The organism is Kluyvera cryocrescens NBRC 102467, assembly GCF_001571285.1.
GTDB classification, from domain to species: domain Bacteria; phylum Pseudomonadota; class Gammaproteobacteria; order Enterobacterales; family Enterobacteriaceae; genus Kluyvera; species Kluyvera cryocrescens.
The window spans coordinates 1-57,671 of sequence record NZ_BCTM01000016.1 but is presented as its reverse complement, the minus strand read 5'-3'; the positions used below and the strand labels follow the sequence as shown (position 1 = coordinate 57,671).

At 55.1% G+C, this 57,671-nt stretch carries 46 protein-coding genes, 1 pseudogene and 1 riboswitch (1 of these 48 running past the window's edge); of the genes and pseudogenes, 17 read left to right on the top strand and 30 right to left on the bottom strand.

Features of this window, described 5'->3' with window-relative positions:
* The 4 genes in view from cbiD to KCR01S_RS12925 are tightly spaced (at most 11 nt apart) and all read right to left on the bottom strand, a layout consistent with a single transcriptional unit that may run on beyond the window.
* A protein-coding gene (gene cbiD / locus KCR01S_RS12940) for a cobalt-precorrin-5B (C(1))-methyltransferase CbiD (RefSeq protein WP_061283142.1) crosses the window boundary here: on the bottom strand, positions 1-343 show its start. It extends 797 nt beyond the left edge of the window; only the first 343 of its 1,140 coding nucleotides appear in the window; the start codon lies at positions 341-343; its stop codon lies beyond the left edge, outside the window.
* Entirely contained in the window at positions 340-975 is a 636-nt protein-coding gene (locus KCR01S_RS12935; protein WP_061283141.1) for a cobalt-precorrin-8 methylmutase, read from the bottom strand. Before KCR01S_RS12935 ends, cbiD begins: the two co-directional genes overlap by 4 nt.
* An 11-nt stretch (positions 976-986) precedes the next feature.
* The gene (gene cbiB / locus KCR01S_RS12930) at positions 987-1,946 is read right to left on the bottom strand and encodes an adenosylcobinamide-phosphate synthase CbiB (RefSeq protein WP_061283140.1); all 960 of its coding nucleotides are present in this window, start codon (positions 1,944-1,946) and stop codon (positions 987-989) included.
* Complete coding sequence (locus KCR01S_RS12925) at positions 1,943-3,316, bottom strand: cobyrinic acid a,c-diamide synthase CobB (protein ID WP_061283139.1); 1,374 nt, start codon at positions 3,314-3,316, stop codon at positions 1,943-1,945. Before KCR01S_RS12925 ends, cbiB begins: the two co-directional genes overlap by 4 nt.
* Before the next feature lie 94 nt (positions 3,317-3,410).
* A riboswitch (cobalamin riboswitch) is annotated at positions 3,411-3,600 on the bottom strand.
* Positions 3,601-3,732: 132 nt separating this feature from the next.
* On the opposite strand from KCR01S_RS12925, the gene KCR01S_RS12920 reads away from it, so the two are divergent.
* On the top strand, positions 3,733-4,602 hold the full coding sequence (locus tag KCR01S_RS12920; RefSeq protein WP_061283138.1) for a GHMP family kinase ATP-binding protein: 870 nt from the start codon (positions 3,733-3,735) through the stop codon (positions 4,600-4,602).
* Here KCR01S_RS12920 and cobD read toward each other — a convergent pair.
* Complete coding sequence (gene cobD / locus KCR01S_RS12915; protein WP_061283137.1) at positions 4,587-5,663, bottom strand: threonine-phosphate decarboxylase CobD; 1,077 nt, start codon at positions 5,661-5,663, stop codon at positions 4,587-4,589. The genes KCR01S_RS12920 and cobD overlap by 16 nt on opposite strands.
* 6 nt (positions 5,664-5,669) lie before the next feature.
* Positions 5,670-6,920 (bottom strand): N-acetylmuramoyl-L-alanine amidase AmiC, encoded by a 1,251-nt coding sequence (gene amiC, locus KCR01S_RS12910; protein ID WP_061283136.1) that lies wholly within the window; start codon positions 6,918-6,920, stop codon positions 5,670-5,672.
* 229 nt (positions 6,921-7,149) lie between these two features.
* Here amiC and argA point away from each other — a divergent pair, with 229 nt between their 5' ends.
* Positions 7,150-8,481, top strand: coding sequence for an amino-acid N-acetyltransferase (gene argA / locus KCR01S_RS12905; protein ID WP_061283135.1), 1,332 nt, complete (start codon positions 7,150-7,152; stop codon positions 8,479-8,481).
* Between the two features lie 147 nt (positions 8,482-8,628).
* Here the strand turns inward: argA and recD are convergent, their stop codons facing one another.
* The 12 genes from recD to rppH all read right to left on the bottom strand — a co-directional run bounded on the left by recD (position 8,629) and on the right by rppH (position 27,024).
* Positions 8,629-10,467, bottom strand: coding sequence for an exodeoxyribonuclease V subunit alpha (gene recD, locus KCR01S_RS12900; RefSeq protein WP_061283134.1), 1,839 nt, complete (start codon positions 10,465-10,467; stop codon positions 8,629-8,631).
* Positions 10,464-14,003: an exodeoxyribonuclease V subunit beta gene (gene recB, locus KCR01S_RS12895; RefSeq protein ID WP_061283133.1), complete on the bottom strand. Its 3,540-nt coding sequence runs from the start codon at positions 14,001-14,003 to the stop codon at positions 10,464-10,466. Before recB ends, recD begins: the two co-directional genes overlap by 4 nt.
* Entirely contained in the window at positions 14,000-16,885 is a 2,886-nt protein-coding gene (gene ptrA, locus KCR01S_RS12890) for a pitrilysin (protein ID WP_061283132.1), read from the bottom strand. Before ptrA ends, recB begins: the two co-directional genes overlap by 4 nt.
* Before the next feature lie 184 nt (positions 16,886-17,069).
* Positions 17,070-20,441, bottom strand: a complete 3,372-nt coding sequence (gene recC, locus KCR01S_RS12885) for an exodeoxyribonuclease V subunit gamma (protein ID WP_061283131.1) — start codon at positions 20,439-20,441, stop codon at positions 17,070-17,072.
* 12 nt (positions 20,442-20,453) lie between these two features.
* Complete coding sequence (locus tag KCR01S_RS12880) at positions 20,454-20,774, bottom strand: prepilin-type N-terminal cleavage/methylation domain-containing protein (protein ID WP_061283130.1); 321 nt, start codon at positions 20,772-20,774, stop codon at positions 20,454-20,456.
* The gene (locus KCR01S_RS12875; protein WP_061283129.1) at positions 20,759-21,163 is read right to left on the bottom strand and encodes a DUF2509 family protein; all 405 of its coding nucleotides are present in this window, start codon (positions 21,161-21,163) and stop codon (positions 20,759-20,761) included. Before KCR01S_RS12875 ends, KCR01S_RS12880 begins: the two co-directional genes overlap by 16 nt.
* A complete protein-coding gene (locus KCR01S_RS12870; protein ID WP_061283128.1) occupies positions 21,160-21,714 on the bottom strand; it encodes a prepilin peptidase-dependent protein in 555 nt (184 codons plus the stop codon). Before KCR01S_RS12870 ends, KCR01S_RS12875 begins: the two co-directional genes overlap by 4 nt.
* On the bottom strand, positions 21,708-22,166 hold the full coding sequence (locus tag KCR01S_RS12865; RefSeq protein WP_061283204.1) for a prepilin peptidase-dependent protein: 459 nt from the start codon (positions 22,164-22,166) through the stop codon (positions 21,708-21,710). Before KCR01S_RS12865 ends, KCR01S_RS12870 begins: the two co-directional genes overlap by 7 nt.
* 211 nt (positions 22,167-22,377) lie before the next feature.
* The gene (gene thyA, locus KCR01S_RS12860) at positions 22,378-23,172 is read right to left on the bottom strand and encodes a thymidylate synthase (protein ID WP_061283127.1); all 795 of its coding nucleotides are present in this window, start codon (positions 23,170-23,172) and stop codon (positions 22,378-22,380) included.
* A 6-nt stretch (positions 23,173-23,178) separates the two neighbouring features.
* On the bottom strand, positions 23,179-24,051 hold the full coding sequence (gene lgt, locus KCR01S_RS12855; RefSeq protein ID WP_061283126.1) for a prolipoprotein diacylglyceryl transferase: 873 nt from the start codon (positions 24,049-24,051) through the stop codon (positions 23,179-23,181).
* A 183-nt stretch (positions 24,052-24,234) separates the two neighbouring features.
* Positions 24,235-26,481 (bottom strand): phosphoenolpyruvate--protein phosphotransferase, encoded by a 2,247-nt coding sequence (ptsP, locus tag KCR01S_RS12850; protein ID WP_061283125.1) that lies wholly within the window; start codon positions 26,479-26,481, stop codon positions 24,235-24,237.
* A gap of 12 nt (positions 26,482-26,493) precedes the next feature.
* Positions 26,494-27,024, bottom strand: coding sequence for an RNA pyrophosphohydrolase (gene rppH / locus KCR01S_RS12845; RefSeq protein WP_035893962.1), 531 nt, complete (start codon positions 27,022-27,024; stop codon positions 26,494-26,496).
* 454 nt (positions 27,025-27,478) lie between these two features.
* Between rppH and KCR01S_RS25630 the strand changes: the two are divergent.
* From KCR01S_RS25630 to KCR01S_RS12820, 5 genes and pseudogenes are all read left to right on the top strand, one after another.
* Positions 27,479-27,565 (top strand): annotated as a pseudogene (locus KCR01S_RS25630) (hypothetical protein); the annotation flags it as partial.
* A gap of 143 nt (positions 27,566-27,708) precedes the next feature.
* Positions 27,709-28,395 (top strand): DNA mismatch repair endonuclease MutH, encoded by a 687-nt coding sequence (gene mutH / locus KCR01S_RS12835; RefSeq protein ID WP_061283123.1) that lies wholly within the window; start codon positions 27,709-27,711, stop codon positions 28,393-28,395.
* Positions 28,396-28,591: 196 nt separating this feature from the next.
* Positions 28,592-29,305 (top strand): TerC family protein, encoded by a 714-nt coding sequence (locus KCR01S_RS12830; RefSeq protein ID WP_052282064.1) that lies wholly within the window; start codon positions 28,592-28,594, stop codon positions 29,303-29,305.
* A gap of 123 nt (positions 29,306-29,428) precedes the next feature.
* Positions 29,429-29,647 (top strand): YgdI/YgdR family lipoprotein, encoded by a 219-nt coding sequence (locus KCR01S_RS12825; RefSeq protein WP_052282063.1) that lies wholly within the window; start codon positions 29,429-29,431, stop codon positions 29,645-29,647.
* Positions 29,648-29,773: 126 nt separating this feature from the next.
* Positions 29,774-30,814 carry an NADP(H)-dependent aldo-keto reductase gene (locus KCR01S_RS12820; RefSeq protein WP_061283122.1) on the top strand — a complete coding sequence of 347 codons (1,041 nt, stop codon included), beginning with the start codon at positions 29,774-29,776 and terminating at the stop codon, positions 30,812-30,814.
* A 52-nt stretch (positions 30,815-30,866) separates the two neighbouring features.
* Here KCR01S_RS12820 and lplT read toward each other — a convergent pair whose 3' ends face one another.
* Positions 30,867-32,060 (bottom strand): lysophospholipid transporter LplT, encoded by a 1,194-nt coding sequence (lplT, locus tag KCR01S_RS12815; protein WP_061283121.1) that lies wholly within the window; start codon positions 32,058-32,060, stop codon positions 30,867-30,869.
* Complete coding sequence (aas, locus tag KCR01S_RS12810; protein ID WP_061283120.1) at positions 32,053-34,212, bottom strand: bifunctional acyl-ACP--phospholipid O-acyltransferase/long-chain-fatty-acid--ACP ligase; 2,160 nt, start codon at positions 34,210-34,212, stop codon at positions 32,053-32,055. Before aas ends, lplT begins: the two co-directional genes overlap by 8 nt.
* 618 nt (positions 34,213-34,830) lie before the next feature.
* On the opposite strand from aas, the gene galR reads away from it, so the two are divergent.
* Positions 34,831-35,847: an HTH-type transcriptional regulator GalR gene (gene galR, locus KCR01S_RS12805; RefSeq protein WP_061283119.1), complete on the top strand. Its 1,017-nt coding sequence runs from the start codon at positions 34,831-34,833 to the stop codon at positions 35,845-35,847.
* On the opposite strand, the gene KCR01S_RS12800 is transcribed toward galR, so the two are convergent.
* From KCR01S_RS12800 to KCR01S_RS12785, 4 genes are read right to left on the bottom strand one after another with little or no spacing between them, the layout of a single operon-like run.
* Entirely contained in the window at positions 35,808-36,284 is a 477-nt protein-coding gene (locus tag KCR01S_RS12800) for a GNAT family N-acetyltransferase (RefSeq protein WP_061283118.1), read from the bottom strand. The genes galR and KCR01S_RS12800 overlap by 40 nt on opposite strands.
* Entirely contained in the window at positions 36,281-37,054 is a 774-nt protein-coding gene (locus KCR01S_RS12795; RefSeq protein ID WP_061283117.1) for a GntR family transcriptional regulator, read from the bottom strand. The genes KCR01S_RS12800 and KCR01S_RS12795 overlap by 4 nt, the downstream gene beginning before the upstream one ends.
* 47 nt (positions 37,055-37,101) lie before the next feature.
* Complete coding sequence (locus KCR01S_RS12790) at positions 37,102-38,529, bottom strand: glycoside hydrolase family 1 protein (RefSeq protein ID WP_061283116.1); 1,428 nt, start codon at positions 38,527-38,529, stop codon at positions 37,102-37,104.
* Between the two features lie 7 nt (positions 38,530-38,536).
* Positions 38,537-39,874: a PTS sugar transporter subunit IIC gene (locus KCR01S_RS12785; protein WP_061283115.1), complete on the bottom strand. Its 1,338-nt coding sequence runs from the start codon at positions 39,872-39,874 to the stop codon at positions 38,537-38,539.
* Between the two features lie 300 nt (positions 39,875-40,174).
* Here KCR01S_RS12785 and KCR01S_RS12780 point away from each other — a divergent pair, with 300 nt between their 5' ends.
* Positions 40,175-41,188, top strand: coding sequence for a LacI family DNA-binding transcriptional regulator (locus tag KCR01S_RS12780; protein ID WP_061283114.1), 1,014 nt, complete (start codon positions 40,175-40,177; stop codon positions 41,186-41,188).
* Between the two features lie 40 nt (positions 41,189-41,228).
* Here KCR01S_RS12780 and lysA read toward each other — a convergent pair whose 3' ends face one another.
* Positions 41,229-42,485 (bottom strand): diaminopimelate decarboxylase, encoded by a 1,257-nt coding sequence (gene lysA, locus KCR01S_RS12775; protein ID WP_061283113.1) that lies wholly within the window; start codon positions 42,483-42,485, stop codon positions 41,229-41,231.
* A gap of 118 nt (positions 42,486-42,603) precedes the next feature.
* On the opposite strand from lysA, the gene KCR01S_RS12770 reads away from it, so the two are divergent.
* Positions 42,604-43,539, top strand: coding sequence for a LysR family transcriptional regulator (locus KCR01S_RS12770; protein WP_061283112.1), 936 nt, complete (start codon positions 42,604-42,606; stop codon positions 43,537-43,539).
* Here KCR01S_RS12770 and KCR01S_RS12765 read toward each other — a convergent pair.
* The gene (locus tag KCR01S_RS12765) at positions 43,517-44,218 is read right to left on the bottom strand and encodes an aspartate/glutamate racemase (protein ID WP_061283111.1); all 702 of its coding nucleotides are present in this window, start codon (positions 44,216-44,218) and stop codon (positions 43,517-43,519) included. The two genes, KCR01S_RS12770 and KCR01S_RS12765, sit on opposite strands and share 23 nt — an antisense overlap.
* A gap of 142 nt (positions 44,219-44,360) precedes the next feature.
* Between KCR01S_RS12765 and KCR01S_RS12760 the strand changes: the two genes are divergently transcribed.
* The 6 genes from KCR01S_RS12760 (at position 44,361) to KCR01S_RS12735 (ending at position 51,069) form a co-directional block, all read left to right on the top strand.
* Complete coding sequence (locus KCR01S_RS12760; protein ID WP_061283110.1) at positions 44,361-44,687, top strand: cupin domain-containing protein; 327 nt, start codon at positions 44,361-44,363, stop codon at positions 44,685-44,687.
* A 958-nt stretch (positions 44,688-45,645) separates the two neighbouring features.
* The gene (locus KCR01S_RS12755) at positions 45,646-46,536 is read left to right on the top strand and encodes a carbohydrate ABC transporter permease (RefSeq protein WP_052282047.1); all 891 of its coding nucleotides are present in this window, start codon (positions 45,646-45,648) and stop codon (positions 46,534-46,536) included.
* Positions 46,529-47,431 (top strand): carbohydrate ABC transporter permease, encoded by a 903-nt coding sequence (locus KCR01S_RS12750; protein ID WP_061283109.1) that lies wholly within the window; start codon positions 46,529-46,531, stop codon positions 47,429-47,431. Before KCR01S_RS12755 ends, KCR01S_RS12750 begins: the two co-directional genes overlap by 8 nt.
* 12 nt (positions 47,432-47,443) lie before the next feature.
* Positions 47,444-48,571: an ABC transporter ATP-binding protein gene (locus KCR01S_RS12745; RefSeq protein WP_061283108.1), complete on the top strand. Its 1,128-nt coding sequence runs from the start codon at positions 47,444-47,446 to the stop codon at positions 48,569-48,571.
* Positions 48,572-48,585: 14 nt separating this feature from the next.
* On the top strand, positions 48,586-49,872 hold the full coding sequence (locus KCR01S_RS12740; protein ID WP_061283107.1) for an ABC transporter substrate-binding protein: 1,287 nt from the start codon (positions 48,586-48,588) through the stop codon (positions 49,870-49,872).
* A gap of 69 nt (positions 49,873-49,941) precedes the next feature.
* A complete protein-coding gene (locus KCR01S_RS12735) occupies positions 49,942-51,069 on the top strand; it encodes an oligogalacturonate lyase family protein (RefSeq protein ID WP_061283106.1) in 1,128 nt (375 codons plus the stop codon).
* 65 nt (positions 51,070-51,134) lie between these two features.
* On the opposite strand, the gene araE is transcribed toward KCR01S_RS12735, so the two are convergent.
* From araE to kduI, 3 genes are all read right to left on the bottom strand, one after another.
* Positions 51,135-52,553: an arabinose-proton symporter AraE gene (gene araE / locus KCR01S_RS12730; RefSeq protein ID WP_061283105.1), complete on the bottom strand. Its 1,419-nt coding sequence runs from the start codon at positions 52,551-52,553 to the stop codon at positions 51,135-51,137.
* 324 nt (positions 52,554-52,877) lie between these two features.
* Complete coding sequence (gene kduD / locus KCR01S_RS12725) at positions 52,878-53,639, bottom strand: 2-dehydro-3-deoxy-D-gluconate 5-dehydrogenase KduD (protein ID WP_061283104.1); 762 nt, start codon at positions 53,637-53,639, stop codon at positions 52,878-52,880.
* A gap of 118 nt (positions 53,640-53,757) precedes the next feature.
* Positions 53,758-54,594: a 5-dehydro-4-deoxy-D-glucuronate isomerase gene (gene kduI, locus KCR01S_RS12720; RefSeq protein WP_061283103.1), complete on the bottom strand. Its 837-nt coding sequence runs from the start codon at positions 54,592-54,594 to the stop codon at positions 53,758-53,760.
* Positions 54,595-55,064: 470 nt separating this feature from the next.
* On the opposite strand from kduI, the gene KCR01S_RS12715 reads away from it, so the two are divergent.
* The gene (locus tag KCR01S_RS12715; protein ID WP_061283102.1) at positions 55,065-56,240 is read left to right on the top strand and encodes an oligogalacturonate lyase family protein; all 1,176 of its coding nucleotides are present in this window, start codon (positions 55,065-55,067) and stop codon (positions 56,238-56,240) included.
* A 346-nt stretch (positions 56,241-56,586) separates the two neighbouring features.
* On the opposite strand, the gene KCR01S_RS12710 is transcribed toward KCR01S_RS12715, so the two are convergent.
* Positions 56,587-57,300 carry an oligogalacturonate-specific porin KdgM family protein gene (locus tag KCR01S_RS12710; protein ID WP_061283101.1) on the bottom strand — a complete coding sequence of 238 codons (714 nt, stop codon included), beginning with the start codon at positions 57,298-57,300 and terminating at the stop codon, positions 56,587-56,589.
* Between the last annotated feature and the right edge of the window lie 371 nt (positions 57,301-57,671).

Sequence of the window (57,671 nt, the reverse complement as noted above, 5' to 3'; positions counted from 1 at the left end):
TGACGGTGCCCACCCCCTCGCCGCCGCGCAGCGTAATCTCACCGCTGTCGGTTAAGGTGACGCGGGCGAAAATCAGCATCCCGTGGGTCGCGTCAATATCGTCACCGCCGTCTTTACGAATTGCGGCGATCCCCTGCTGGCCCTCAACGTGCGGCGATTCGACGTTCAGGTTCAGCGTCACGCCGGAAGGGGTGACGATTGATACCTGATGAATCAGGTGCTGTCGCATCACCATCAGTGCGGCAACTTTGGCCGCAGCGGTGGCGCAGGAGCCGGTGGTATAGCCTTTACGCAGCGCTTTGCCGTTATGCCACACCGGGGCATCGAAGGAGGGTTCGCTCATTGGCCGGCCTGCAGGTGATAGAGAATAGCGTTGACGATGGCCGCCGCGACGTTGCTGCCGCCTTTACGCCCCAGAGCGGCAATGCCCGGCAGGCCGCTTTGGCTCAGCGCCTCTTTCGACTCTGCCGCACCAACAAAACCGACCGGTACGCCAATCACACCGCCGACCTCCAGCTCTTTGTGCTCCAGCAGGCGGAACAGCGCCGTCGGTGCATTACCGAAGACAAACACCTTGTCGCCGTCTTCTTTGGCGGCAATATCCACCGCCGCCATCGAACGGGTGATCCCCTGGGCTTTGGCCTCGCGCACCACGCGCGGATCGCTGATATAGCAGCGACATTCTCCGCCAAAGGTCGCCAGCAAATTTTTGTTGATCCCCGAGAGCGCCATGGTGGTATCGGTATACAGCGTGCACGGGCGGCTTAGCGATTCGCTCAGACGGGTTAAGGCATTCGGAGCGAACCACAAAATATCCAGCCATTCAAAGTCGGCGGTGGTGTGGATCACCCGTTTGATAATGGCCTCGTGCAGGGGGCTGTCGAAGCGGTACTCCGGCCGAGTTTCCGCAATAATCTCGCTGATAATTTCAAAGCTTTTGCGCTCAATCGCCTGCGGTTGCTGGATATAGTTCATTACTGCTCTCCTTAGGCCGCGCCAATCAGCCAGAACCTGACCGCCATAAACAGCAGCAGGGCCAGCGTTGACGCCACCCACATCAGTCGAATCGTTCGGGAAATATCATCAATGGCGATATCGCGTCGGGCATCGCCAATCCACGGCTTCTCCACGCGTTGGCCAAAATAGTCGTTTGGGCCGCCCAGGCGGATGCCCAACGCACCGGCTACCGCCGCCTCTGACCAGGCGCAGTTAGGGCTGCTGTGGTTATAGCGGTCACGCCAGCCGATCCGCAGCGCACGCGCGGCATCGAGGCGACAAAGCCAGGCGGCGACGCTTATCAGCAGCCAGCTCAGGCGGGCGGGAATAAAGTTGGCGGCATCGTCCAGACGGGCGCTGACCATGCCGATGGCGCGGTACTTTTCGTGCTTGTAGCCGACCATGGAATCGAGGGTATTCACCGCTTTGTAGGCCATCGCCAGCGGTGCGCCGCCGAGCAGCAGGAAGAACAGCGGCGCGATAATGCCGTCGACGGTGTTTTCCGCCACCGTTTCCACCACTGCGCGGTTGATCTGCTCCGGCTGCAGCGCTGAGGTATCACGGCCCACAATCCACGACAGCTTGATGCGGCTTTCGGTCAGATTATTGTCCCGCAGCGGACGCGCGACATCTTCGGCAGAGCGCGCAAGGCATCGGCCGGCGAGCACCGTGAAAATCATCCACACCTCAACGCCCCACCCCAGCCACGGATGCACCCATGCCGCGAGTCTCAGGACGCCCCAAGCCACGCCATAGGTCAGCCCCACCACCAACAACCACATCACGCCACCGCCGATACGCAGCGCGCGATCGCTGTGACACAGTCGTCGTACTGCGCGCTGTACAACGTTAATCAAATGACCTATCCAGCGCACCGGATGTGGCCAGCGCGGCGGGTCGCCGATGACAAAATCAATCAGCCATGCCAAACACCAGGCGAGCAGCGTCATTGCGCGCTCCTTGCGGCAGCAAACCAGTGGTTGAGCATGGCCGGGCGCTGGGAAAAATGCAGATGCAAGTAGCTGGCGAAGGTATTGCCTTTCTGCCAACCGCCTTGCCACTGCTGGAGAACCGCACCATCGCGGGTTTTGCGGCAGGCCATCACAGGTGAAAGCTGTGCGGTAAAATCGGAGTAGTGGAATTCATGCCCGCGCAAGACTTCACCGGGCGCGGCCAGCAGGGTCTGGCGTTCAGCCTGCGCTTCGCAGTAGCCAAAACGGGTCAGCCGCTTGCCCATTTTGCTCGCGCCGGGAAGAATATCGGCCATTGCGTGGATTTCGCCCTGAGCGTCCTCAAGCGTGCTGCCGAGGTACATCAACCCACCGCATTCCGCGTAAATTGCCACACCACGCTGGTGCGCAGCGCGCAGGTGTTCCAGCATCGGCGTATTAGCCGCCAGCGCGCGGGCGTGCAGCTCCGGGTAGCCGCCGCCCAGCCACAGCATCTGACAATCCGGCAGCACGCGGTCGTGCAATGGGCTAAAACGAACAATCGTGACTCCGGCCCGTTCCAGCAGCGCTAAATTGTCCGGGTAGTAGAAATTGAAGGCTTCATCATCAGCCAGCGCCAGCGTAAGCCCATCGCCGTAAAGCGGGTCGGCGGGCCATTCTCCTGCCGGGAGTTGTGCCAGTTCGCTCAGTGCCAACAGCCTGTCGATATCGAGCGTACGTTCAAGACCGGCGGCAAAATCCAGCCACGGCTGGCTATCCAGCGTCGATTCGCGGGCGGTGACCAGCCCAAGGTGGCGCTCAGGTAACGATACCCCTTCGACGCGCGGAACATAACCCAGCACCGGCAGGTTACAGTAGCGCTCAATGGCGCTTTTCAGCAGTTGGAAATGACTGTCGCTGTTGACGCGGTTGACGATAACCCCGGCAATATTGAGGCTCGGATCAAAATGCTGAAATCCCATCACCGTGGCGGCAATCGAGGTAGAAACGGCTTTACCATCCACCAACAAAATCACCGGGCAACCCAACTGTTTTGCCATCGCCGCGCTGCTGCAATAGTTTGGGTCGATACCGTAGCCGTCGTACAGGCCCATCACCCCTTCAATAACGGCGATATCAGCCTGCTGCATATGTTCGCAGAACTGCGCATTGAGAATGGCGGGAGGCAGCATAAAGCCGTCGAGGTTACGTGAGGGGACGCCGCATAGGGCGGTATGCCAGCCGGTATCGAGATAGTCAGGGCCAACCTTGTACGGCTGAACCCGCAACCCGCGCTGCTGAAGCAGTTTAAGCAGACCAAGCGTCACCGTGGTTTTACCACAGCCGCTGCCGGTGCCTGCGAGAACAAATGCGTGCTGTCTGGCTGCCATACCCTGACCCTTTCAAGGGTGGATGAGGTATAGCCGCACGCATGCCCGGCCGCATGGCCGTGCAACGCAAAGCAACCCACTTCCCACCGAAGTTGTTGTTAATGGCCAACAGGCAGGTCTTCTGGCTTAGCGTCATCCTCACCCGTCCTTCCCGATCTGGCGATCAGTGGTGTTTACGGGGTCGTCAGCATCACAGCAGCGGGGGCTGCGGAGGATTAATACACGAGTGTATTCACCTCCTTCCCTGGCACATAATATGCCAAACCTGTTGGTTGCAGATTTATGCCGGCGCAGCGCCCGCATAAAATAAGAGCACTTTACTCTAGCGCCGTGGACGAATGATTTCGTTGCGCTATGACAATACCGGTATATTTATTTACGGTAGTTATATTTCGTACGGTAAGACAAGGATAATCATGAGCGTGGCACGCTGTCCCGGCTCCTGCGGGGAACTCATTCAGGGCTGGATACTGGGCAGTGAAAAGCTCATTTCCTGTCCGATAGACTGGTACAGCACGGTTGAAGTGCGCGACGGCGCGCCGCTGCCAAACGAACGCCCGCTCACCCGAGCGATGGTGGAAGCACTGCTCATCCACTTCGGCTATTCGCGGGCGATAAGCGCGACGCTGCGCATTGAAGTGCACTCTACGCTGCCAATTGCCAAAGGGATGGCCAGCAGCACCGCCGATATTGCCGCTACCGCCGTGGCCGCCGCTCACCACCTCGGTCATTCGCTTGATGAGACCGCGCTTGCCGCACTGTGCGTGGCGCTGGAGCCCACCGACAGCACGCTGTTTCGTCAGTTGACGCTGTTCGATCACCATCACGCCGGTACGCAAATTGCCTGCGCGCCCGCGCCGAATTTTGACCTGCTGGTGCTGGAAAGTCCGGTGATATTGCGCACCGCGGATTATCACCGTCTTCCCCGTGAGGCCGCGCTAAAAGCACATTCCGGTGCTTTGCAACAAGCATGGGATAAGGTGCAAAACGCCTGCATTCAGCAGGATGCCAGCCTGCTTGGCGAGGCGGCGACCCTCAGCGCGATCGCCAGCCAGGCGCTGCTGCCCAAACCGGGGTTTGATGCGCTGATGGCGCTGGTCGAGTCCTGCGATCTCTACGGCGTGAACGTGGCGCATAGCGGCAGCGTGGTCGGGCTGATGCTCGACCGGCGGTATCATGATGTGGAATATTTGAAGTGGGCGCTCTCGCAGACAAAACTGACCGCCCACTGGCCGAAACAGCACTTACTCCGTGCAGTGCCCGGCGGGGTTCAACTGAGCACTTGACGCAGCGCCGCCAGCAGCCGCTGGTTTTCGGCCTCGCTGCGCACAGCCACGCGGAAGTAGCGCCCATCAAGACCTGGGTAGTTGGCGCAGCTACGGATAAGCACCCGCTGTTGCAGCAGCGCATATTGCAGTTCGATATCCGCACGCTCACAGCGTAAAAACAGATAGTTCGCCCGTCCCGGATAAACGGTCAGGCCGTCAATTTCGTCCAGCGCCTGATATAAACGCTGCCCTTCCCGCGCCAGCCAGCGCAGAGTTGCCTGCTGATAATCGTGGTCGTTAAGCACACGCTCACCGGCCAGCGCGGCAAACGCGTTGATTGACCACGGCATCTGATGCTTGCGCAGACGCGCGACCGCACGTTCATCACCGTTGAGCACATAGCCCAGCCGCAGACCGGGAATGGCGTAGAACTTCGTGAGCGATCGTAGCACCCAGACGTGCGGGTTGTGCTTAAGATCGGCAATAAACCCCGGTTCATCGGCAATAAAGTCGATAAATGCTTCATCGAGAATCAGTGCAATACCAAGCGTTCGGCAACGCGCGGCGATGGCGTCCAGCAGCGCGCGTTCCGGCAGCAGCCCAGTGGGGTTGTTCGGTGTGCACAGAAACAGGCAGTCGAGTTCCGTCGTCAGCGACGACAAAATGCGCTCGGTGAGCTGCCAGCCGTCTTCCTCGCGCAAAGCGTAGGTTTCTATTTGGCAGTCGATCGTTTCCAGCGCCCGACGGTATTCGGCAAAACCCGGCGCCACGACCATCGCCCGACGCGGTTTCAGGCCGTGCACGAGGGTAAAAATAGACTCGGTTTCGCCGTTACCGGCCAGTATCCACGATGCCGGTACGCCGTGATGCGCCGCCAGCGCCTGATGCAGTTGCTGATACTCAACATCAGGATAACGCTCGGCGCAGGCGAGATTCTCAATCATCGCCTGTTTGAGGCTTTCCGGCATGCCCAACGGATTAATATTGGCGCTGAAATCCAGCAGCGTATCGGCGCTGATGCCCATTAAGGCTGCGGCTTCGCGGATATTGCCGCCGTGGGCACTCTTTAACCGTGACACGTCTGATTACCCGCGCCTTGCCAGCGTTGCGCCATCGGCAAAATAGGCTTTGATCCCGGCAAGGATCGATTCGGCGACCTCCTGCTGGAACTTGGCGGTTTTCAGCTTACGCTCCTCTTCAACGTTACTGATAAACGCCGTTTCGACGAGGATCGAAGGAATGTCCGGGGCTTTCAGCACCGCAAAGCCGGCCTGTTCCACCTGGTTTTTATGCAGGTTATTCACCTGGCCCAGACGTTTGAGCACCGCTTTACCAAACTTCAGGCTGTCGGTGATGGTCAGCGACTGCACCATGTCGAACATGGTGTGGTCAACGTAACGGTCACCGCTCTTGCTCACGCCCCCCACTAAGTCGGCGGCGTTCTGCGTCTGCGCAAGATATTTGGCCGCGGTACTGGTAGCGCCTTTGGTCGACAGCGCAAACACTGAGGAACCGCTCGGCTGGCGGCTGGTGAAAGCATCGGCGTGAATTGAGACAAACAGGTCGGCGCGCTGCTTTTGCGCTTTCGCCACCCGCACTTTCAGCGGAATAAAGATATCTTCGTTGCGCGTCATGTAAGCTTTCATATTGCCTTCTTTCTCAATCAGCGCACGCAGGCGACGGGCAATTTGCAGCACCACGTCCTTCTCCCGCGTTTTATACAGACCGACCGCACCGGAGTCTTCTCCGCCGTGGCCTGGGTCCAGCATGATAACAATCGGGCGGTCGCGCCCGGCTTTGCCCGGCTGCGGGCCGCTTTGAGCCGGAGGTACCTGCTTTTCGAGGCCATCTTTGTTGTACTCTTCCAGCAGCGCCAGCAAAGGATCCTGCACATCTTTGCTGCTGGCGGGGTAGAGGTCCATCACCAGACGCTCTTTAAAACCGGCGACCGGGGCCAGCGCAAACAGCTGTGGTTTGACGTCCTGCTTGAGCTCAAACACCATACGCACGGTTTGCGGATCAAATTGCCCAACGCGCGCCGATTTAATGTAGGGATCGTCGCCGCGAATTTGCGCCCCCATGCCCTTAAGCACCGAGTTCAGGTTAACCCCTTCGAGATCCACCACCAAACGATCGGGATTGCTCAACGCAAACTGTCGGTACTTAATCACCCGGTTGGATTCCACCGTAACGCGCGTGTAGCTGGACGCCGGCCAGATACGCACGGCCACCACCTGACTAACGGCGGCAAAACCAACCTGACTCACGCTCAACAACCACATGGCGCCCGCCCCTTTTAACAGGCGGCGACGACTTAACGACTGACTTCCCGACATGCTCCATCCCAGGCAAAAAAAGATAATTTCGGTTTACGCATAATACGATTGACCGAAAACTTTAACCAAAGGCGAATAAACTGTCATCTATAAAAGGGTAAACATTCGTAGGATCAACGAAATTGGCCGCAAGCTTTTCCACTATTTAGGCAAATTCCGGCTTGCGTTTCCGGCAAAAACAGAATAAAAATACATTAATTACGAATAATCATGCATCGAGGGTTGTGCCGTGGTGAAGGAACGTAGAACCGAACTGGTAGAGGGGTTTCGTCATTCTGTCCCCTATATTAACGCCCACCGGGGGAAGACGTTTGTCATCATGCTTGGCGGCGAAGCCATTGAGCATGGAAACTTTTCCAGCATTGTCAGCGATATTGGCCTGCTGCACAGCTTAGGCATTCGCCTGGTGCTGGTTTACGGTGCGCGTCCGCAAATCGACGCCAATCTGGCTGAACACCACCACGAACCCACTTACCATAAACATATTCGCGTCACGGATAGCAAAACGCTGGAGCTGGTTAAACAGGCGGCCGGTCTGCTGCAACTGGATATTACCGCCCGTCTGTCGATGAGCCTCAACAATACCCCGCTGCAGGGGGCGCACATCAACGTCGTGAGCGGTAACTTTATTATTGCTCAGCCGCTCGGGGTGGACGATGGTATCGACTACTGCCACAGCGGGCGTATTCGTCGTATTGATGAAGAGGCGATCCATCGCCAGCTCGACAACGGCGCAATTGTGCTGATGGGTCCAGTGGCGGTATCGGTGACCGGCGAAAGCTTTAACCTGACCTCAGAAGAGATTGCTACCCAGTTGGCGATTAAGCTCAAAGCCGAGAAGATGATCGGTTTTTGCTCGTCACAAGGGGTATACAACGAGAACGGCGATATTGTTCCTGAACTGTTCCCGAACGAAGCGCAGGCGCGCATTGAAGAGCTCGAGCAGGAAGGCGACTACCTTTCCGGCACCGCGCGCTTCCTGCGCGGTGCGGTGAAAGCCTGCCGCAGCGGCGTACGTCGCAGCCACCTGATAAGTTATCAGGAAGATGGCGCGCTGCTGCAGGAGCTGTTCTCGCGCGACGGTATCGGGACGCAGATTGTAATGGAAAGCGCCGAGCAAATTCGTCGCGCCACCATTAACGATATTGGTGGGATCCTCGATCTGATTGCGCCGCTGGAGCAGCAGGGAATTCTGGTGCGTCGCTCCCGCGAACAACTGGAGATGGAGATTGATAAGTTCACCATCATTCAGCGTGATAACACCACCATCGCCTGCGCCGCGCTCTATCCATTCCCGGAAGAGAAGATTGGCGAGATGGCCTGCGTAGCGGTCCACCCGGACTACCGCAGCTCATCGCGCGGTGAAGTACTGTTGGAGCGCATCGCCGCTCAGGCGAAGCAGATGGGGTTAAACCACCTGTTCGTGCTAACCACCCGCAGCATTCACTGGTTCCAGGAGCGCGGCTTTAAGCCGGTTGACGTGGAGCTGCTGCCAGAAAGTAAGAAGCAGCTGTATAACTATCAGCGCCGCTCTAAAGTGCTGATGACGGACCTGGTCTAACGCGAGAGTCAGAGCAGAAGCCTCGCCCCAGCCCTCATCCTTCAAAAGGGAGAGGGCCCACAGCTTGCCCGTATCGCTATCTAAATTCCGCTTTAACACCGAGCACTCACCATCCCCTCGCCCCTCAGGGGTGAAGGGTATTGCGGGCTACGCCATTTCGGCAAAAATCGCTGCCAGACCGCTGCGTCGTTCGGTACGGGTCGCGATGGCCTGCGTCAGCAGGTTTTCATCGGCATACATCGATAGTCTGGATTTTGCGCGCGTGATCGCGGTGTAGATAAGTTCACGGCTCACCACAGGAACAATCTGCGTGGGCAGTACCAGAGCGGCATGAGTAAACTCCGAGCCCTGGGATTTATGCACCGTCATTACCCAAGCGGTGTCGTGCTCAGGCAGGCGACTGGGCTGCACGGATTTAATGGTACCGTCCGGCATGGGGAACCAGACGCGCGTCCCCTGCCCGCGATCTAATGCGATGCCGATATCACCGTTAAACAGCCCGAGCGCGCTATCGTTGCGCGTGATCATGACGGGACGCCCTTCATACCAACGCGAGTGGCGCTGCGGCACAATTTGTCGATGCCGCGTCAAGATCTGTTCGAACTGCGTATTCAGACCCGCAACGCCCCACGGCCCCTCGCGCAGCGCGCACAGCAGCTGATATTCACCAAATGCGGCCAGTATGACCGCCGGCTCAGCCTGTTCTCGCAGCAGCTGAAGATAATGACCGTAGCCGGCGCGCGCATCATCAAGCATCGCCCCGTAATCGTCTGTTGTCCGCAGCGGCTTGAGTTCGATATCGCTAAAGCCGCGCGCAAAAACATTAGCAACGGCCTTCTTGTCACCGCGATTCACCGCGCTGGCAAGCTGCCCGATGCCGGAGTCACTGCCGAAGCGGTAGCTGGTACGCAGCAAACACAAGCTATCACGCAGCGCGCTCGCCGCGCTGCCCTCTCCTGCCGGAACCGGCGTGCCAACTAAACGGCTCAGCTCGTGCGCGCGCGCTTCGGTATACCCCGCGCTCACCCAGCTACAGATATCGCCCAGTACCGCCCCGGCTTCGACAGATGCCAGTTGATCGCGATCGCCGAGGAAAATCACCCGCCCGTGCGGCGGCAGCGCGTCAATCAGCCGCGCCATCATCGGCAAGTCAATCATTGAAGCTTCATCCACCACCAGCACATCAAGGTGCAACGGGTTATCCGCGTGGTAGCGCAGCCTTTGGCTGCCGGGCTGCGCGCCCAGCAGGCGATGCAGCGTGCTGGCATCGGCGGGCAACATCGTTTTTTGTTCTTCACTCAAATCCAGCTTGCGCAGCGCCGCGCCGAGTGATTCGGTTAAACGGGCTGCCGCTTTTCCGGTCGGCGCCGCCAGACGAATCCGGCATTTTTCCGTACCCGACATCTGCACCAGCGCCGCCAGCAGTTTGGCGACAGTCGTGGTTTTCCCCGTCCCCGGACCACCGGAGATCACCGAAATTCGCCGCGTCAGGGCAACGGCGGCGGCCACTTTCTGCCAGTCCACCGTATCGCTCGCCGGGAACAGCGCATTTAACGTCGTCGCCAACTGACCTTCATCAACGGCAAACGGTGCCTGCGTATCGCTAAAGAAACGCGCGACGGTCAGTTCGTTGTGCCACATACGATTCAGATACAGGCGCTCACGGCTGAGAATCAGCGGCGATGGACGCTCCCCGTCGCTCACTGCCTGCGAGGAAAGCAGTAACGATTCCCAATTATCCGGCGCACCGACCTCGGCAAACAGCTGTTGCCACAGTTCACGCACGCGGCCTTTCGCCTGCATTTCTGGCGTCAGATGCGCCAGCGGCAAACAAACGTGCCCTTCCCCGGTATCGCGGCTGAGCATCGCGGCTGCCAGCATCACCGCAGGATGCTCGTTCTGCGCCACCATGAGCGCAAACTGCACATCCAGCGGGCGCAACAGTTTCAGTTCAACGGCGTCTAGCAGGCGTTGTTCCAGCGTCATGCGTCTTTTTCCTCTCCAGCAAACAGCGCGTCCATTGCCATAATCAGCGCCGGGTCCGGTCGGGTCGTGAAAATCCCCTGCTCACCGGCCTCCCCGTCTACGCCGCGCAGGAACAGATAAATCACGCCGCCAAAATGTCGCTCGTAATCGTAATCCGCAATGCGGTGGCGCAGATAGCGGTGCAACGCCAGGGTATAAAGCTGGTATTGCAGATCATAGCGGTGCGCCTGCATCGCTTGCGCCATCGCCTGCTGGGTGTAGGCCTCACCGTTTTCACCCAGATAGTTAGATTTATAGTCCAGCAGGTAATAACGCCCGTCGTGACGGAAAACGAGGTCGATAAACCCTTTCAGCATGCCGCGCACCTGGCGGAAATCCAGCTCAGGGCAGCCTGCGGACAGGGGATCATAGCGGCGGGTTAAGGCATCCAGCGCTCGCGCATCCAGCGCTTTGGTAATCGGTAGATAAAATTCCATCTCCACCTGTTTTTGCCGAGCGCTGAGTTGATTGAGCGCAATTCCGCTCTCTGCCAGCGGAGCCGCCAGTACCTGCGAAATCCACTCGGTGAGTACCGGCTCCCACTCTTCGCCAAAGCCGTTGCTTTGCAGCTTTTCCCGCATCCACGCGGGGTCAATCGGCTGGGTAAAGTCGAGGTCTTCAAACAGACTATGCAGGAAAGTCCCCGGCGACGCCCCGCGCGGGAAGTTGTGCGGCGTCATCGCCGGCTCCGGCTGCATTTCTCCGGCGCCGGCAGCGTCGATATCCAGGCGTGGCAGTAAATCCTGCGCGACGCTGTGCCCGCTTTGTTGCAGCCCGGAATAGCTGGTCACCCGCCAATCATCCAGCACGCGTCGCAATACCTGACGTGCCGTCAGTTCGGGCATTTCGGCCTGTATTGGCTGCCAGCGGGCATCGTCCGGCGATGTAACCCGCGTCAGCGCGATATGCTCGTCGCACAATGCAAGCAGGCAGGACTCCAGCCCTGCGGCGGTCAGCACCTCGCCTTTTTGCAGCAGTCGCCCCGGGGCGCTGTGATGTAATTCGGTCTCGGTCGGTTTATCGCTACGCCGCGCGGTCAACGGTGCGATGCCCAGACTGCAATGCCAGACGGCGCGGGTTAACGCCACGTACAGCAGGCGCAGATCCTCCGCCAGACGTTCGGCTTCCGCCAGCTCGAGGCTCTCCTCGCTTTCATTAAGATCGAGTACCGCCGCAAAGGAGCGCCGGTCGTGATAAAACGCCTGCTTCTCTTTACGGAAACGGGCGATAAATGGCAGCCAGACCAGCGGATACTCCAGCCCTTTCGATTTGTGAATGGTGACAATCTGCACCAGGTGTTTGTCGCTCTCCAGACGCATCTGCTGGCTGGAGGCGTTGGTGTCGGGTTCAGCCACCTGCTGATTCAGCCAGCGCACCAGCGCATGCTCGCTTTCAAGCTGAGTCGCGGCTTCTTGCAACAGTTCGCTGAGGTGCAGGATATCGGTTAAACGCCGCTCGCCGCCGTGCGTCGCCAGTAAGTTTTCCGCCAGCGACCGCGCACTCATCAGGGAACGGATCATCGGCATTACGCCGCGCCGCTGCCAGGTCGTGCGGTAGTCGGTAAATTCCTCCACCAGCGCATCCCAGGCATTTTCGTCCTGATTTAGCCGTTCGATATCCCGCGCGTTGAGGCCGAACATTGATGTCGCCAGCGCGCTGCGCAGTGTATTTTCCCGCTCCGGCGTAAGCACTGCCTGCAGTACCCACAGTAATTCCTGCGCCTCCGGGGTTTCAAACACGCTGTCGCGGTTTGATAGATAGACCGAAGGGATGGCCAACGCATTCAACGCATCGCGAATCAGCGACGCCTCCTGACGGTTACGCACCAGCACCGTGATATCGGAAGCCTTCACCGGTTCGGCTTTTTTACCGCGCCACAGCAGCGCCGTGCCGCGTTGGCCTGCGGTCAGCCAGTCGCGAATTTGCGCTGCGCACTGCTGGGCCATCACATTTTGATAATCTCCCGCGCTGACCCCTTCACCTGGCATCAACCACAGGTTCATCGCCGGCTGTTTTTCACCATCGATCTCAAAGCGCAGCGAGGCGTTTTTATCCGCCGATTTGACCGGCAGGAACGGAATATCGCGGAACATAAAGGGATTATCAACCAACCCAAACAGGCGGTTGACGCTCTCAACCATCCCCGGCGCCGAACGCCAGTTAGTGTCGAGCGTGTAATGCGCGGCCACGTCGCCACGCGCGCGCATGTAGGTGAAAATATCGGCGCCGCGGAAGGCGTAGATGGCCTGTTTCGGATCGCCAATCAGTAGCAGCGCGGTCTCCGGCTGCTGTCGCCAGATACGGCGGAATATACGGTACTGTTGCGGATCGGTGTCCTGGAATTCATCAATCATCGCCACCGGAAAACGCTGGCGTATAGCGGCGGCCAGCGCATCACCGCTGTCACCGTGCAGGGCTTCATCGAGACGGCTCAGCATGTCATCAAAGCCGAGCTCGCCGCGACGGCGTTTCTCACGCGCCACCGCGTCACGTATTTCCGTCATCGCCTGGGCAATCACCAGATCGTTAAGAGTCAGCGGCGAATCCAGCAGCCGTTCGATAGCGCTGAATAGAGGGTGCGTTGGTACCTCACCGCCCGCTTTGGTGCGTTCGACGAGGAACGGTTGGCTGAATTTTTCCAGCGCATCGGGCAATTGGTAGTTTTGCGTCTCTTCCTGCGCCCAACTGCTGATTTTGTCGATCCATTTACCCTGATTACCGCGGTTAAATTTGCGCCTGTCGATGCCCGAGTTTTCCAGCAGCGCATCCAGTTCGCCAACGTGCGTTAGCCACAGGTGCTTAATCTCGCTAATCTGCGCAAGGATCTTTTGATGGCGGGATTCCAGCGTTTCCTCGGCGCTTATCGGCATTTTCAGCTGCGGCGCTTCCCCTTGCAGGTAGCGATCGATGGACTTCAGCAGATCCTGCGGCCCTTTCCACGATGCCACAATCACCTGCGCGATCTCGCGGTTCAACGGATAGCAGTGGCGTCGCCAGAAGTCGGCGCAGGCCTGGTAGCGCAGTTGAGATTCGTCTTCGATCAATTGCTGTTCAAACAGCATCCCAGACTCAAAGGCATTAAGGCTGAGCATACGCTGGCAGAAGCCGTGAATGGTAAAGACCGCCGCATCGTCCATCTGACGTTCGGCCAGCAGCAGCACGCTCGCCGCTTGCTGGAGATCGTCGATTTCCGTCAGCAGGCTGGCGTAGAGGGGATTGTCGGTGGCGTTACGCAGGCAGGCAACGCGCAGCTCGTGGATGTTGCTACGAATGCGCCCGCGCAGCTCTTCGGTGGCGGCTTCGGTGAAGGTCACCACCAGCAGTTCTTCGACGTTAACCGGCCGGGGATAGGCGGACTCGCCGCCGAGCCCCAGCAGAAGCCGCAGATACAGTGCGGCGATGGTGAAGGTTTTTCCGGTGCCCGCTGAGGCTTCAATCAGACGCTCACCCAGAAGGGGCAAGCGCAGGGGATCAAGGGACTCGGCGGTATCGGTCATTCGTTCTCTCGTCTTAAGGGTAAGGATTGCTGCAACGCGGTGATGCTCTGCCACACCTTCCAGCCTTCAGGGTGAGCATAGTCAACCTTGCCGTTCTGGCTACCGGATACCTGCGACAGGACCGTCATCCCCTGCGGTTCGACCACCGTCTGGTGGAAGAAATCGGCAAGCTTTTGCGGCGTTAACAGCTTAATTTGGGCCACTACTTTAGCACGTGAATCGAAGGCCATATTACCGCGATCGAAATCTTTGCTCAGCTGCGAGGCTTCGTCACCGAGCGTTTGCGGCGCTTGCAGCATATCGGCAATCACCGCCTGCTGGATTTGGGCAAACTCTTCCGGCTTCATCGCTCGCAGCTTTTGTTCCGCCGTCGGGAAGAAGGCCTTAAAGCGTTCCCACAGGAAGGCCGGCTGTTTTTCGTTACTTTGCAACAGGAATCCCATGCCCCACTGGCGGCCAATATTCATTGAGAAAGCAAACACTGCATAGCCCAATTGTTCCTCGGTTCGCAGCTGGGTGTAGAACCACGGCTGGACGATTTGCGCCAGCATGGCGCTTGCCGCCGAGCTTGAGAACTCATCCACATTTGGCGGGACGAACACCGCGGCCAGCGCGGAATCGGTGCTGCTGCCGGCTTTTTCAAAGATGGCGTTCTGCTGCTTGTCGACCAGCACATCTTTATTCCGACACCATTCGTTGCCGTGCGCGCCAAGCTGCGTCTGCACATTACGCGCAAGCGTCGTAGACTGCTCGCGGCTCAGGTTACCTATCACCATAAACTCCGGACGCCCACCCGCCTTAAGCTGGTCGCGGTACTCCATCACCTCTTTCAAGGTAATGGACGGCAGCAGCGCTTTGCGCTCGTCGCGCTGGAAATACGGCACCTGCGAGACCATCTGTATCGGCATAATCGCCTGTTCGTAGGCTTTGCCCTTCTCCGCCGAATCCATCATCTGCTTGTACCAGGACTTGGCCTGTTCAAGCTGTTCTTCGGTTGGCGTGTAGCTGAAATAGCCCTGCAGCAGCGCATCGAAAAGCTGCGGCAGACGCTGGGTGTAGCCGTTGGCGTTGAGCATCAGGCCATTATTAGCCCCGGTTGAGAAGCTAATGCCTCCGACGGCAGCCTGGTTGCTGAGCTGGTCCAGCGCAATACCCGCCAGATAGTCATTAAGCGCGAACATCACCTGGCTTTTCGCGCTGTCCATCGCCTGGGGATTGCGCAGGATCATCGTGATGTCGGCTTTCGGCTCACTGGCAAAATAGCGGCTCGGCATGTATACCAGGCGCAACTGTGGCTCATCGACGATAAGCTGCGGGTGATCGGTACTTTTCTCAGGCTTAATCAGCGTGAAGTCATCCGGAATATACGGGTTCAATTTCGGAAGACTGAGATCAATCGCGCTGGAAGCCTTCTGCCATTTGCTGAAGGTCTCCGCGCTGATTTTGTCGACCTGATACGGCGCATCCACGAAATAGGCCACTTTGTTATGCGGCTCTTTCGGGCTGATGTACCAGATACGCGCGTTCTGCGGAGTCATCATCGCCAGGCGATCGTTCACCGCTTTCGCGTCATACTGGTCGGCAATGTTCACTGCGTCCAGCGTGTGCTGAACCGGGACGCGGATCATGGTATCCGCCAACCATTCAACGTAGTCCATGTTGCGGTTAATCGACGGATAGCGGAAGTCGAGATCCAGCACGTGGGCCAGTTCATCGAAGTAACTTTTGTCGATGCCTTTCTCGCGCATCACATCGAGGTAGCGGAAAATGGCGGCAACGACCTCATCGCGGTGCGCGAGGCCTTTATCAGTCAGGGTAGCGGAGATCGCCAGCACGCCGCTGTTGCCGTTAACCACCGGATCGGAATCGGCACGAATACCTTCCACCAGCCCCTGTTTTTGCAGCCAGTCGGATAAGGTGCCCGGGGTACGGTTGCCGATCATATAGGTGATCAGTTCATCGGTTTTGCTGCGGAATTGAGCCGAGTTGTTGTCGATACGGAACTCCACGCGCAGTACTTTGCGCGGCAGCGCCGGCACATAGTGAATCACAATGCCCTTTTGTGCATCGGTGACCACGGGAACGGTGATTTCCGGGCGTTCAATCGATTTATTCGGTACGCGACCGTAGGTCTGGGCGGCGATTTTGGCCAGTTCAGGCAGCGGCTTATTGCTGTAAATCACCGCTTTCATCAGGTTGGCGGAATAGTACTTGTCGCGGAATGCCAGCAGGGCGTCGTAAACGGGGCTATTCGGTTTGTCGCTCAATGTTTCAAGGTTGCCACCGGAGAATCGCGCGCCTGGGTGCGCCGGGTTGATGGTTTCAGCACTCACCTGCGCCATGCGCATACCGTCACGGGTACGCGCCATGGTCAGCTCCGCATTCACCGCGTTACGCTCGCGATCGACGTATTTTTTATCCAGCAGTGGCGAAGCAATGGCATCGGCAAGTCGGTCGACCGCCCCCTGTAAAGCATCATTCTCGACTTCCAGATAGAAAGCCGTGCGATACGGGGCGGTACTCGCATTGTGGCTGCCGCCGTGCATTTTTAAGAATTCGGCAAGATTGTCAGGCTGCGGGTAGTTTTTTGAGCCCATCAGCGTCATGTGCTCAAGATAGTGCGCGAGCCCCGGATGGGTGTCAGGATCTTCCAACGAACCAATAGGCACCACCAGCGCCGACAGTGATTTCACCGCCTGCGGATCGGAAACCAGCAGGACAACCATATGATTATCCAGCGTAATAGCCTGATACTGGCGAGTGTCCTTTTCGCTTTTGCGGATGGTTTCCTTAATCGGCTGCCACCCGGTGTCTGCCTGACCGACGGTCGCCCAAAGGGCAGTGACTAAAACAACAATACTCAACCAAATACTGCGGGGCATTCACGGACCTCACCATTAACAAATACTGCTAACAAATCTTAATGCTTGTGCAGGTAGCCCGGCCAGCGCCTTACCGGGGACGTCCCGGAACAGGGCAAACTGCCTAATCCGGGCTACCTCTCATCAGTCCGTGACGCGTTGCGCATAGTAATTCAACCACTCAACTTGCGCAATTTTTATACAATCAAACTGACTGATTGAAGCGAAATACAGGGAGCAGATACGGCGTCGTTTGCTCAACGATGGCTTCGTACTGCGCAGTTTCCAGAGTCCGCCATAGGCGTTGATACCAGACGTCAGCCCCTTCTCCGCTCACCACCATATTCCCTTCGTAGGTCTGCAAAAATTTACTGCGCGCTTTTTGCAGGGTCTCTTCATCCCTTAAGATGGCATCATTTTCGGCATCGTAACAGGCTTTTATCCATGCCCCGCCGCTCTCAGGTAAAAACAGCAGCGGCTGGCACATGCCCTGTCGATAACCTTTAACTAACTGGGCCAGATAGGCGCTCGCCTCATCAGGTGCCAGCGGAGGGAAACACCACTCCCCCTCTTTTCTCAGCAGCAACCGGCTTTCTCCATTGCCACCGCTAGCACAGTAGACAAGGTGTTCCAGCCAAAGTTGCATTCCTTGTGAAACGCTAAGCAAAGATGGCCGCCAGCGCAACAGTCCATTCTCCTGAACCTGTGGTAACCATCCGGTTATGTTAACCCCGTCGCATTCGAGATCGATTTCCATGCTCTTCCCCGGTCGGCGATATTCAATCACCCGGCTGGCCAGCGCGGTCATCTCCTGACGCTGTGCTTCCCAGGCAATTTCACCAAACGGGCCGTAAGGCAGCTCACCCGCAGCACGGTAGCGCCGGTACATGCGATCCGGCTCTTGCTGCTCAATGAGCGTATTCAGCAACTGCTGGTTTAACTGATAGCGGGTCAGCCCTTCAAGAGTAAAGGGTTCCGTATCCGGTATATCGCTCTCTTCGCTGCGGAAGTTAACCTGTAATCGGAGCTGGAAGAACGCCCGCACCGGATGACGCCAGAAGCGCTGTAGTTGTTCCAGCGGCAGCGTGGTGAGTTCCAACGGTTCAAGCGGCTGAATAAAATCAGCGTGGGCCTCGCCCTGCTGACTGGCCGCCGCCAGCCACTCATGGGCATAGCTTTGGCGCTCATCGGCCCGATAGTTTTCTGCGTCGAACGGCATACGGCTGTGCTGGTGCATGATGTGCTCTTTGACCCGCTGCTCGCTTTCATCGCAGTTCAGCCCCTCATCGCCCACCAGACAATGGCTTTGGCCGATATAATCCAATAGTTCCTGCACCAGCACCGACGGATAGCGTTCGCTGTTGTCCTGGATAGAGCGACCGATATAGCTGATATAAAGCGCTTTTTCCGCTGACATCATCGCTTCCAGGAACAGATAGCGGTCATCATCACGACGGCTACGGTCACCGCGCACCGGCTTTTGGCTCATCAGGTCAAAACCGAGCGGCGCCAGCGCGCGCGGGTAAATACCGTCGTTCATCCCCAGCAGACACACCACTTTGAAGGGGATTGACCGCATCGGCATTAGGGTACAAATATTGATAGGCCCGGCGAGGAAACGCTGGCTAATACGTTCCTGGTCCAGGCGCTGCGCCAGTTCATCGCGCAGCAGCGAAAGCGGTACTTCACTGCCGTACTGCGACTGCACGCCCTGGGCGATAATCGCCTGCCACTGCTGCTCAATCAGCGTCAGCGCCGCTTCGGTGTCCTGATCGGGTAAGAAGAAGTCGTTGAGCATTTCTCGGCACACCGGCAGCCATTCGTCTAGCGAACGCGCCTGCGTCAGCACCTGCCGCCAGCGGTTAAGCTGCATCAACAGTGAAGCCAGATGGCCAACCAATTCGGCAATCAGGCCGCTGGATTCGTCATACGGCAGCACATCCTGCCACTCGCCCTGGCTGCTCTCCATCGCATAGCCGAGTAGCATACGCGTCAGGCCAAAACGCCAGGTGTGTTGCCCGGTGGCAGGCAGATCCAGCTCACGGACGTTATCGTCGTCCATCCCCCAGCGCACGCCGGATTCGTTAACCCACTGACGAAGATACAAAAGCCCCGCTTCATCAATATTAAAGCGCGCGGCCAGTACTGGAACGTCGAGCAGCGCCAGCACATCTTCACTGGTGAAGCGGCTATCCGGCAGCGAGAGCAGAGTGATAAACGCCTGCATCGCCGGGTGGGCCTGCCGAGCCCGGCGGTCAGAAATCGCATATGGCAGATAGCGCTCGCCGGTGGCGCTGCCGAATACGGCCTGAATAAACGGACTGTAACTGTCGATATCCGCCACCATCACGATGATGTCGCGCGGCGTTAGGGTGGGATCTGCCTCCAGCATCGCCAGCAGACGATCGTGTAGGATTTCCACCTCGCGCTGCGGGCTATGACAGACATGAACGGTCAGGCTGCGGTCATCCAGCGCCAGCGGGCGTTTGTTACCACTGCTGGCGAACTCTTCGGCTGTCCGCCCGGCGATGGCGCTATTCTTCAGCTCCAGCACATCGTACTGCAGATCGTGCAGCAGGTTATCGGGCTCAATATCGACAAACGCATCGAGCTCCTGATAGCGTTCAAGCCCTGCCAGCAGATAAATATAATCCCGTCCCAGCTTGCCCCAGGAGGCCAGCATCGGGTTACCGACATCCTGCTCGCCGTCGTCGTTAAACAGCCCCGGAGCACTGTGGGCATCCTGGAACAGCGGTAATTCTCGCTGTTCACGGTAATGACGGCGCTGGCGCGCCATCAATCTGGCTAAAAATGCCGGATCCTTTATATCGCCCCAGTAGTAGCGGCAAGGGTTGGTGAACAGCACGTAGATATCAACGTGTTTACCCAGCGCCTGCAGCGCGTGCAGATACACTGGGGGGAGTGCAGAAATGCCGCAAATAAAGACGCGTGATGGCAAACCCGCGAACGGTTCACTGCTGTTTTCCAGCGTATCGATAAAACGTTGATAGAGGTTGGCACGGTGCCACAACGGTTGTCCGAGCGCAGCGGTGTGCTCCACCAGCGCTTTCCACAACGGTGCTTGCCATTGCTGGGCATCGCCCACGCCGTCGACCAACTTCCCGGCTTCCCACTCGGTCAGCCACTGCGGGCGATAAACCAGATATTGGTCATAGAGATCGGCTACGCGGGAAGCTAACTGGAACAGCTTGCGCTTGTCGGCGTCATCGGTCAGGTAATGGCGCAGCGGGGTAAAAGCTTCGTCATCCAACATCCCCGGCAGCAGCGTCATCAGCTTCCAGCTCATACTCTGCTTGTTAAAGGCGCTTTCGCCTGGGATCTCAGGCAACACGCGGGTAAACATATCCCAGATAAAACTCGCGGGCAGCGGGAAATCAATATTCGCGGCAATACCAAAGCGCTGTGACAGCGTCATCTGCAGCCACTGCGCCATCCCGGTACTCTGTACTAGGATCATTTCAGGCTCGAAGGGGTCAGCCAGCCGGTCCTGCTCAACAATAAATTCCATCAATGCTTCCAGCACATCCAGACGGTTGGAGTGGTAGACCCGTAACATATTCGCTCCTGACTACTGACTGACCGGACAATGCAGGCGCGTCATGCGCCCCTGCTTGCCCATCGGGGTGATAATAGTAGCATTGATGCTGACACAAGATGCTGATGATGTCTGTAGCCGCTGGCTTTGCCAATCGTCAGGTAACGTCGCCGCCTGACGCTGCGTTTGCTCCCAGGCGTAGCGCCACAGCAGACGATATTGCTGAAGCTGCAAGCCTGCCGCCGCAAGCCCGCGATAGTATCCCCCCAGCGCCGTTACTACGCTGACCATCAGAAACATAGCCAACATCACTTCCGGCAGACTAAATCCTTGCGATTTTACAGTGGCAGACATCGCGCAATCTCCTTAAGAGGGCAGAAATCACTCCAGCCATGCGTTGAGAAGTGAATGTTACCTGTCGTCCAAACTCCAGACTGCCAGAGCCTTAGCGCTTCACTTTGCGCAATCAACAGTGCGGTACCATCCCCCCACAAGCGTAAACAAACCCGACTGGTTTTATCGTAGGACCGGCATTGTTGCCCTACGGTGACGTCCCATGATTGCACTTTTCCCCACTGCAGCGCCGAATGGACGCTGGCGGCTTTGCGCAGCGCAAGGGTTTCATCATTCACCATCGCCAGCTGTTGCCGCTGGACCTGATTAAGACCTTGCAGCATCAAGCTGCCGAGGAGCAAAAGCATCAGCACCATCGCCAGCGAAGAGACGCCCTTTTCACGGTTCATTGGTTATATCCCGTTACGCTGTAGCGGGCATTTGCCGTCTCTCCCTGCCCGGTAATTGCGGACAGAGTAAGGGTAAATTCCGCCGAAAAACCGTTTTGTCGGGTGCGTAACACCTGAAACCCGGTGATAGTCATGGCAGAAGGGTCGTTCATTTTGAACCACCCTTTACCTTCGCAGCTCGTCGCACCCCGCAGGGTCTCCAGCGCCCCTGAGTTCAGGCGAAAGCCGATGCTATCAGCCTCATCATTTGGTGACGTCTCCCAGCGGCCGTTATTGTTACCGTCCCAGCGGGCAATAAGGCAATCGCCGCGCGAAGCGAGATACAGCGACTCACCGTGGCACGTATCGCCAGCGCAGTAGCCCGCACGCTGTATATGCTTTGCCACCGTAAACAGCGGCTGCCAAAGATCCTCCTCCAGCGCCTGCTGGCGCATCTGCTGCAGAACGCCGAGCTGTAAGGCCGGTAAGAAACGTGATGCGCCCAGCAGCAAAACGCTGCTGATCGCCATGGCGATTAGGACTTCCAGCAATGAAAAGCCGCGCATTAGCATGTTGCCGCCTCGCACAGCCGAACTCTCCCCCAGCCTGAAACCACTACGCTCCAACTGCCCGACGCATTTGAGAGCGTGATACTCCCCGCCCATGCAGTGTTACGCAGGCCAAAGAAGGCTAAATTGGGCGTGATGTTGCTGACCATAATTTCTGGCCATAGCGGCCGGAAGATCGCAGGATTTCCCGAAGGGCAGTCATTCAATACTGCGTCATCGGCCACAAGGCACCAATGCTGCGCCGCTCGGTTTACCCGCACACGGCGGTCGATATTGTGCCAGTTAGCATCGTTTCGCAGATAAAGCATATATTCCCGTAGCGCGCTGGCGCTTTGCCAGAGCCTCTGCGATTGCTGCCAGCTTTGCCAACCGTAAAGGCCAGAAACGCAGAGGATGAGCACTAACGTCATCGCCACTAACGTCTCGATCAGGGTGAAACCATGTTCTCTGTTCATGGTGGTGAGTATGTCGGGTGCAAAATTGCTGTACGAGCAGAGGATTTGACGTTCACGAGGCGCGACGGAAGAAAAAGTACGGGTTGCAGTAACCACAACGACAGGCTGGAATCCACCGCGCAAAATGACGCTGGGGATCCGGTGTTGCCAGACTCCTGAGCCAGGCATAAAAAAACCGGCGCAGTGTGCGCCGGTTGATAAGTTTGCTCGGTTAAATAGCCACCGGCGCTTTGATGCCCGGGTGCGGGTCGTAGCCTTCGATTTCGAAGTCATCAAAGCGGTAGTCGAAAATCGACTCAGGTTTGCGCTTAATCACCAGCTTCGGCAGCGCGCGTGGTTCCCGCGTTAACTGCAGCGCAGTCTGTTCCATGTGGTTGCTGTACAGGTGGGTATCGCCACCGGTCCAGACAAAATCCCCCACTTCCAGGTCGCACTGCTGCGCCATCATGTGCACCAGCAGCGCATAGCTGGCAATGTTAAACGGCAGGCCGAGGAACACGTCGCAGGAGCGCTGGTAAAGCTGGCAGGACAGCTTGCCATCCGCCACATAGAACTGGAAGAAAGCGTGGCACGGCGCCAGCGCCATTTTGTCCAATTCACCAACATTCCATGCAGAAACGATGATACGGCGCGAGTCCGGGTCATTTTTCAGCTGGTTGACGACGGTGGTGATCTGGTCGATATGGCGTCCATCAGGCGTCGGCCATGCTCGCCACTGCTTGCCGTATACCGGGCCTAAGTTGCCATTTTCATCAGCCCACTCGTCCCAGATGCTGACGTTGTTTTCATGCAGATAAGCCACGTTAGTGTCACCCTGCAGGAACCACAGCAGTTCATGGATGATAGAGCGCAAATGGCAACGCTTAGTGGTCACCAGCGGGAAACCGTCTTTTAGGTTGAAGCGCATCTGGTGGCCAAAAATGGAGATCGTACCGGTGCCGGTGCGGTCATTCTTTGGTGTGCCCTCATCGAGCACCTTTTGCATCAGTTCGAGATACTGTTTCATGCTTCCTCAGGAAATCTGTTTCTGCGGACGACGAAACGCCCAGACCATCATAATGATACCCGCAAGGACCATCGGTACGGAAAGGATTTGCCCCATGCTGATGTACTGAACCCACTCGCCGGTGAACTGCGCATCCGGCTGGCGGAAGAATTCGCAGATGATACGGAACATGCCGTAGCCAATCAGGAACAGACCGGAGACCGAACCCGCCGGGCGTGGTTTACGGATAAAGAAGTTCAGAATCAGGAACAGCACGATGCCTTCCAGCGCCAGTTCGTACAGCTGGGAAGCATGACGCGGCAGTGAACCGTAAGTGTCAAACAGCGTTTGCCATTCTGGATGGGATGGCAGCAGCGCGATATCTTCTGCGCGGGAGCCAGGGAAGAGCATGGTGTAGTGGAAGCTTGGATCGACGCGGCCCCACAGTTCGCCATTGATAAAGTTGCCCAGACGGCCACAGCCTAAGCCAAATGGGATCAGCGGCGCAATGAAGTCGGAGACCTGGAAGAAGGTGCGCTTGGTGCGTCTGGCGAAGATAATCATCACCACGATCACCCCAATCAGGCCGCCGTGGAAGGACATCCCACCGTCCCAGACGCGGAACAGATAGAGCGGATCCTGCAGGAACAGGTCAAAGTTGTAGAACATGACGTAGCCGATGCGTCCGCCGAGGAAGACCCCGAGGAAGCCCGCGTACAGCAGGTTTTCAACTTCATTTTTTGTCCAGCCGCTGTTCGGGCGATTAGCGCGACGCGTAGCCAGCCACATTGCGAAGATAAAGCCCACCAGGTACATCATGCCGTACCAATGCAGGGAGACCGGTCCGATGGAAAAAATTACCGGATCAATGTCCGGGAAACGCAGATAACCACTATTCATCTGTCACCACAAATGCTTGTTATTCCGCCGAAAGTGGACAGCGGTAGAGATGCGCGCCGAAAGCTTCAGACGCTCCAAAGGTGCGAATAATAGCACAAGGGTGATGAGAGATGATGCGTGGAAGATGTAAAAGATATGTATAGCGCGCAGACCCCGCTCTCCCGCAAAGGGAGAGCGGAATGGTCAGAGGCCGCCGCGAATCAGGCCACCGAGGCCGCGACGTTCCATAAACGCCGCCACCTGATGACGGACTTCGGTCGCCATTTGCGCATCCAGACTGCGCTGTGCCAGGGTTTGCGCGTCCTCGAGATCGATATGGCGCAGCAGATATTTCACGCGCGCCACTGAACGACCGTTCATCGAGAGATGACGAAAACCGAGGCCAATCAGAATGGTGACGCACATCGGATCGCCGGCCATTTCACCGCACAGGCGAAGATCGATACCGTAGCGTTCGGTTTCCTGCACGATCATCGACAGCACCCGAATCATGCCGGGGTGCAGACTATCGTAAATGCTGGCTACCCGAGTGTTGTTGCGGTCCACCGCCAGAACGTATTGCGTCAGATCATTGGTACCGACCGAGATAAAGTCGATGCGATTTGCCAGATTCGGCAGCATAAACACCATCGATGGCACTTCCAGCATGATCCCCAGACGCGGCTTCGGAATAGCGTAACCAATCATCTCTTCCACTTCGCGGCCGGCGCGATCGATAAGCCTGCGAGCCTCATCCACCTCTTCAAGGCTAGTGATCATCGGCAGCAAAATGCTCAGATTGCCGGTTGCCGCATTGGCACGCAGCATGGCGCGCACCTGAACCAGGAAAATCTCCGGCTGGTCGAGCGTAATGCGAATACCGCGCCAGCCCAGGCAGGGGTTTTCTTCGCTGATCGGCATATACGGCAGTTGCTTATCGGCCCCGACATCCAGCGTGCGCAGCGTAACCGGCTTATCATTGAACATCTGCAGCATCCCCTGATACTGCGCCACCTGTTCCTCTTCGGAAGGGAAGCCACTTTGCAGCATAAAGGGAATTTCGGTGCGGTACAGGCCAATACCATCGATACGGCGCCCCAGCATCTGTTCGTGCTCCGGGCTCAGGCCCGCATTAAGCATAACTTTGACGCGCTCACCGCTTTTCAGCTCAGCCGGACGATCAACATCGCCTTCCGCCAGACGGCTGAGTTCGTTCTCTTCGCTAATAAGACGCTGATATTCCTGAATCAGGATCGGTTCCGGATCGACCAGCAGCTCGCCGCGATAGCCGTCCACCACCAGCGTTCGCCCGTGAAGGATCGCCGGCTGAATGTCGGCCCCCATCACCGTCGGGATCCCTAAAGCCCTAACCATGATCGCCGCATGGGAGTTAGCCGCGCCATCGCGTACCACGACGCCCGCTAACCGATCCTGCGGCAGTTCGGCGAGCGTGGCAGCAGACAGCTCATCCGCAACCAGAATAAAGCGTTCCGGCCAGGCATTAGCACCGGTGGTCGTGTCATCAAGATGAAACAGTAATCGTTGCCCCAGCGTGCGGAGATCGCCGGCTCGCTCTTTCAGATAACCATCGCGCAGCGCAGCAAACTGTTCGGCAAATTTCTCAACGATTTTTTTCACCGCCCATTCTGCTACCGCGCCTTTGTCGACTTCGGCAAACAGTTCGCGGCGTAGGCTGGCATCGGACAACAGGTGTGAATAGAGGTCGAAAATAGCCGCAGTCTCTTTCTGCGCGCCGGCGGCAAAACGCTTGCTGTAGCGGCGAAACTCGTTAGCGGCCTCTTCCAGCGCCCCGGTCAGGCGTTCACGCTCAAGCGCCGTATCAAGCGACGACGCTTCATAGACCTGTTCCATCAGCGGCAGCGTGGCATCCATCCAGCCTTCGGCAATCGCCACGCCCGGCGACGCCGGAAGCGCACGTACGCGCGTTTGACGGTACTGCCCGAATAACGCAGTGAGCTGAGACAAAGAGAGGATCGCCGCCATCTGCGTGGCCAGCGTCACCAGGAATGATTCTTCGCTTTCATCAAACTGACGCAGTTCACGCTGCTGTACGACCAGTACGCCCAGTAGCTGACGACGCTGAATAATCGGTACGCCAAGGAACGCACGGAAACGTTCTTCTTTTACGGAAGGAATATATTTGTAGCTGGGGTGTTTTTGCGCGTCGGCGAGGTTGATAGGCTCTGCCAGGCGGCCCACCAAGCCGACGATACCTTCATCAAAGGCGAGCGTAATGGTACGACCGCGCGGTTTTTTGAGGCCGCGGGTCGCCATCAGGTAGAAGCAGCGTCGATCGTTGTCGGCAAGATAAACCGAGCATACTTCTGTCTCCATCGCCTGGCAGACATCGGTAACCAGAATATCCAGCGCCTCGTTTAGCCGAGGCGCACTCGCGACCTTCTCAACTATTTCGCGTAAGCGAGTGAGCATAATATGCGTGGCTTAACCTCTTTTGCGTCGATAAGCAGGCGCGCTTTGCGGTTTTGGCGCGCTCTCCGCAAGCGCCATGACTACACTGGCGAACTCTTTCATCACCCGGCGGTAGACGTCACGTTTAAACGAAACGACCTGGCGCACCGGATACCAGTAACTCACCCAGCGCCAGCCATCAAATTCCGGCGTGCTGCTGGTCTGCATATTGATATCCGCGTCATTGCCGATCAACTGCAAGAGAAACCACTTTTGTTTCTGGCCGATACAAACCGGCTTTGTGTCCCAACGCACCAAACGTTTCGGCAACTTGTAACGCAACCAGTTTCGGGTCGAAGCGAGGATCCGTACATCCTTACGGCTTAATCCAACTTCTTCGAAGAGTTCCCGATACATCGCCTGTTCTGCTGTCTCACCGGGGTTTATGCCCCCTTGCGGGAATTGCCAGGAGTGCTGACCATAGCGCCGAGCCCACATAACCTGGCCCTGACGATTGCAAATTACAATACCAACATTTGGGCGGTAGCCATCGTCATCAATCACCGGACTACCTCAAAATAAGCTTCAATGTGAATGATTGTTTCACACTCGCTGGAAACGGTAAACCACTCTATTGCACAGCCTCATCCCGAATAACATTTGAATAACTCACAGTAATCATCATAGTTATAAACAGCAAAGCGTACCTGTGGCCGATTTTATTCACTTTTTCTGTGGATAGAGTTGTGAAGAAGTAGGGGTTTACCCAGGGAAAACCCAGAGTACTCTGAATAATCGCATGTCAGCCCCTTTCAGTAAAACGCTATTTTTCATTATGTTATTAGCATTCATCTGCCTGCATGATGCTATAACGTGATGATCGTCACATAGGCGATCCTTCCATTGATGAAAGATCGAACAACGTCGGTTTTATCCACAGATTGTGCCAACATCTTAGGCATCTTTTGTGCAAAAATTCGATTTTCGTCGCACGTCAAGGCTGTAAATCGAAACAGTAGTGAGGCTTTTCCCCAGTTATCCCATTTTTCTGTGGATAACATGGTGTAAGATCCTGTTCATTGTCAGTGACCAGAATTGGAAAACCTTTTTTTTCACCGTTTTCTCTCGGTGGGTAATTTAAAAAAAACCATTAGAATCATCGCGTTGATATATTTACTCAGAAAAAGTTAAACTCTATCCACACCCGGTGAAATTGTCGTTCATTTTTTAAGCAAAAGGCGCGTTATCATGTCAACCCTCGCTCCACTTCCTTCATCGCCGAAAACCCAGGCTGAACTGCTTGCTCAGGCGCAGCGGCTGGCGGGCTATTCGTTGGGTGAACTTGCGGCGATGGCCGGCATCGTGACGCCGAAGGATTTAAAACGCGATAAAGGCTGGATTGGCATTTTGTTGGAAATCTGGCTCGGTGCCAGTGCGGGCAGTAAGCCAGAGCAGGATTTCGCCGCGCTGGACGTCGAACTGAAAACCATCCCCATCGATGCCGCGGGCCGTCCCCTGGAAACCACTTTTGTCTGCGTGGCGCCGCTCACCGGTAATTCTGGCGTAACGTGGGAGAACAGCCACGTGCGTCACAAGCTCAAGCGGGTACTGTGGATCCCGGTGGAAGGCGAGCGGGCCATTCCACTGGCGGAACGCCGGGTTGGTTCTCCTTTACTGTGGACGCCCAGCGCTGAAGAAGAGCATCAGCTCCGCATGGACTGGGAAGAACTGATGGACCTGATTGTGCTGGGCCAGGTCGAGCGGATTACCGCGCGCCACGGCGAAGTGCTGCAACTGCGTCCAAAAGCAGCAAACAGCAAAGCATTAACCGAGGCTATCGGCGCGCAGGGTGAGCGTATCATGACGCTGCCGCGCGGTTTCTATTTGAAAAAGAACTTCACCGCTGCCCTGCTGGCGCGCCACTTTATGCCTTAAGCGTATTAATTTTTTGTCCTGCCGCGCGGCGGGCTTATAATCACTGCCGTTATTTATCGTTCGCTCACAGGCTTTCTTTTACCTTCCCCCGTCTCGACAGGGATCCGTTGCCGGGGGAGAGTCTTGCCTGCGTTCCGATAAGTAGCCATTCAACGTACATCAATTAACGCTTCGTTTTTTTGGCAGGATTTATCTAATGTTATTTGCATGGATCACCGACCCCAACGCCTGGCTTGCGCTCGGCACGCTGACGCTGTTAGAGATCGTTCTGGGGATCGATAATATTATTTTTCTCTCTCTGGTTGTTGCCAAGCTCCCAACCGCACAGCGCGCCCATGCCCGTCGTATTGGGTTAATGGGGGCGATGATCATGCGTCTGGCGCTGCTGGCCTCTATCGCCTGGGTTGTCAAACTGACTAACCCGCTGTTTACCGTATTCGATCAGGCCATTTCAATTCGCGATTTGATTTTGCTGCTTGGTGGGCTGTTCCTTATCTGGAAAGCCAGTAAGGAAATTCACGAGTCCATTGAAGGCGATGAAGAAAGCATCAAAACCAACGTGCATTCGTTCATCGGCGCTATCGTGCAAATTATGCTGCTGGATATCATCTTCAGCCTCGATTCGGTGATCACCGCCGTCGGCCTCTCCGACCATCTGTTCATCATGATGGCGGCGGTTGTGATTGCGGTGGGCGTGATGATGTTTGCGGCTCGTTCGATCGGTGAGTTCGTTGACCGCCATCCATCCGTGAAGATGCTGGCCCTGTCCTTCCTGATTCTGGTTGGCTTTACGCTGATTCTGGAAAGCTTCGACGTACACGTACCAAAAGGCTACATCTACTTTGCGATGTTCTTCTCCATCTCGGTTGAAAGCCTCAATCTCCTGAGAAATAAGAAAAACCCACTGTAATCTGCTGCTCATGGCCCTCTTTTGGGGGCCATGTCTGATTTTTTTAAGATTTTCCTGCTTTATGCTGTTCTCTGGGTCGGTTATTACTAAACTATCAAGAGTGCGGTGATGAAGGGGATAACGATGACAAAATGGGCAGTATTGATTTCCGCAGTAGGTTTAGCTTTCGCCGTTTCCGGCTGCAGCAGCGATTACGTCATGGCGACCAAAGATGGTCGAATGATTCTTACTGACGGTAAACCGGAAGTCGACGACGACACGGGTCTTATCAGCTATGAAGACCAGCAGGGTAATCAGATGCAGATCAACCGTGACGACGTATCGCAAATCATTAAACGATAAACGTAGAGGTCAGCCGCTTGCTGGCCTTTTTTATTTTTTTACTTCCCCTTTTTCTTCCCCTCTGCCATTTTTATATTCCTTTGTCAGGACTCTTTCCTGACGCTGTTGATAAAAGGAAGCCGGCTTATGCAGTACCACCGTATCCCCCACAGCTCGCTTGAGATAAGCACCCTTGGGCTGGGCACAATGACGTTTGGTGAACAGAATAGCGAAGCCGACGCCCATGCACAGCTTGATTACGCCGTCAGCCAGGGCATCAACCTGATTGATGTCGCTGAGATGTATCCCGTCCCGCCGCGCCCGGAGACTCAGGGATTAACCGAGACCTACGTCGGCAACTGGCTGGCCAAACATGGTAGCCGCGAGAAGCTGGTCATTGCCTCGAAGGTCAGTGGCCCAACGCGTAATAACGATAGCGGTATCCGTCCAAACCAGGCGCTCGACCGCAAGAATATTCGCGATGCGCTGCACAGCAGCCTCAAACGTCTGCAGACCGACTATCTCGATCTCTATCAGGTTCACTGGCCGCAGCGCCCAACCAACTGCTTTGGCAAGCTGGGCTACACCTGGGCTGACTCCGCGCCGGTGGTCTCTTTGCTGGAGACGCTGGAAGCGCTGACCGAGTACCAACGTGCCGGTAAAATTCGCTATATCGGCGTCTCGAACGAAACGGCATTTGGCGTCATGCGCTATTTGCACCTGGCGGACAAGCACAATCTGCCGCGCATTGTTACTATCCAGAACCCGTACAGCCTGGTAAACCGCAGCTACGAAGTGGCGCTGGCGGAAGTCAGCCAGTTTGAAGGCGTAGAGCTGCTGGCATACTCCTGCCTGGCATTCGGTACGCTAACCGGAAAATACCTTAACGGCGCAAAACCGGCCGGGGCGCGCAACACGCTGTTTAGCCGCTTCACCCGTTACAGCGGCGAGCAGACGCAAAAAGCGGTAGCCGCCTATGTCGATATCGCGAAACGTCATAATCTGGATCCGGCGCAGATGGCGCTGGCGTTCGTTCGCCGTCAGCCGTTTGTTGCCAGCACCCTCTTAGGGGCGACGACCATGGAGCAGCTCAAAACTAACGTCGAGAGTTTGCATCTGGAGCTAAGCGAAGAGGTATTGGCAGAAATTGAAGCGGTGCATCAGGTTTATACCTACCCGGCACCGTAACGTTTCAGGGGCGCATTAGCGCCCCTGAATTTTTCAATGATGATGACAACCGTTAGCGCCGTTTACCCCACAGCCACAGTACGATAATGGCGAGCGCAAACAGTACCCCGAAGCCTACCCCCACGCCGACCACCGGTATACCCACCGCCACCGCCAGAGAATAAAGCCCCAGCATCATCAGCATGGCGCTGTTTTCACCGAGATTCTGCACCGCAATCGCGTTACCCGAGCCCACGGTGTGTTTGCCACGATCCTGCAGCAGCGCATTGAGCGGTACGATAAAGAAGCCGCCGCAGACGCCAATAATGAACAGCAAAACGTAAGCCGGCAGAATAGCGTGCTGCAGGGCGAAAATGGCCACCACCACGCCAATCAAAACGCCCGCAGGCATGCAGCGAGCCACGGTTTCCAGCGTCACCAGCTTCGCCGCCGCCCCTGCGCCCACCACAATCCCTACCGCCACCATGGCGTTGAGATAGGTTGGCGTGGCGTTATCGGTTAACCCCAGTACCAGCGGCACCCACAGTACCAGCAGGAAACGCAGGGTTACGCCCGCCCCCCAGAACAGACTAGTTCCCAACAGCGAAAAGCGCGTTTCGCTGTTGTGCCACAGCACGTTGCAGGCGTTGAAAAAACTCGCGGTCATAGGGCGAAAACGCCAGGATTGCCCCGGTCGCGCGGCTGGCAGCCTGGGAATGAAAATATTCGCCACCACCGCGCCGCCATAAACCACCGCACAGAGCGCCAGTGCGCCGACCACGCTCATATCGGCGACGATACCGCCCGCCACCGAGCCCAGCAAAATTGCCGCAATGGTGGACGCTTCCATCAGGCCATTGGCTTTCACCAGCTTATCGCCAGTGGTGATTTCGCCGAGAATGCCATATTTCGCCGGTGAATAGGCCGCGGCACCAATGCCCACCAGCGTATAGCCGATAAACGGGTTTATCCCCACGCAAATCGTCGCCGCCCCCACCAATTTGAGGCCGTTGGCAAACATCATGACCCGGCCTTTACCAAAGCTATCCGCCACCTGGCCGACAAACGGTGCAAAAATGATGTAAGCGCCCACAAACACCATCTGCAGCACCGGCTGGCTCCAGTCCGGATAGAATTGCTGCTTCATCAGCGCCAGCGTCGCAAACAGCAGCGCGTTGTCGCCAAAGGCCGAGAGGAATTGGGCAAAAATTACCGCCATCATGCCTTTCGACCAGATGGATGGGTTAGTGTGTACTGACTCACTCATTCGGTTTTTCCGTCTCTGCAACCATGCTTTTCAGGGTGACGAAGTCCGGTTTACCGCTGCCCAAAAGCGGCAGCTGTTTTAGATAGCGGATATCGCGTGGCACCGCCAGCTCCGGTACGCCGTTCGCCCGCGCATACTGCAGCAGCTTATCGCGGGTCAGTTCATTATCGGTGGTAAACAGCACCAGCGCCTCACCTTTGCTGGCATCGGTTTTCACCGCCGTGCCGTGCATTTTGTCCGGCGATACGCCAAGCGCCATCAGTTCAACCATCTCCAGCGAAATCATCTCGCCGGCAATTTTGGCAAAGCGTTTGGCACGGCCCTGAATTTGCACAAATCCCTGCGCGTCAAAGGCCACGATATCCCCCGTGTCGTACCAGCCGGTTTCCTGTTCGCCGTGCTGATTTTCGGCCGTCGGCACTTCCAGCACGCCAGGGTTTTCAACGCGCAAATAGCCCGACATCACGTTCGGCCCTTTGACCTGCAGGCGACCGCCCTTCTCGATACCGGGAATTTCCAGCAGCCGCGCATCCATACCCGGCAAAATTCGCCCGACCGTGCCGGGTTTCGCCGCCATTGGCACGTTGATAGAGACCACCGGCGCACATTCCGTCACGCCATAGCCTTCCAGAATGCGCAGGCCGAATTTGTCCTGCCAAAGCTCTTTTGTACTCTGCTGAAGTTTTTCTGCCCCGGCTACCACATAGCGTAGACGATAGAAATCATAGGGATTCGCAAAGCGCGCGTAGTTACCTAAGAACGTCGAAGTCCCAAACAGGACCGTACAGTTACGGTCGTAAACCAATTCCGGCACCACGCGATAGTGCAACGGGCTTGGATAGAGGAACACTTCGGCGCCGGTAAGCAGCGGCGTGAACAGCCCGACCGTCAGACCAAACGAGTGAAACAGCGGCAGCGCCGACATAAAGCGGTCGTTGGCGGTAAAGTCGGCGATGGTTTTAATCTGTTCGACGTTCGCCAGAATGCTTTTATGGCTATGCACCACGCCTTTCGGGTGGCCTTCTGAGCCGGAGGTAAAGAGGATAATCGCCGGGTCTTCCGGTTTCTGCGCAACCTGCGCCAGATGCGGCATCAGCACGCGGGAGAAGATCCACAGCTTATCAGCGGTGGTCACGTCGCCTTTTAAGTCTTCAAGGAACACCCAGCGCACCTGGGTCAGTTGTTCAGTCAAATGCCAGAGTTTGCCTTTATCGAGGAAGGTACGGGAGGTAAAAATGGTCCCAATCTGCGCGGCGGTAATCGCGCTGGTTAGCCCCTTCACCCCGGCGGTGTAGTTCATCATTGCCGGAATGCGCCCGCGGGCGATAGCGCCGAAAATGACCGCCGCACTGATGCCGGCGTTCGGCAGCATTAAACCGATCTTTTCGCCCTTCTGGCTGTATTTTTCCAGAATTCGCGCCACAAACAGCGTTTTAGTCAGTAATTTTCGGTAGTTGTCCGGCTGGAAGTTAATGTCTTCTATGCACGGTTTTTTCTCGCCATAACGACGCATTGCCGACAGCAGCGATTCATACAGCGTTTCGCGCGGACGTACTGCCATCCGCGCTTCCATCATAATCTGATGCAGCATTTCACCGGCGATTTTACGGCGATCGCGGGCGCGCGGCGCTTCCGGCATTGGCAGCGTCGTTGGCGGCAACAGGTGTAATTGAATGCGTGGGAACAGACGGCGTTTTACCAGCCCTTTCAGACGACTGAAGTAGGTGAGCTCGGCGCCTTCGATACGCACTGGGATAATCGTGGCCCCGGACTTCGCCGCCACAAAGGCCGCGCCGTCATAAATTTTCATCAGCGAGCCGGAAACCGAAATACGCCCTTCGGGAAAAATCACCACCGGACGGCCTTTTTCAATCAAGCGGACCAAATGCTTAATTGACATCGGCTTCGTCGGATCAAGCGGAACGAAATCGATGATCGGAGCCAGCCAGCGCATAAACCATTTTTCAGAAATTGAGCTGTAAACGGCAAATACCGGACGAACAGGGAGAAACAGCGCCAACAGTACACCGTCGAGGAAGGAAACATGATTGGGCGTGATCAGCACTTTCGGCTGACGTAACGCATCGGTGTTGCCGGTCATCCTTACGCGGAATAACACCTTAAAAATCTGTCGAAAGAATCCCAGAAGCATATCAACTCCATTTGTCGTCATTTTGTCATTTCAGGGTACACGAGAAAACCGGGGAAATGCAGTAGACGGGCTGGCGGAGGCAAAAAAAAACCTGCGCATCTGCGCAGGTCGGTGTAAGTGATGGCGTGTGCAAAGCACACATTAAAACATTCACCAATCAATACCTCTGGGACCACAATTGTCGCTTTCTGCGCGGGATGCCACCAGCGAAAAAGCGCAAGAGAGTAAGCGGAAATGCAACGAGGTATTGCGATTATCACCAACTGTTACAGGGCGGGCGAACGGGCAAAAAAAACCTGCGCATCTGCGCAGGTTGGTGTAATCAAGTGATCAACCTTTAGGGTCGACTTCACCTATCAATACCTCTGGGATGGCCAGATTATCAATTCGCATCACGCCTGCTCCAGCAGACATTCGCAACAGCATTCCGCAAAGTGTAAGCAAACATTTGAAAATGCCCTTTTGCCTGCATAACCGCGGTGTAACTCGGTGAAAAAACGTCACGGACACATCAATATTGTGCATTTCTCCACAGACTCGTCCTTGAATACAACGGGGAATTCCGTAACACTGTTATGGTGTAAACGCTTACCCACCAAAAGAACATGAAGGCATAATATGGCGACAATAAAGGATGTGGCTCGGCTTGCAGGCGTCTCCGTCGCAACCGTATCTCGCGTCATCAACAACTCTCCGAAAGCCAGCGATGCTTCACGTCAGGCCGTCAACTCCGCCATGGAGTCATTGAACTACCACCCGAATGCGAACGCGCGCGCACTGGCGCAGCAGTCAACGGAAACCGTAGGTCTGGTGGTGGGCGACGTTTCCGATCCTTTTTTTGGCGCCATGGTCAAAGCCGTGGAACAGGTCGCCTACAACACCGGCAATTTTTTGCTGATTGGCAACGGCTACCATAACGAAGAAAAAGAGCGTCAGGCGATTGAGCAACTGATCCGCCATCGCTGCGCGGCGCTGGTTGTCCACGCCAAGCTGATTCCCGATGCCGAGCTGGCCGGGTTAATGAAACAGATCCCCGGCATGGTATTAATCAACCGTATCCTTCCCGGTTTTGAAAAACGCTGCGTAGCGCTCGACGACCGCTACGGCGCGTGGCTGGCGACCCGACATCTGATTCAGCAGGGGCATACGCGAATTGGCTATATCTGCTCGAATCACGCCATTTCGGATGCGGAAGACCGCCTGCAAGGGTATTACGATGCGTTAAAAGAGCACGGTCTGCCGTGTAACGATCGACTCGTCACCTTCGCCGAGCCAGACGAAAGCGGCGGCGAGCTAGCGATGACCGAACTGCTGGGTAGAGGCAAACAGTTTACCGCCGTGGCCTGCTATAACGATTCGATGGCAGCAGGCGCGATGGGGGTACTCAACGATAATGGAATCGACGTCCCGCAGGAGATTTCGCTGATGGGATTTGATGATGTACTGGTCTCGCGCTATGTACGTCCACGGTTGACGACAATCCGTTATCCGATTGTCACCATGGCAACCCAAGCGGCAGAGCTGGCCCTGGCGCTGGCAGAGAAACGGCCGCTACCGGATATCACTCATCTGTTTAGCCCTACGCTAGTGCGCCGTCATTCGGTGATTGCCCCGGCCGACGCCCCTAAATCGTAACGATACAGATGGACGGTGGTGTCCGGATAATCCAGGCCATCACCGATAGGCTGCCAGCCAAAGCGTTCATAAAAATCACGACAGGCCGAGTACAGAAACAGGGCGTCAAAGCCCTGCGATTTGGCATAGTCAATCACGTGCTGCTGAAGTTTGCCGGCCAACCCGCATCCGCGCGCGGATTCATCGACGTACAGCGCGGCCATCCACGGCCACAGATCCTGTCGCGTGATTAAATCACAGCGCCAAAGCCCCACCGTGCCCAACAGCCGGTCACCGTCGGTGGCCACAAACGTTAACGGCAGCGCACCTGGCGTCATGCTGTGATGAACAACGCTGGCAAAAAACGCCGGCGATAGCCCTTCGCCAAACGCCTGCCACAGCCAGCGGCTGACCTGCTCCGCATGCTGTGGAGCGGCGTAAAGCGGCTGAATCATCACAGCTGTTTTCCCTGGAAGATAGGCACCGATTCAAACAGATAGCCGTCAAAATCAGGCGCATCTTCATCGGACAGCTCTAACAGGCTATTTTTCACGTTTTCCAGATGCTGCCATGTCGCCTGCCAGGCTCCCATCACATCGCGGCGGCGTAACGCTGCCAGGATCGTTTGCCGATCGCCAAGCCATTTCAGGCGATAGGCGCGGCTGGCAATGTGAACATTAAACTGCTGCCACAGCGGGCTGCTGTCCATTTGCAGCCAAACGCGTTCGATGGTCGCCAGCAGCATTTGGTTTTGCGTTGCGCCGGCCAGCACCAGATGGAACAGTCGGCTGTTGTCCTGGCTGGTGTCGTTCATGGCGATTGCCCGCTGCTCGCGCTCGATTATCTGTTTAAGATTATCGATATCCGCACGGGTGGCCATTTTGGCCGCAAACGCTGCAATATTGCTTTCCAGCAGTTGCCGGGCCTGCAAAATTTCAAACGGCCCCACGTCGCTACTGAGCATCTGTTCTTCTTCGCCGTCGTTCTCGTGCGGAACGCGCATCACGTACACGCCGGACCCCTGGCGAATATCGACCGTGCCCTGCAGCTCCAGCATCAACAATGCCTCGCGCACGATAGTCCGGCTAACGCCATAGGTCTCAGCGATATTACGCTCCGGCGGCAGGCGCGACCCAACGGGATAGCGCCCCTGCACAATCTGGGCACGCAAATCTTCGCCAATCTCCTGATACGGCTTCTTTTCCGGCGGGACGGTTGCCTTCTCCACACTATCACCTGTACGTTAAGCTGATTCCGCCGCTATCTTAGCAAAATTTAGCGCCACTCATCATCGATATCCACAGTCAATTCGCGGCTTTCACGCAACTGGCGGAACCAGCTTGCCGAGGCTTTAGGACGGCGCGCGCGATTATTTTGCAGATCGATTTCAATCAGCCCATAGCGGTTTTTAAACGCATTCATCGGCGAAACGTTGTCGGTAAAAGCCCACAGCATATAGCCATGGCAGTTAGCGCCATCCGCTTTCGCCCGCAGCGTTTGCCACAGATGCTCGCTAATAAAGCGAATGCGATAATCGTCGGCAATCACTCCGTCGGCGCGACGGAACTGGCCTTCGTTTTCCACCCCCATTCCGCTTTCAGCGATAAACCAGGGGATATTGCGATAGTCGTTCTTAATCCGCATGGCCATGTCATACACGATACGCGGATAAATCTCCCAGCCTCGGGAGTGATTCATTTTTCTGCCCGGCAGCTCAAAGGGCTCGTAGTAGTAAGCCGGATGGAATGGCGTATCCGGATGCCACGCGCGCGACGGCGCTTTGACCCGATGCGGATAGTAAAGATTGATCCCCAGCTCATCGACAGTGTTATCGCGGATGATAGCCAATTCTTCGGTGCTGTAGTCCCAGGCCACGCCATGCTTCTCCAGCAGCGTGAATAGCTCCTGCGGATAGGTACCGTGTACGAAAGGGTCAAGGAATACGCGGTTATAGAACAGGTCGTACATCTCCGCTGCGCGGAGGTCGTGCGCGGCGCGGGAGCGCGGGTACGTCACTTCTGGGTTGAGAATACAGCCCACCGTCCCTTGATAGCCTTTTGCACGAAACAGCTGAACCACTTTGGCCGTCGCCAGCACTTTGTGGTGATTCCACTGCATCCAGGTCGCGGTGTTTTGTTCATATGGCCAGCGCAGTGCATCAAGATAGACGCGTGTTTGCACGACAATCGGTTCGTTGAAGGTAAACCAGCGCGTCACCTTATGATGGTAGCGGGCAAACACCTGCTCGACATAGCGAACGTACAGCTCAACCACCTTTTTGCTGGCCCAGCCGCCGTACTGCTCCAGCAGATAGCCCGGCAGTTCATAGTGTTCCAGGCAAATCATCGGCTCAATGCCGTTTGCCAGCAGCTCGTCAAATAGCTGGTCGTAATAGCTCGCATACTCCTCATCTACCGTAACCGCGTCGTAATCGGTCAGAAAGCGCGACCAGTTAATCGAGGTCCGGTAGTGGGTTAGGCCGGCCAGCTTCATCAACTGTACATCTTCACGAAAACGGTTGATGAAATCGGTCGCCACCGCTGGGCCATAGCCGTTATGCCAAACGTGGCGATCGTGCTTGTACCAGAGATCCGGCCATGAATCCTGGCCCTCTTTCTTCCCGCTCCATCCTTCTGTCTGCCAGGCCGAAGCCGCAGCGCCCAGAATAAAGTCCTGCGGAATGGTCATCCGTTTAATGGTCATAGCGTCCTCACAAAGGGTCGGTTGCCGGAGATTTTTCCGCCAGGCGGTCAGAGAGTTCTGCGCGGCGGGAGGCGATTTTGACGAATGGCAAATAGATAAGTACCGCCACTACGATACAAATAAGCTGCGTAATCACCGCCCCCATTGACCCGGCGGTAGAGAGCCAGGCGTTAATCAGCGGCGGCGTGGTCCACGGCACCATTACAACCGCTTTACCGGCAAACCCTGTTACCGTCGCGAAATAGCCGATGCTGCCGGTCACTAACGGCGTGATGATGAAAGGAATCGCGAGAATCGGATTCAGCATAATCGGCATGCCGAAGATCACTGGCTCATTGATGTTAAAGATCCCTGGGCCAATCGACAGCTTGGCGATCTCTTTCATTTCTTTACGTTTGGTGGCGATCATCACCGCGATCAGCAGCCCTATCGTCAGGCCTGATCCGCCAATGCTCATATAGACGTCCCAAAATGGCATCGTGATGATGTTCGGCACCTCTTTGCCCTGCTCAAAGGCGCTCATATTGACGGTGATGGCCCCCAGCAGCAGCGGCTCACGGATCGGTTTGATCATCTGGTTGCCGTGAATACCAATCACCCAGAAGATCTGCGCGACGAACATCAGCAGCAGGATCCCCGGCAGGCTTTGCATCACGCGTTCCAGCGGCTGCTGCACCACCTGATAGACCGCATCATAGAGATACATACCGGTTATCTGGTGGAAGACAAAACCAAACGTGGCGATAGCAGTGGTCGTAATGATCGCCGGGATCAGCGCCGAAAACGAGGCAGCAACGTTGGGCGGCACCGTGTCAGGCATTTTGATCTTCAGCCCCTTACGCGCCTCCAGCCAGCAGTAAATCTCAACCGACAAAATAGCAATAAACATGCCGAGGAACAGGCTACGGGTATCAGAGAATTGGCGCAGCAGAACATCTTTGACCTCGCGCATCTGCCCATCGACCATCATCTCCACGGTGGTTGGCGTGACGCAGATAAAGCAAATCACCGCCAGCAGCCCGGGGAACAGCGTTTTAACACCGTTAATCCGCCCAAGCTCAATGCCTATCAGGAAAACCGCACCGATATTAAGGAAGTTAAGCGTGGCGTAGTTTAGGGCGCTGGTTATGGGCTTCAGCGTGGCCAAAAACGACAGCGACTGGAAACTGGCAAGGCCGTTTTTGGGATCAAGTACCATGTTGGAGATCAGCACCGAGAACGCCCCGACGATAATTACCGGCATGAGGGTAATGAAGGCGTGTTTGATCGCCATGATATAGCGGTAGCTGTTGAATTTCGTGGCGAAACTCCCCAGTGAGTCAATCAGTTTTTCCTGTAATGCCATAGAGGATACCTCGGGTTAAGGGCGATTTAGCGCACCAGGTGTACGGCCAAACACCTTTTGGCATACCAAAAATAGCCACAGTCGCAAAATTGTTCTGTGATTAAGCTCTCAACCTCCTATTTGGTATTCCAGAATGAGATTAATTTGATTATTGGTATACCACATTCTTATGAGGGATTTTTTCGGGCGGGATACTGCAAAAGCGTGATCGCGATAGGTCTTTTAACCCCCTGGCAGTTCACTTAACCCCGCTGCGTCTGTGGTAGACTGCGACGTATTACGGAGTCTCAGGAAATAATCATGGCAACGATGCTGGATGTCTCAATACACGCGGGCGTCTCGAAAGCGACGGTATCCCGCGTGCTGAATGGTACGGGTCAGGTAAAAGAGAGCACCCGTCAGCAGGTGTTCAAAGCGATGGAAGAGTTGGGCTATCGCCCGAACTTTCTGGCGCGTTCGCTGGCAAACCGGACCAGCAACAGCATCGGCCTTGTGGTTTCAACCTTCGACGGTTTCTACTTTGGCCGCCTGCTCCAACAGGCCTCCCGCCAGACGGAAGCCTGGGGTAAGCAGCTTATCGTCACCGACGGCCACGACACGCCCGAGCGTGAAGAACAGGCGGTGCAAATGCTCGCCGACCGTCAGTGCGACGCCATCGTGCTCTACACCCGCCATATGAGCGAAAAAGCCATTATGTCACTGGTGAATAACACGCCAATGCCGCTGGTCGTTATCAACCGCGACGTCAGCCAGGCGCGCGAGCGCTGCGTGTTCTTTGAGCAGCAAGACGCCGCTTTCCAGGCAGTGGAGTATCTAATATCTCAGGGGCATCGCGATATCGCCTGTATCACCGTTCCCATCCATACCCCAACCGGTAAAGCGCGTTTGCAGGGCTATCGACGGGCGCTGGAACAAAACGGGATCGCGTGGGATCCGGCAAAGGTCAAACACGGCGATTCGACCATGAACTGCGGCTATGAGATGTGTAACGCGTTGCTGACTGAGAAAGTGAAGTTTAGCGCCCTGTTCGCCTGTAACGACGATATGGCGCTGGGCGCGTCTAAGGCGCTGCATCAGGCGGGGCTGCGTATTCCGCAGGACATTTCGCTGTTTGGTTTTGATGATGCGCCAAGCGCCAAGTGGCTGGAGCCGGGGCTGTCTACCGTCTATCTGCCAATCGATAATATGATCGTTACCGCCATCGACCAGGCCATTAAGCTGGCCAGCGGTGAAGAAATTGAAACCATTCCGCCGTTTACCGGCACTCTGGTATTACGCGACTCGGTGACCACCGGGCCGTATTACGGATCGTAGTTCTACATCCCGGGGGCTTATCGCCCCCGGGATCGTCGCTTTAGATTAATTCCAGCGCTAACAACTCTTCAATCGTCTGGCGGCGGCGAATCAGTCGCGCCACGCCCTTATCAAACAGCACTTCCGGCAGCAGCGGACGGCTGTTGTAGTTTGACGACATTGATGCCCCGTAGGCCCCGGTATCGTGCAGCACCAGATAATCCCCCGGTACGACCGCAGGCAGCAGGCGCGTTTCCACTTTACCGCCTTCCTGTTGCGTGAACACATCACCCGATTCACACAGCGGGCCTGCAACCACCGTTTCCAGCGGCGGCACCTGCGTCAGCGAACGCCCATCGCCCGCCAGCGCCGAGATATGGTGATAGCTGCCGTACATAGCCGGACGCATCAGATCGTTAAAACCAGCGTCGATCAACACAAAGTGACGGCTACCCATCTCTTTAACGCTACGTACCTGCGCCACCAGCACACCCGCTTCCGCCACCAGGAAACGCCCTGGTTCGATTTCCAGTTTCACCGGGTGCCCCAGGTGTTTGGCTATCTGCTCACGCGCGCTGTTCCATAGGCCGAAGTAGTGATCGGTGTTGATCGACTCTTCCCCTTCGCGATACGGAATTGATAAGCCGCCGCCCGCCGAAATGGCTTCCAGATCCTGACCGAATTCCACTACCTGCCGCACCATCGCACCGCAAACCTGTTCCAGATGGCCGTAATCCACGCCGGAGCCAATATGCATATGAATCCCCACCAGCTTAAGCTGATAGCGTTGGATAACCGCAAGCGCCGCCGGTAGATCGCTATACCAGATACCGTGCTTACTGTTCTCACCGCCGGTGTTGGTTTTCTGGCTGTGCCCGTGGCCAAACCCAGGGTTCACCCGCAGCCATACGCGATGGCCCGGCGACACCTCGCCCAGTTGTTCGAGCATATCCACCGAACCGGCATTCACCGGGATCTGCAGTTCATGCACTCTGGAAAGGGTTGCGCCATCAATCATATCGGCAGTGAAGACGATCTCATCTTTACCCGGCACATAGCCCGCCGCGAGGGCACGTTCAATCTCACCTAATGATACCGAGTCCACTTTCACTCCCTGCTCGCGCATCAGGCGCAGAATATGAATATTTGAGCAGGCCTTCTGGGCGAAACGGATAACGTCAAACTGATTCAGCTTGGCGATCTGCGCGCGAATAATCTGTGCGTCGTAAACCCACACCGGGCAGCCAAATTCGGCCGGCAGGCGCAGCAGGTTGTCGGCGGTCAGATCGGTATCGGTGTTGTTGAGCGGGCGTGGCATAGCGAACTCCGGTTATCATTTTTTTATGATTACGCCACAGCCGAAAGAGAATAAAAAATATCGTTTTATCGCGAGTCTATGCAAAAATGATATGGTCTTGTTGATTTAAGGAACGCTGATGCCCGCCGTTAACCTGCGCCATATCGAAATCTTTCACGCCGTGATGACGGCGGGCAACCTGACGGAAGCCGCGCGGTTGCTTAATACCTCACAGCCGACCGTCAGCCGAGAGCTGGCGCGCTTTGAACAGGTGCTGGGGTTAAAACTGTTTGAGCGCAGCCGTGGGCGTTTGCATCCCACCGTACAAGGCCTGCGATTATTTGAAGAAGTTCAGCGTTCCTGGTACGGGCTTGATCGCATCGTCAGCGCCGCAGAAAGCTTGCGCGAGTTTCGTCAGGGCGAGCTGTCGATTGTCTGCCTGCCGGTGTTTTCGCAATCTTTTTTACCTCCCCTGCTCCAACCGTTTCTGGCGCGCTACCCACAGGTGAACATTCAGATCGTGCCGCAGGAGTCACCGCTGCTGGAAGAGTGGCTGTCGGCGCAGCGCCACGATCTGGGACTTACCGAAACCACACACACACCAGCCGGGACCGAGCGGACGCCGCTGTTAACCCTGAATGAAGTCTGCGTACTGCCGGCAACGCATCCGCTGGCGAAAAAAGAGGTGCTGACTCCCACCGATTTTCAGGGCGAGAATTACATTAGTCTGTCGCGCACCGACAGCTATCGCCAACTGCTCGACACGCTGTTTAGCGAACATCAAATTAAGCGGCGGATGGTGGTCGAAACCCACAGCGCAGCGTCGATTTGCGCGATGGTGAGAGCCGGCGTCGGTATTTCCATCGTCAACCCGCTAACCGCGCTCGATTACGTTAATAGCGGGGTCGTCGTTCGCCGTTTTAGCATTGACGTCCCCTTTACCGTCAGCCTGGTTCGGCCGCTGCATCGCCCGACCTCTGCGCTGATTGAAACCTTTACGGCTCATCTACAGCATAATCTCGCGCGCATTACCGAACCGCTGGATGCCGTGCTTAATCCCGTGAAGAGAGCATAAACGTGACCGCATCGGCGGCGTGAATCGCGGCGGTATCAAACACCGGCAGCGGGCTCATTTCCGCCGGCACCAGCAGACCAATCTCGGTACAACCGAAGATAACCCCTTGCGCCCCCTGCTGCGCCAGCGCGGCAATCACGCTCAGGTAATAGTCGCGTGAGGCTTCGCTAAACTCCCCCAGACACAGCTCGTCAAAAATTATCTGGTTAATCCGCTGGCGATCCGCCTGCTCGGGGATCAGCGTGCTGATGGCAAACTCTTCCTGCAGACGTCCGCGGTAGAAATCCTGTTCCATGGTGTAACGCGTGCCCAGCAGTGCCACATTGTTCATGCCATGCTGGCTAATTGCGCGCCCTGTCGCATCCGCAATATGTAAAAAAGGCACGTCACAGGCCGTTTCAATGGCATCGGCCACCTTGTGCATGGTGTTGGTGCACAGCACGATCCCCTCCGCCCCGGCCTGCTGAAGACCAACCGCCGCCTGCGCCAGCATCTCTCCCGCTAACTGCCAGTCGCCGCGAGACTGACAGGCTTCAATCTCATGGAAATCAACGCTGTGCAGCAAAATTTGCGCCGAATGTAGGCCACCTAATTGCTGCTTAACGCCTTCGTTGATTAAGCGATAGTACGGAATAGTGGATTCCCAGCTCATGCCACCCAACAGGCCGATCGTTTTCATGCTCTTATCCTTGTACGTTGTCGTCCCCCCAGTGAACCAAAGTTGTGATCAACTTTCCACATCTGCGGCTAGAGTTTTCTTTTTGTTGGTTTCTGAGATAAATTTAATGAAACACCGTTTCAACATACAACAGGACTGCCGGATGTTTATTTTTCATAAAGAAACCACCCTTGAAGATCTGGGCAATGGAGTTACCCGCCGTATTCTCGCCCATGATGGCAAAATGATGGCGGTCGAAGTTAACTTCGAAGCAGGTGCCATTGGCCCTATGCACAATCACCCGCACGAACAGCTAACCTACGTGCTGTCTGGGGAATTTGAATTCACCATCGGCGATGAGAAACACGTCGTTGGTGCCGGTGACACCCTGTATAAACAGCCGAATATCATGCACGGCTGCGTATGCCTGAAAGCAGGCACACTGCTGGATACCTTCACACCGGTACGTCAGGATTTCCTGAAAGCGTAATATCATACCGAACCGCTTTTCTTCCGGAGAAGCGGTTTTCATTTTGTTTTAATACCTGGCAGCTTCAGAGCCCAACGCCAATAATCACAAAGTCTTCTAAGCGCTAAAACGAATATCCATCGCCTCTGCCTGAAAATAAGCGGCGCTATTATCGCGGTCATCAGCAAAAATAATCGTTAAATATCAGCGAGAGCCGATGAAATACAGCGTCATGACGAATGCAAATTAACAGACCTTCTGTTTACCGCCGACTGCCCAAAAGCATTATTTTAAGGCGCATGAATTTATCATTCCGGTGCCGGAAAGCTGCACGTCGTCATAGCACGCCGAGGTGAGCGCTGCCCGTCTGCAGCATCGCAAAGCAGTCAATAGCTTATTTTTCCAGACGATTTACTACACTCATCGCGTAATTCAATGCAGCCCACCACGGTGATGAATAGGCTATGGCCTTAGCGACTGATAACCCGGTATTTAAACAGCAAAAGGCCACTTTCCAGTGGCCTTTTTTATTTCGAACGCCGTTTATAATGTTAGCGAGTTAATCATTTGAATAGTTAGTAATACTACCCTTTATCGTGGTTTTCAGCCCGTCAACTTCCATACCAGACATCCCGCAAACCGCCGCCAGATGGGTAAAAACGCCATCGCCGTCACTATAATGAAACATCGTTTCGACTTTGATCACACTTTCATGATTAATCGAATGACGCAGAAATAAATCGCAATAAAATAAATTTAAAACGGTGTTTTATAAAATGATTGTGACAAAGCATGAGATTTTAAAACGCAACAACACCGACGAAAGGACAGCGTTTAAATTTTTATATTACATCTACTTACAGGGAAGGCTTCATGACTGACACCAAGTTAACACTTTAACGCCCCTGGCGCCAGAAGGCGCGAGGGATGTAACCAACACCCAATCCGTTTGACACACTTGTTTGCCAGGTAGGTATGTATGAATGAAAACAGAATGTTGGGATTGGCCTGGATTTCGCCCTATATAATCGGGTTGATAATCTTCACGGCCTTCCCATTCGTTTCATCTTTCTTCCTCAGTTTTACTGAGTATGACTTGATGAGCCCGCCGGTATTTAACGGCATTGAAAACTATCGCTACATGCTGACGGAAGATTCCCTCTTCTGGAAATCCATGGGCGTGACGTTCGCCTACGTATTTTTGACCATCCCATTAAAACTGGCATTTGCTTTAGGGATTGCGTTTGTTCTGAACTTTAAATTACGCGGTATCGGCTTCTTCCGTACTGCTTACTATATTCCGTCGATCCTCGGTAGCTCCGTTGCTATCGCGGTGCTTTGGCGTGCTCTGTTCGCCATCGACGGCCTGCTGAACAGCTTTATCGGCGTATTAGGCTTTGATCCCGTTAACTGGCTGGGCGAACCTTCACTGGCGCTGATGTCCGTTACCCTGCTGCGCGTTTGGCAGTTCGGTTCCGCGATGGTTATCTTCCTCGCCGCACTGCAAAACGTACCGCAGTCTCAGTACGAAGCGGCAATGATTGATGGCGCCTCCAAATGGCAGATGTTTATGAAAGTTACCGTGCCGCTGATTACGCCGGTTATTTTCTTCAACTTCATCATGCAGACCACTCAGGCATTCCAGGAGTTTACCGGTCCGTACGTCATCACCGGCGGTGGCCCAACCTACTCGACTTACCTGTTCTCGCTGTACATCTACGATACCGCGTTCAAGTACTTCGATATGGGTTATGGCGCGGCGCTGGCGTGGGTTCTGTTCCTGGTTGTCGCCGTCTTCGCTGGCATCGCCTTTAAGTCTTCAAAATACTGGGTGTTCTACTCCGCCGATAAGGGAGGCAAAAATGGCTGATATCCAACAAATCTCAGAAGCAAGAAGCATCGCTGAACGTGAGGTTGCCCGCACCCTTAGACGCGAAAAGGTTAACGCCTGGGTTCGCTACGTCATCCTGCTGTTTGTCGGTCTGTTAATGCTTTATCCGCTGGCGTGGATGTTCTCGGCATCGTTCAAACCGAACCACGAGATCTTCACCACGCTGAGCCTGTGGCCTGCGCATGCAACCTGGGATGGTTTCATCAACGGCTGGAAAACCGGTACCGAGTACACCTTCGGCCATTACATGCTGAACACCTTTAAGTATGTGATTCCGAAAGTGATCCTGACCATTATCTCTTCCACTATCGTGGCGTACGGCTTTGCCCGCTTCGAGATTCCATGGAAGAAATTCTGGTTCGCAACGCTCATCACCACCATGCTGCTGCCAAGCACCGTGCTGCTGATCCCTCAGTACCTGATGTTCCGTGAAATGGGCATGCTGAACAGCTACATGCCGCTGTACCTGCCGCTGGCATTTGCCACGCAAGGGTTCTTCGTCTTCATGCTGATTCAGTTCCTGCGCGGCGTACCGCGTGACATGGAAGAGGCGGCACAGATCGACGGCTGTAACTCTATCCAGGTGCTGTGGTACGTGGTGGTACCGATTCTGAAGCCGGCAATTATTTCCGTCGCGCTGTTCCAGTTCATGTGGTCCATGAACGACTTTATCGGCCCGCTGATCTACGTCTATAGCGTTGATAAGTACCCGATTGCACTGGCACTGAAAATGTCCATCGACGTCACCGAAGGGGCGCCGTGGAACGAAATTCTGGCAATGGCGAGCATCTCCATTCTGCCATCCATCATTGTGTTCTTCCTGGCGCAGCGCTACTTCGTACAGGGCGTTACCAGCAGCGGAATTAAAGGTTAAGAGGGATATATCATGGCTGAAGTTATTTTCAACAAACTGGAAAAAGTGTACTCCAACGGCTTCAAAGCGGTACATGGTATCGACCTAAAAATTGCAGAAGGGGAATTCATGGTGATTGTCGGGCCATCCGGCTGCGCCAAATCCACCACCCTGCGTATGCTGGCCGGTCTGGAAACCATCAGCGGCGGTGAAGTTCGCATCGGCGAGAAGATCGTCAACAACCTCGCGCCGAAAGAGCGTGGGATTGCAATGGTGTTTCAGAACTATGCGCTCTACCCACACATGACCGTACGTGAAAACCTCGCGTTCGGCCTGAAGCTAAGCAAAATGCCAAAAGCGCAGATTGACGCCCAGGTTAACGAAGCAGCGAAAATCCTTGAGCTGGAAGAACTACTGGAACGTCTGCCGCGTCAGCTTTCCGGTGGCCAGGCGCAGCGTGTGGCGGTAGGCCGCGCGATTGTGAAAAAACCAGATGTATTCCTGTTCGATGAACCGCTGTCGAACCTGGATGCCAAGCTGCGTGCTTCCATGCGTATCCGTATTTCTGACCTGCACAAGCAGCTGAAAAAATCCGGCAAACCAGCAACCACCGTCTACGTTACCCACGATCAGACCGAGGCGATGACCATGGGTGACCGTATCTGCGTGATGAAGCTGGGTCATATCATGCAGGTTGATACCCCCGATAACCTGTACCACAAGCCGAAAAACATGTTCGTCGCTGGCTTCATCGGCGCGCCGGAAATGAATATTCGTTCCAGCAAACTGGTGAACAAAGAAGGCCGCCTGAACCTGAGTATCGGTGATGAATTCATGCCGCTGTGCGACAGCCTGCACCAGAAGCTGAGCGGCCATGAAAATGAAGAAGTGTTCTACGGTATTCGTCCGGAATTCGTCGCGCTGTCCGATGAACCGTTCGCTGAAGGCGGTTGCAGCGGTGAAATGGTTCGCGTTGAAAACATGGGCCACGAATTCTTCGTTTACCTGAAAGTCGCCAACTATGAGCTGACGGCACGCATCCCTTCAGATGAGGCTAAGCCAATGATTGATAAGGGGCTTCATCGTAAGGTGTACTTTAAGTTTGACATGGATAAATGTCATATCTTTGACGCTAAAACTGAACAGAACCTCTCTCTCTAATCTGGAGTATTAAAATGAAAAAAGTGCTTTTAAGCGCAGCAATCTCCGCCACCCTGGGCCTCACGGCCCTCCCATCGATGGCAAAGGATGTCGACCTTCGCATGTCCTGGTGGGGCGGTAACGGTCGCCACCAGGTGACGTTGAAGGCGCTGGAAGAGTTCCATAAGCAGAACCCGGATATTAACGTCAAAGCAGAGTACACCGGCTGGGATGGCCACCTGTCCCGTCTGACCACCCAGATTGCAGGCGGCACAGAGCCTGACGTGATGCAGACGAACTGGAACTGGCTGCCGATCTTCTCGAAAACCGGCGACGGTTTTTATGATCTGAACAAAATGAAGGACATCATCGACTTAAGCCAGTTCGATGCCAAAGAACTGCAGTCCACTACCGTCGACGGCAAGCTGAACGGGATCCCAATTTCCGTGACCGCGCGCGTGTTCTACTTCAACGATGAAACCTGGAAACAAGCGGGCGTTGCATACCCGAAAACCTGGGATGAGTTGATGGCGGCGGGTAAAACCTTCGAAAGCAAGCTGGGCAAACAGTACTACCCTGTGGTTCTAGAGCACCAGGATACGCTGGCGCTGCTGAACTCCTACATGACGCAGAAATACAATATTCCAGCCATCGATCCGCAGGCGAAAAAATTCTCCTACAGCAAAGAGCAGTGGGTTGAATTCTTCCAGATGTACAAAAAGCTGGTCGACAGCCACGTGATGCCGGATACCAAATACTATGCCTCATTTGGTAAGAGCAACATGTATGAAATGAAGCCGTGGATCCAGGGGGAATGGGGCGGTACTTACATGTGGAACTCCACCATTAACAAGTACTCCGATAACCTGAAGCCACCAGCGAAGCTGGAACTGGGTAGCTACCCAATGCTGCCGGGCGCAACCGATGCGGGCCTGTTCTTCAAGCCGGCGCAGATGCTGTCTATCGGCAAATCCACCAAAAATCCTGAAGCCGCTGCGAAGGTCATTAACTTCCTGCTGAACAGTAAAGAAGGTGTGGATACCTTAGGTCTTGAGCGCGGTGTGCCGCTGAGCAAAGTCGCGGTGAAATACCTGACTGAAGACGGCATTCTGAAAGAAGACGACCCGTCAGTTTCCGGCCTGCGTCTGGCACAGTCTCTGCCAGCGAAGCTGAGCGTGTCTCCGTACTTTGACGATCCACAAATCGTTGCCCAGTTCGGTACCACTCTGCAGTACATCGACTACGGCCAGAAAACCGTAGAAGAAGCGGCCGCTGACTTCCAGCGCCAGGGTGAACGTATCCTGCGCCGCGCAATGCGCTAAGCGTTATCAATGCATTAATACCCTGCAGCTTCCGGCTGCGGGGTATTTTTTTATTCAAGGAGAAAGGACATGAAAGGCAAAATCATCCCGCTGAATTTCCGCCATCAGAAAGACAGCGAAACCGGTCATGAGGTGATCCGGATGACGCCACCGCACATTATTTGCCACCGTAACTACTTCTACCAAAAATGCTTCACCCGCGACGGCGGCAAGCTGATTTTTGGCGGCGCGTTCGAGGGGCACTGGAACTATTACTTACTGGATATTGCCGCCCAGCAGGCCACCCAACTGACCGATGGCCCGGGGGATAATACCTTCGGCGGCTTCCTTTCCGATGACGACCAATCGCTGTGGTACGTTAAAGATACCCGCCAGCTACGACGCGTTGATCTGTCGACGTTAGAAGAGTACGTGGTGTATGAAGTGGATGACGAGTGGGTCGCTTACGGCACCTGGGTTGCCAACTCCGATTGTACGCAGCTCGTCGGCATCGAGATTAAGAAAAGCGACTGGCAGCCGCTGACCGACTGGTCGAAATTCCGCGCCTTTTACTTTACCGAGCCGGAATGCCGCTTAATTAATATTGACCTGAAAACCGGCGAGCAGCGGACCATTTTGCAGGAGAAACGCTGGCTCGGACACCCAATCTACCGTCCGTTCGATGATAGCACCGTGGCGTTTTGCCACGAAGGGCCGCGCGATGCCATCGATGCCCGTATGTGGCTTATCAATGCCGACGGCAGCAACCTACGCTGCGTGCGCCAACACCAGAAAGGCGAGAGCTTTACCCACGAGTTTTGGGTGCCGAACGGCTCTGCGCTCTACTACGTGGCTCACGAAGAAAACAGCCCGCACCGTTACCTCTACAGCGCCGATCCACTCACGCTGGAGAACCGCCAACTGATGGCGATACCGCCCTGCTCTCATCTGATGAGCAACCACGACGGTTCCCTGGTGGTGGGCGATGGGGCTCCGCACAACACCGGCGATATCAGCCTTAACGATCCGTTTATTTGGGTCTTTTCCCTGCAAACCGGCGAGAAGAAAGCCATTTGCCAGCATAACAGCAGTTGGAAAGTGCTGGATGGCGATCGTCAGGTGACCCACCCGCATCCCTCATTTTCACCAGACGACAAGTGGGTACTGTATACCTCGGATGTGGAAGGAATGCCGGCACTTTATCTGGCGCGGGTGTAAATCCGCGCGGTTTGAGCCACTCCTCCCGACCCTCTTCCCTTTAGGAAGAGGGTGAGGTGACAGAATTACACACCAATGTTTCTTAACTTCTCCCCCGACATCAGCTTACGTTCGATATGTTCCAGCGTGACGTTTTTGGTTTCAGGAATCAGCCAGAAGGTGACGCCGATAAACGCGACGTTCAGCGCCGTATACAGCCAGAATGTCCCCGCCGCGCCGATGGAGTCCAGCAGCGTCAGGAAGGTGGCCCCGATGATCATATTCGAGACCCAGTTAGTGGTCGTCGAGCAGGTGATCCCGAAATCGCGGCATTTCAGCGGCTGGATCTCCGAACAGAGGATCCACACCACCGGCGCCGCACTCATGGCATAACCGGCGATGCACATCATCGTCATGCCCACCGACAGCCAGGACAAACCGCTGGAGGCCGTACCGTTATCAAATTTCATCAGGCAATAACCCAGAACCAGCGTTCCCAGCGCCATAATGGTGAAACCAATTTTCAGCGCCGGTTTGCGCCCCGCTTTATCGACGGTAAACACGGCAATAAAGGTGGCAAACATAAAGGTCAGCCCAACCACCAGAGTGGCAATCATCTGCTGTTCGGTAGTGGTAAAGCCCGCCATTTTAAAGATGCGCGGGGCGTAATACATGATGATATTCATCCCGGTAAACTGCTGCATTGCCTGCAATAACATCCCGAGGAATACCGCGCGGCGTACGTTGCGGTTAATTTTGAACAGCGCCCAGCCGCCTTGTTTGAGCTTCAGGCTTTCGCGGATCTCGTTCAGCTCATCACGCGCTTTTTCTGAGGTGTCGCGCAGCATGCGCAGCACTTCCTCTGCCTCAATATGGCGGCCTTTTTCCGCCAGCCAGCGCGGACTGTTCGGTAAAAAAATCACCAGAACCATCAACAGCACCGCCGGCAGCGCCAGCACGCCCAGCATCGCCCGCCAGTTACCGCTGTAGCTAAACGCGGTATCGGAGAGAAATGCCATCACAATCCCCAGCGTGACCATCAACTGATACATGCTGATCATCTTCCCGCGGACGTTTTCACTCGCCATTTCCGACAGATACAGCGGTGCAGTATACGAAGCGATACCCACCGCCACGCCGAGAATGACCCTCGCGACCAGCAGCATCTCGACGTTAGCGGCAAACGCCGATCCTAACGAACCGGCGACAAACAGAACGGCCCCCACCATCAGGCTGTATTTACGCCCCAGGCGGAAAGAGAGCCAGCCGTTGAAGAGCGCACCAATCGCCGCGCCGAGCATCATGCTGCTGACTACCCACTCCTGCAATCGGCTGGATAATACAAAATGATCGGTGATAAAGGGCAGCGCGCCCGCAATCACCCCGATATCAAGACCAAAAAGCAGCCCAGCCACCGCAGCGGCAATAGAAACAAACTGATTCATACGCCGGGTGTCACGTTGCGTACGCGGCATTAACCTTGGATCGTTACTGATTGAAGTCATTTTTTCCTGCCTGGCAAAGTAAGACGTGCCATGAAAGTAAGGGATTGCAGGGCGAAGGTGTCAGGCGGGACAGGTTAAAAATATGGATGTTACTGCTGCGACACATGGTTTTGTGATGGACATTTGACTTTACGATAAGCCCAAAATACGTATCACCTTGCCAATAACCCCTATTTTACCGGCGTTACTATTTCATACCGAAATGTCTACATGGACTATCCGAATATATTGATATGGATAATTTACATGTTTATAAAATGTCGTCCCCTAAACTGCGGACACAAAAAAACCTGCCGCAGCAGGTTTTTTTAAGCAGGCGAAAACTTAGCGCGCCAGCCAGCCGCCGTCGACAGCAACGGTGTAACCGTTGATGTAGTCAGACGCCGGGGAAGCCAGGAAGACAATTGGCCCCATCAGATCGCTTGGCAGACCCCAACGACCCGCCGGAATACGGTCAAGAATCGCTGCACTACGCTCTTCGTCAGCGCGCAGCTGCTGAGTATTGTTGGTCGCCATGTAGCCCGGAGCAATCGCATTCACGTTGATACCGTGTTTTGCCCACTCGTTGGCCATCAGACGGGTCACGCCCATGACGCCACTTTTTGATGCGGTGTAAGATGGAACGCGGATGCCGCCCTGGAAGGAGAGCATCGACGCGATGTTGATGATCTTGCCGCCGTTGCCCTGCGCGATGAAGTGCTTAGCCGCAGCCTGAGACATGAAGAACACGCTCTTAATGTTCAGGTTCATCACGTCGTCCCAATCTTTTTCGCTGAAGTCGATCGCATCTTCACGGCGAATCAGACCCGCGTTGTTGACCAGAATATCAATATGGCCGAACTCTGCCACCGCGCGCTCCAGCAGCGCCGGGATACCGTCAATCTGACGCAGGTCAGCGGTCAGGCTCAGGAAACGGCGGCCCAGTGCGGTTACGCGTTCGATAGTTTCAGTCGGTTCAACAATGTTGATACCCACGATGTCGCAGCCGGCTTCCGCCAGCCCCAGCGCCATACCCTGACCCAGACCGGTATCACAACCCGTGACGACGGCAACCTTACCTTGCAGAGAGAATGAATCCAAAATCATTTTATATTCCTTGTTGTTAGCGCCTGTACCGGACAGGCATTGTTAATGTATACGCTTCATCCTGCGGGCCGGTCCGCGCTGGCCGCTCGCAGGATTCTGCGTACAATGCTGTCCGCGACTAGCGCAGATCCTTCACTGCAACATGATCCATGTCATCAAAGACCTGGTTCTCACCCACCATTCCCCAGATGAAGGTATACGCCTTAGTACCTACGCCTGAATGGATTGACCAGCTCGGTGAAATCACCGCCTGCTCATTGTGCATCACGACGTGACGCGTCTCCTGCGGCTGCCCCATCATGTGGAACACACAGCTGTCTTCATCCATATTGAAATAGAAGTAGACTTCCATGCGGCGCTCATGGGTATGGCACGGCATGGTATTCCACAGGTTGCCCGGCGCCAGTTCGGTCAGGCCCATGCTGAGCTGACAGGTTTCCAGCACGTCAGGAACAAAATATTTGTTGATGGTACGGCGGTTGCTGGTGAGGTTGTCCCCCAGCGTGACCGGCGCGACATCAGCGGGAGTAACTTTCTTCGTTGGGTAGGTGGTGTGAGCCGGTGCGCAGTTGTAATAAAACTTCGCCGGTTTCGCGGCATCAACGCTGGCGAAAACCACTTCCTTCGCCCCTTTGCCAACGTACAGCGCATCGCGATGGCCAATTTCATAGCATTTACCGTCCACGGTAATGGTACCGGCACCGCCAATGTTGATGACGCCCAGCTCGCGACGCTCCAGGAAGAAGCTGACGCCGAGCTGTTTGCCAACTTCACCGCCCACCGAGACCGTTTTCGCTACCGGCATGATGCCGCCGACGATAATACGGTCAATATGGCTGTACACCATGGTGTACTCATCAGCGACGAAAACCTGCTCAACTAAAAACTCGTCACGAAGTCCTTGTGTATCCAGCGTTTTAGCGTGCGCGCTATGAATGCTCTGTCTTACTTCCACCTTAACCTCCAGGTAAATGTGGTCTGATCCTATATAGCAGAACGAAACTCCATTCCACTTTGTTTATGCATACATCTTATCTCTGATGAAATGGGTTTTCAATTACAAATAAAACATCGTTTCATTTTTTCTGTGAATTAATATCAAAAATGCAAAAGGGATCACGAATACGCTATTGCGCACGCCAAAGAAATACTAAAAAACACTATTATTCATCTAGTTACATGTTTCTTTAAAAAATACCCTTAAATGAGTAAATGCGGTCACAAAAACGAAGATGGACTTGACAAGCCGCCCGTCGACGGATCAAAAAAAGTCGCAAAACAGATGATTTTTCGTATAAAGTGCGTCAGGCATCACAAACAATGAAACGTCGTTTTGATAAATTAACACCATATTTTTAAAATAACGTCCACATCGGCCAGCGAGGAAGACAGACCCCGCGACCGCTGGAGTAAAAGGAGAGCATCATGGCTAAAGGCATGCGGGTAAAATTGAACTATGAGGTCAGCCGCGACCCGGACACTGGCGCGGAGGTCACCCGCTTAACTCCACCAGAAGTAACGTGTCATCGTAACTACTTCTATCAAAAGTGTTTCTTTAACGATGGCAGCCACCTGTTATTTGCCGGTGAGTTCGATGGCCATTGGAACTACTATTTACTGGATGTCGCCAACGCCGAAGCCGTACAGCTGACCGAAGGCGCCGGCGATAACACCTTTGGCGGCTTCCTCTCTCCGGACGACCAATCCCTCTACTATGTTAAAAACGACCGCACCCTGCTGGAAGTGAACCTGAAAACCCTGGCCGAGCGTGAAGTTTATCGTGTACCAGAGGAATGGGTTGGCTACGGTACCTGGGTATCTAACAGCGACTGCACCAAACTGGTTGGCATCGAGATCGCCAAAAGTGACTGGACGCCGCTGAATGACTGGCAGCTGTTCCACGATTTCTTCCATAAAGGCCCACACTGCCGACTGCTGCGCGTTGATCTGAAAACCGGCGCAAGCGCGGTGATCCACGAAGAGAAAAACTGGCTCGGCCACCCAATCTACCGTCCGTTTGATGACAACACCGTGGCTTTCTGCCATGAAGGTCCGCACGATCTGGTGGATGCCCGTATGTGGCTGGTCAACGAAGACGGTAGCAACGTCCGTAAAGTGAAAGAGCACGCCGAAGGCGAAAGCTGCACTCACGAATTCTGGGTTCCGAACGGTTCCGCACTGGTGTATGTCTCCTACCTGAAAGGGAAACAGGGGCGTACCATCTACCGCTTCAACCCGGACACCAACGTCAATGAAGCACTGATGCAAATGCCTGCCTGTTCGCACCTGATGAGCAACTTCGACGGCACCCTGCTGGTCGGCGATGGTTCCGGTACGCCGGTTGACGTGAAAGATACCAGCGGCTACACCATCGATAACGATCCGTACCTGTACGCGTTCGACGTTGCCAAACAGTCTTATTTCCGCGTTGCCCGCCACGATACCTCTTGGGCAACGGTACAAAACAGCCGTCAGGTTACCCACCCGCACCCGTCCTTTACGCCTGACGATAGCGCGGTGCTGTTTAGCTCTGACAAAGATGGCAAACCGGCGCTGTATATCGCCAAACTGCCAACTGAACGAGTATTAGTGAAAGCATAAGTGTTCTGAGTTTTGTGTTTCTGTAACTGGCCTTGCCCTCCTTTCGGAGGGCCTTTTTTTGCCTGCGCGTTAAGGCGATAAATCAAACGAGGTATCGTCGTTTCTGTTCTTCCTTTCACTCATCCCCATTCGTTCCCCCCTTTTCTGTTTCCCAAAACCATGATCTGAAACCGACCGCTTCCTCAATCAGGCGCACCATTCAATCCCTCTCATAGAGAAAACGTTCGGGTGAGCGAATGACACCCACTTAAAATGAGTAGATAGCTGCAGAAAATTATGGCGGCGATAAAACGAAAACCCCCAGCTAACTGCGCCGGGGGGAAAACGGATGAGGGTCCGATTTTAATTAGAAGGAGTAAGCAACACCTACGCGCAGACGGGTCTGACGTTCATCAGTCGATTTCACACCCACGTTACCCACTTCAAAATATGGAGACCAGTTTTTGTCCCACTTATAGGCCAGCTTGGCGTTATATTCGTTGCTGTAAGGTTTGTTGTTATTGCGGTACAGGCTCTTGTGCTGATCGTCGGCAATAGTACTGCGCGCATAAACATAGTTCAGCTCCGCACGCCAGTCGCCCATCACCCAGCCTACCCAGGTATCCACTTTATTCACTTTATCGTCCGTACCGCCATTGCTGGAAGTCGCCGGTACGCGGGTATATTCATAGCGGTAGCGCGCTGCAACGTAGAAGCCGTTATCAAAGCTGTACTGCGCATGCAGATACGGTTTGTAAATGGAGAAACTGTCTTTACTTTCAATATTAAAGCCCGGGTTCAGAGCAAAATTATCGGTTGCCTTCCAGCGCCAGTTAATGGACTCTTCGTGGCCGTTACCGACGATTTCGTTAAATGGACGATCCTGTTTATCCGTATCGCCCCCCGTCTTCCACTTCGCTTCTACGCCAAAACCAAGACCATTATCGAATCGGTGTGAAACTGCCACACGGTCTGCGTTGGAGCCGCTGTCAATATATTCATGACGCAGGTCAACGGTAACCGCAGAAGCGGCGAAAGACATACCGGACAAAATAGCCAGGGCCAGAGTTTTCTTAAGCATTTGCCATCCCTCAATTGAAATAATGTTTCTTTATTATGGAATTGGATTTTATTTTTTACGGATTTGCATTTTAGTGATCGAGATCGTAATTATTTGTTTCATAAAATCCGGCACAAAGAGGACGTGATAAAGCTCAACAAAAATAAGACACAAGCACAGAAAATCCGTACTCAGATCACAGATAATTATTCAAACAAACAAAACTTTTATATATTTTACTTAAATAACAGACAGTTATCACAAAACAAATAACGTACGTTATTTGTATCAGGTGTAATGATTCATTATTTATTGATAATCAGGCTAATCTTTAATGAATTACCAACACGAGTAGTTGATACAAATAAACATAAGTTCATAAAAGTTCGGAC

Coding starts and splice junctions, on each gene's coding strand:
- recC (WP_061283131.1), bottom strand. CDS start 20,441: ATGTTACGGGTCTACCACTCCAACCGTCTGGATGTGCTGGAAGCATTG.
- recB (WP_061283133.1), bottom strand. CDS start 14,003: ATGACCGATACCGCCGAGTCCCTTGATCCCCTGCGCTTGCCCCTTCTG.
- recD (WP_061283134.1), bottom strand. CDS start 10,467: ATGACGCTGGAACAACGCCTGCTAGACGCCGTTGAACTGAAACTGTTG.
- galR (WP_061283119.1), top strand. CDS start 34,831: ATGGCGACAATAAAGGATGTGGCTCGGCTTGCAGGCGTCTCCGTCGCA.
- araE (WP_061283105.1), bottom strand. CDS start 52,553: ATGACTTCAATCAGTAACGATCCAAGGTTAATGCCGCGTACGCAACGT.
- KCR01S_RS12820 (WP_061283122.1), top strand. CDS start 29,774: ATGCAGTACCACCGTATCCCCCACAGCTCGCTTGAGATAAGCACCCTT.
- KCR01S_RS12770 (WP_061283112.1), top strand. CDS start 42,604: ATGCCCGCCGTTAACCTGCGCCATATCGAAATCTTTCACGCCGTGATG.
- KCR01S_RS12735 (WP_061283106.1), top strand. CDS start 49,942: ATGAAAGGCAAAATCATCCCGCTGAATTTCCGCCATCAGAAAGACAGC.
- KCR01S_RS12865 (WP_061283204.1), bottom strand. CDS start 22,166: ATGAACAGAGAACATGGTTTCACCCTGATCGAGACGTTAGTGGCGATG.
- KCR01S_RS12765 (WP_061283111.1), bottom strand. CDS start 44,218: ATGAAAACGATCGGCCTGTTGGGTGGCATGAGCTGGGAATCCACTATT.
- thyA (WP_061283127.1), bottom strand. CDS start 23,172: ATGAAACAGTATCTCGAACTGATGCAAAAGGTGCTCGATGAGGGCACA.
- cbiB (WP_061283140.1), bottom strand. CDS start 1,946: ATGACGCTGCTCGCCTGGTGTTTGGCATGGCTGATTGATTTTGTCATC.
- lysA (WP_061283113.1), bottom strand. CDS start 42,485: ATGCCACGCCCGCTCAACAACACCGATACCGATCTGACCGCCGACAAC.
- amiC (WP_061283136.1), bottom strand. CDS start 6,920: ATGTCGGGAAGTCAGTCGTTAAGTCGTCGCCGCCTGTTAAAAGGGGCG.
- KCR01S_RS12935 (WP_061283141.1), bottom strand. CDS start 975: ATGAACTATATCCAGCAACCGCAGGCGATTGAGCGCAAAAGCTTTGAA.
- KCR01S_RS12745 (WP_061283108.1), top strand. CDS start 47,444: ATGGCTGAAGTTATTTTCAACAAACTGGAAAAAGTGTACTCCAACGGC.
- KCR01S_RS12755 (WP_052282047.1), top strand. CDS start 45,646: ATGAATGAAAACAGAATGTTGGGATTGGCCTGGATTTCGCCCTATATA.
- KCR01S_RS12710 (WP_061283101.1), bottom strand. CDS start 57,300: ATGCTTAAGAAAACTCTGGCCCTGGCTATTTTGTCCGGTATGTCTTTC.
- ptsP (WP_061283125.1), bottom strand. CDS start 26,481: ATGCTCACTCGCTTACGCGAAATAGTTGAGAAGGTCGCGAGTGCGCCT.
- KCR01S_RS12880 (WP_061283130.1), bottom strand. CDS start 20,774: ATGTCTGCCACTGTAAAATCGCAAGGATTTAGTCTGCCGGAAGTGATG.
- ptrA (WP_061283132.1), bottom strand. CDS start 16,885: ATGCCCCGCAGTATTTGGTTGAGTATTGTTGTTTTAGTCACTGCCCTT.
- KCR01S_RS12785 (WP_061283115.1), bottom strand. CDS start 39,874: ATGGCATTACAGGAAAAACTGATTGACTCACTGGGGAGTTTCGCCACG.
- lgt (WP_061283126.1), bottom strand. CDS start 24,051: ATGAATAGTGGTTATCTGCGTTTCCCGGACATTGATCCGGTAATTTTT.
- KCR01S_RS12875 (WP_061283129.1), bottom strand. CDS start 21,163: ATGAACCGTGAAAAGGGCGTCTCTTCGCTGGCGATGGTGCTGATGCTT.
- KCR01S_RS12790 (WP_061283116.1), bottom strand. CDS start 38,529: ATGACCATTAAACGGATGACCATTCCGCAGGACTTTATTCTGGGCGCT.
- lplT (WP_061283121.1), bottom strand. CDS start 32,060: ATGAGTGAGTCAGTACACACTAACCCATCCATCTGGTCGAAAGGCATG.
- aas (WP_061283120.1), bottom strand. CDS start 34,212: ATGCTTCTGGGATTCTTTCGACAGATTTTTAAGGTGTTATTCCGCGTA.
- kduD (WP_061283104.1), bottom strand. CDS start 53,639: ATGATTTTGGATTCATTCTCTCTGCAAGGTAAGGTTGCCGTCGTCACG.
- KCR01S_RS12920 (WP_061283138.1), top strand. CDS start 3,733: ATGAGCGTGGCACGCTGTCCCGGCTCCTGCGGGGAACTCATTCAGGGC.
- KCR01S_RS12750 (WP_061283109.1), top strand. CDS start 46,529: ATGGCTGATATCCAACAAATCTCAGAAGCAAGAAGCATCGCTGAACGT.
- KCR01S_RS12925 (WP_061283139.1), bottom strand. CDS start 3,316: ATGGCAGCCAGACAGCACGCATTTGTTCTCGCAGGCACCGGCAGCGGC.
- KCR01S_RS12715 (WP_061283102.1), top strand. CDS start 55,065: ATGGCTAAAGGCATGCGGGTAAAATTGAACTATGAGGTCAGCCGCGAC.
- KCR01S_RS12830 (WP_052282064.1), top strand. CDS start 28,592: ATGTTATTTGCATGGATCACCGACCCCAACGCCTGGCTTGCGCTCGGC.
- mutH (WP_061283123.1), top strand. CDS start 27,709: ATGTCAACCCTCGCTCCACTTCCTTCATCGCCGAAAACCCAGGCTGAA.
- KCR01S_RS12740 (WP_061283107.1), top strand. CDS start 48,586: ATGAAAAAAGTGCTTTTAAGCGCAGCAATCTCCGCCACCCTGGGCCTC.
- KCR01S_RS12870 (WP_061283128.1), bottom strand. CDS start 21,714: ATGCTAATGCGCGGCTTTTCATTGCTGGAAGTCCTAATCGCCATGGCG.
- KCR01S_RS12825 (WP_052282063.1), top strand. CDS start 29,429: ATGACAAAATGGGCAGTATTGATTTCCGCAGTAGGTTTAGCTTTCGCC.
- KCR01S_RS12780 (WP_061283114.1), top strand. CDS start 40,175: ATGGCAACGATGCTGGATGTCTCAATACACGCGGGCGTCTCGAAAGCG.
- KCR01S_RS12760 (WP_061283110.1), top strand. CDS start 44,361: ATGTTTATTTTTCATAAAGAAACCACCCTTGAAGATCTGGGCAATGGA.